The 47180-nt window shown below is 72.1% G+C and carries 49 protein-coding genes; 15 read left to right on the forward strand and 34 right to left on the reverse strand.

Annotated features, from left to right (window positions below):
* Window positions 1-402: 402 nt before the first annotated feature.
* Complete coding sequence (tyrS, locus tag UK12_RS17385) at window positions 403-1668, reverse strand: tyrosine--tRNA ligase (RefSeq protein ID WP_045303962.1); 1266 nt, start codon at window positions 1666-1668, stop codon at window positions 403-405.
* A gap of 289 nt (window positions 1669-1957) precedes the next feature.
* Here tyrS and UK12_RS17390 point away from each other — a divergent pair, with 289 nt between their 5' ends.
* On the forward strand, window positions 1958-2473 hold the full coding sequence (locus tag UK12_RS17390) for an HNH endonuclease (protein ID WP_045303920.1): 516 nt from the start codon (window positions 1958-1960) through the stop codon (window positions 2471-2473).
* 139 nt (window positions 2474-2612) lie between these two features.
* Here the strand turns inward: UK12_RS17390 and UK12_RS41365 are convergent, their stop codons facing one another.
* From UK12_RS41365 to UK12_RS17430, 8 genes are all read right to left on the reverse strand, one after another.
* A complete protein-coding gene (locus tag UK12_RS41365; protein ID WP_197084946.1) occupies window positions 2613-3074 on the reverse strand; it encodes a DUF3761 domain-containing protein in 462 nt (153 codons plus the stop codon).
* Between the two features lie 308 nt (window positions 3075-3382).
* Complete coding sequence (locus tag UK12_RS17400; RefSeq protein WP_045303922.1) at window positions 3383-5608, reverse strand: outer membrane protein assembly factor BamB family protein; 2226 nt, start codon at window positions 5606-5608, stop codon at window positions 3383-3385.
* 98 nt (window positions 5609-5706) lie between these two features.
* Entirely contained in the window at window positions 5707-6012 is a 306-nt protein-coding gene (locus tag UK12_RS17405; protein WP_045303923.1) for a 4a-hydroxytetrahydrobiopterin dehydratase, read from the reverse strand.
* Window positions 6009-6209 carry a DUF1272 domain-containing protein gene (locus UK12_RS17410; RefSeq protein ID WP_045303924.1) on the reverse strand — a complete coding sequence of 67 codons (201 nt, stop codon included), beginning with the start codon at window positions 6207-6209 and terminating at the stop codon, window positions 6009-6011. The genes UK12_RS17405 and UK12_RS17410 overlap by 4 nt, the downstream gene beginning before the upstream one ends.
* A gap of 66 nt (window positions 6210-6275) precedes the next feature.
* Window positions 6276-7034: a sulfite exporter TauE/SafE family protein gene (locus tag UK12_RS17415; protein ID WP_045303925.1), complete on the reverse strand. Its 759-nt coding sequence runs from the start codon at window positions 7032-7034 to the stop codon at window positions 6276-6278.
* A 194-nt stretch (window positions 7035-7228) separates the two neighbouring features.
* Entirely contained in the window at window positions 7229-8326 is a 1098-nt protein-coding gene (locus UK12_RS17420) for an SPFH domain-containing protein (RefSeq protein ID WP_442973811.1), read from the reverse strand.
* On the reverse strand, window positions 8286-8708 hold the full coding sequence (locus UK12_RS17425; protein ID WP_045303927.1) for an NfeD family protein: 423 nt from the start codon (window positions 8706-8708) through the stop codon (window positions 8286-8288). Before UK12_RS17425 ends, UK12_RS17420 begins: the two co-directional genes overlap by 41 nt.
* 121 nt (window positions 8709-8829) lie before the next feature.
* Window positions 8830-9621, reverse strand: coding sequence for an ABC transporter ATP-binding protein (locus tag UK12_RS17430; protein ID WP_045303928.1), 792 nt, complete (start codon window positions 9619-9621; stop codon window positions 8830-8832).
* A 202-nt stretch (window positions 9622-9823) separates the two neighbouring features.
* Here UK12_RS17430 and UK12_RS17435 point away from each other — a divergent pair, with 202 nt between their 5' ends.
* A complete protein-coding gene (locus UK12_RS17435; protein WP_045303929.1) occupies window positions 9824-10624 on the forward strand; it encodes a hypothetical protein in 801 nt (266 codons plus the stop codon).
* Window positions 10625-10735: 111 nt separating this feature from the next.
* Here UK12_RS17435 and UK12_RS17440 read toward each other — a convergent pair whose 3' ends face one another.
* The 3 genes from UK12_RS17440 to UK12_RS17450 form a co-directional block, all read right to left on the reverse strand.
* Complete coding sequence (locus UK12_RS17440) at window positions 10736-11383, reverse strand: response regulator (protein ID WP_269432027.1); 648 nt, start codon at window positions 11381-11383, stop codon at window positions 10736-10738.
* Complete coding sequence (locus UK12_RS17445; protein ID WP_045303930.1) at window positions 11376-12545, reverse strand: GAF domain-containing sensor histidine kinase; 1170 nt, start codon at window positions 12543-12545, stop codon at window positions 11376-11378. Before UK12_RS17445 ends, UK12_RS17440 begins: the two co-directional genes overlap by 8 nt.
* A gap of 171 nt (window positions 12546-12716) precedes the next feature.
* Window positions 12717-15290: an FHA domain-containing protein gene (locus tag UK12_RS17450; RefSeq protein ID WP_045303931.1), complete on the reverse strand. Its 2574-nt coding sequence runs from the start codon at window positions 15288-15290 to the stop codon at window positions 12717-12719.
* Window positions 15291-15543: 253 nt separating this feature from the next.
* Between UK12_RS17450 and serB the strand changes: the two genes are divergently transcribed.
* On the forward strand, window positions 15544-16806 hold the full coding sequence (gene serB, locus UK12_RS17455) for a phosphoserine phosphatase SerB (RefSeq protein ID WP_082119705.1): 1263 nt from the start codon (window positions 15544-15546) through the stop codon (window positions 16804-16806).
* Between the two features lie 131 nt (window positions 16807-16937).
* On the opposite strand, the gene UK12_RS17460 is transcribed toward serB, so the two are convergent.
* The 3 genes from UK12_RS17460 to UK12_RS17465 all read right to left on the reverse strand — a co-directional run bounded on the left by UK12_RS17460 (window position 16938) and on the right by UK12_RS17465 (window position 19087).
* Window positions 16938-17465: a SixA phosphatase family protein gene (locus tag UK12_RS17460; protein WP_045303932.1), complete on the reverse strand. Its 528-nt coding sequence runs from the start codon at window positions 17463-17465 to the stop codon at window positions 16938-16940.
* Between the two features lie 92 nt (window positions 17466-17557).
* A complete protein-coding gene (locus UK12_RS44455) occupies window positions 17558-17680 on the reverse strand; it encodes an SGM_5486 family transporter-associated protein (protein ID WP_269432028.1) in 123 nt (40 codons plus the stop codon).
* Between the two features lie 87 nt (window positions 17681-17767).
* Entirely contained in the window at window positions 17768-19087 is a 1320-nt protein-coding gene (locus tag UK12_RS17465; RefSeq protein ID WP_045303933.1) for a CynX/NimT family MFS transporter, read from the reverse strand.
* A gap of 151 nt (window positions 19088-19238) precedes the next feature.
* Here UK12_RS17465 and UK12_RS17470 point away from each other — a divergent pair, with 151 nt between their 5' ends.
* Window positions 19239-19913, forward strand: a complete 675-nt coding sequence (locus UK12_RS17470; RefSeq protein ID WP_045303934.1) for a FadR/GntR family transcriptional regulator — start codon at window positions 19239-19241, stop codon at window positions 19911-19913.
* Between the two features lie 91 nt (window positions 19914-20004).
* Here the strand turns inward: UK12_RS17470 and fabI are convergent, their stop codons facing one another.
* Window positions 20005-20772, reverse strand: coding sequence for an enoyl-ACP reductase FabI (gene fabI, locus UK12_RS17475; RefSeq protein ID WP_045303935.1), 768 nt, complete (start codon window positions 20770-20772; stop codon window positions 20005-20007).
* A gap of 2 nt (window positions 20773-20774) precedes the next feature.
* Window positions 20775-21494, reverse strand: a complete 720-nt coding sequence (fabG, locus tag UK12_RS17480; RefSeq protein WP_045303936.1) for a 3-oxoacyl-[acyl-carrier-protein] reductase — start codon at window positions 21492-21494, stop codon at window positions 20775-20777.
* A gap of 464 nt (window positions 21495-21958) precedes the next feature.
* On the opposite strand from fabG, the gene UK12_RS17485 reads away from it, so the two are divergent.
* The 4 genes from UK12_RS17485 (at window position 21959) to UK12_RS17500 (ending at window position 26802) form a co-directional block, all read left to right on the forward strand.
* Window positions 21959-23107, forward strand: coding sequence for an MBL fold metallo-hydrolase (locus UK12_RS17485; protein WP_045303937.1), 1149 nt, complete (start codon window positions 21959-21961; stop codon window positions 23105-23107).
* Window positions 23108-23272: 165 nt separating this feature from the next.
* Complete coding sequence (locus UK12_RS17490) at window positions 23273-24826, forward strand: TldD/PmbA family protein (protein ID WP_231591260.1); 1554 nt, start codon at window positions 23273-23275, stop codon at window positions 24824-24826.
* Window positions 24826-26226 (forward strand): metallopeptidase TldD-related protein, encoded by a 1401-nt coding sequence (locus UK12_RS17495; protein WP_045303939.1) that lies wholly within the window; start codon window positions 24826-24828, stop codon window positions 26224-26226. The genes UK12_RS17490 and UK12_RS17495 overlap by 1 nt, the downstream gene beginning before the upstream one ends.
* 27 nt (window positions 26227-26253) lie before the next feature.
* The gene (locus UK12_RS17500; protein ID WP_045303940.1) at window positions 26254-26802 is read left to right on the forward strand and encodes an RNA 2'-phosphotransferase; all 549 of its coding nucleotides are present in this window, start codon (window positions 26254-26256) and stop codon (window positions 26800-26802) included.
* Window positions 26803-26827: 25 nt separating this feature from the next.
* Here UK12_RS17500 and UK12_RS17505 read toward each other — a convergent pair whose 3' ends face one another.
* Together UK12_RS17505 and UK12_RS17510 are read right to left on the reverse strand one after the other, a co-directional pair.
* Window positions 26828-27589: a DUF2127 domain-containing protein gene (locus UK12_RS17505; RefSeq protein WP_045303941.1), complete on the reverse strand. Its 762-nt coding sequence runs from the start codon at window positions 27587-27589 to the stop codon at window positions 26828-26830.
* Window positions 27590-27610: 21 nt separating this feature from the next.
* Entirely contained in the window at window positions 27611-27883 is a 273-nt protein-coding gene (locus UK12_RS17510) for a GlsB/YeaQ/YmgE family stress response membrane protein (RefSeq protein ID WP_045303942.1), read from the reverse strand.
* A gap of 198 nt (window positions 27884-28081) precedes the next feature.
* On the opposite strand from UK12_RS17510, the gene UK12_RS17515 reads away from it, so the two are divergent.
* On the forward strand, window positions 28082-28411 hold the full coding sequence (locus tag UK12_RS17515) for a DUF3099 domain-containing protein (protein WP_045303943.1): 330 nt from the start codon (window positions 28082-28084) through the stop codon (window positions 28409-28411).
* Window positions 28412-28693: 282 nt separating this feature from the next.
* The gene (locus UK12_RS17520; protein WP_045303944.1) at window positions 28694-28939 is read left to right on the forward strand and encodes a hypothetical protein; all 246 of its coding nucleotides are present in this window, start codon (window positions 28694-28696) and stop codon (window positions 28937-28939) included.
* Window positions 28940-28986: 47 nt separating this feature from the next.
* On the opposite strand, the gene moaA is transcribed toward UK12_RS17520, so the two are convergent.
* The 4 genes from moaA to UK12_RS17540 form a co-directional block, all read right to left on the reverse strand.
* On the reverse strand, window positions 28987-29976 hold the full coding sequence (gene moaA, locus UK12_RS17525) for a GTP 3',8-cyclase MoaA (protein WP_045303945.1): 990 nt from the start codon (window positions 29974-29976) through the stop codon (window positions 28987-28989).
* Window positions 29977-30083: 107 nt separating this feature from the next.
* Window positions 30084-31712 carry a solute symporter family protein gene (locus UK12_RS17530; protein WP_045303946.1) on the reverse strand — a complete coding sequence of 543 codons (1629 nt, stop codon included), beginning with the start codon at window positions 31710-31712 and terminating at the stop codon, window positions 30084-30086.
* Window positions 31709-32098, reverse strand: coding sequence for a DUF485 domain-containing protein (locus UK12_RS17535; protein ID WP_045303947.1), 390 nt, complete (start codon window positions 32096-32098; stop codon window positions 31709-31711). Before UK12_RS17535 ends, UK12_RS17530 begins: the two co-directional genes overlap by 4 nt.
* Before the next feature lie 216 nt (window positions 32099-32314).
* Window positions 32315-33358 carry a zinc-dependent alcohol dehydrogenase family protein gene (locus tag UK12_RS17540; RefSeq protein ID WP_045303948.1) on the reverse strand — a complete coding sequence of 348 codons (1044 nt, stop codon included), beginning with the start codon at window positions 33356-33358 and terminating at the stop codon, window positions 32315-32317.
* A 185-nt stretch (window positions 33359-33543) separates the two neighbouring features.
* Here UK12_RS17540 and UK12_RS17545 point away from each other — a divergent pair, with 185 nt between their 5' ends.
* Together UK12_RS17545 and UK12_RS17550 are read left to right on the forward strand one after the other, a co-directional pair.
* On the forward strand, window positions 33544-34551 hold the full coding sequence (locus UK12_RS17545; RefSeq protein WP_082119706.1) for a DEDDh family exonuclease: 1008 nt from the start codon (window positions 33544-33546) through the stop codon (window positions 34549-34551).
* A gap of 29 nt (window positions 34552-34580) precedes the next feature.
* On the forward strand, window positions 34581-35432 hold the full coding sequence (locus UK12_RS17550; RefSeq protein ID WP_045303949.1) for an SURF1 family cytochrome oxidase biogenesis protein: 852 nt from the start codon (window positions 34581-34583) through the stop codon (window positions 35430-35432).
* Between the two features lie 61 nt (window positions 35433-35493).
* Here the strand turns inward: UK12_RS17550 and UK12_RS17555 are convergent, their stop codons facing one another.
* Window positions 35494-36450 (reverse strand): alpha/beta hydrolase, encoded by a 957-nt coding sequence (locus UK12_RS17555; RefSeq protein ID WP_045303950.1) that lies wholly within the window; start codon window positions 36448-36450, stop codon window positions 35494-35496.
* Window positions 36451-36556: 106 nt separating this feature from the next.
* On the opposite strand from UK12_RS17555, the gene UK12_RS17560 reads away from it, so the two are divergent.
* On the forward strand, window positions 36557-37318 hold the full coding sequence (locus UK12_RS17560; protein WP_045303951.1) for an SDR family oxidoreductase: 762 nt from the start codon (window positions 36557-36559) through the stop codon (window positions 37316-37318).
* 139 nt (window positions 37319-37457) lie between these two features.
* Here UK12_RS17560 and UK12_RS17565 read toward each other — a convergent pair whose 3' ends face one another.
* From UK12_RS17565 to UK12_RS17605, 9 genes are all read right to left on the reverse strand, one after another.
* Complete coding sequence (locus tag UK12_RS17565; protein ID WP_045303952.1) at window positions 37458-38081, reverse strand: hypothetical protein; 624 nt, start codon at window positions 38079-38081, stop codon at window positions 37458-37460.
* 43 nt (window positions 38082-38124) lie between these two features.
* Window positions 38125-38718: a DUF6286 domain-containing protein gene (locus tag UK12_RS17570; protein ID WP_045303953.1), complete on the reverse strand. Its 594-nt coding sequence runs from the start codon at window positions 38716-38718 to the stop codon at window positions 38125-38127.
* Window positions 38715-39095: a hypothetical protein gene (locus UK12_RS17575; protein ID WP_045303954.1), complete on the reverse strand. Its 381-nt coding sequence runs from the start codon at window positions 39093-39095 to the stop codon at window positions 38715-38717. The genes UK12_RS17570 and UK12_RS17575 overlap by 4 nt, the downstream gene beginning before the upstream one ends.
* Window positions 39095-39286: a hypothetical protein gene (locus tag UK12_RS17580; RefSeq protein ID WP_045303955.1), complete on the reverse strand. Its 192-nt coding sequence runs from the start codon at window positions 39284-39286 to the stop codon at window positions 39095-39097. The genes UK12_RS17575 and UK12_RS17580 overlap by 1 nt, the downstream gene beginning before the upstream one ends.
* Before the next feature lie 83 nt (window positions 39287-39369).
* Window positions 39370-39882, reverse strand: a complete 513-nt coding sequence (locus UK12_RS17585; RefSeq protein ID WP_063838277.1) for an Asp23/Gls24 family envelope stress response protein — start codon at window positions 39880-39882, stop codon at window positions 39370-39372.
* Between the two features lie 179 nt (window positions 39883-40061).
* Window positions 40062-40868: an enoyl-CoA hydratase/isomerase family protein gene (locus UK12_RS17590; protein ID WP_045303957.1), complete on the reverse strand. Its 807-nt coding sequence runs from the start codon at window positions 40866-40868 to the stop codon at window positions 40062-40064.
* 269 nt (window positions 40869-41137) lie between these two features.
* The gene (locus UK12_RS17595) at window positions 41138-41359 is read right to left on the reverse strand and encodes a helix-turn-helix domain-containing protein (RefSeq protein WP_442973812.1); all 222 of its coding nucleotides are present in this window, start codon (window positions 41357-41359) and stop codon (window positions 41138-41140) included.
* A 341-nt stretch (window positions 41360-41700) separates the two neighbouring features.
* A complete protein-coding gene (locus UK12_RS17600) occupies window positions 41701-43299 on the reverse strand; it encodes an ABC-F family ATP-binding cassette domain-containing protein (protein WP_045303958.1) in 1599 nt (532 codons plus the stop codon).
* Between the two features lie 213 nt (window positions 43300-43512).
* Window positions 43513-44430 (reverse strand): hypothetical protein, encoded by a 918-nt coding sequence (locus UK12_RS17605; RefSeq protein WP_045303959.1) that lies wholly within the window; start codon window positions 44428-44430, stop codon window positions 43513-43515.
* Window positions 44431-44616: 186 nt separating this feature from the next.
* Here UK12_RS17605 and ypfJ point away from each other — a divergent pair, with 186 nt between their 5' ends.
* Window positions 44617-45498: a KPN_02809 family neutral zinc metallopeptidase gene (gene ypfJ, locus UK12_RS17610; protein ID WP_045303960.1), complete on the forward strand. Its 882-nt coding sequence runs from the start codon at window positions 44617-44619 to the stop codon at window positions 45496-45498.
* Window positions 45499-45669: 171 nt separating this feature from the next.
* Entirely contained in the window at window positions 45670-47013 is a 1344-nt protein-coding gene (locus UK12_RS17615) for a glycosyl hydrolase (RefSeq protein ID WP_197084947.1), read from the forward strand.
* Here UK12_RS17615 and UK12_RS41370 read toward each other — a convergent pair.
* Window positions 46990-47180: hypothetical protein (locus UK12_RS41370; RefSeq protein ID WP_045303961.1), on the reverse strand; the 191-nt coding region annotated here is incomplete at its 5' end. The two genes, UK12_RS17615 and UK12_RS41370, sit on opposite strands and share 24 nt — an antisense overlap.

The raw sequence follows: 47180 nt of genomic DNA on the forward strand, positions 1-47180 counted from the left end.
GCGTTGACTTTTGGCACGCTGTTGAGTTCTCAAGGAACGGACGCTTCCTTCAGGCCGCCTTCCAGCGGGCCCTCCGGGCGCTTCGTTCTTTCGTGTTTCGAGCTTATCAGATGCTTTCCGCTCCGTTTTCCGGAGTGAATTTCATCGGATTTGCTTTCGCCTTTCGGCGCTCCCGAACTCTAGCAGACTTATTTCGGCCGCATTTCCTGCTCGATTGGAATCGAAAAGGATGCGCGGCGAATCGCTCGCTGGAGAAGGAGGTCCGCCTGAATCAGGCGACTCGTTCCACGTTAGGGCACCGCCCATCGAGAGTCAAACCTGAGGGGGCCGGATCTGGCTTGATCCGGCCCCCTACACCCGAAGATGCAGCTCATTCCGGGTCTGTTTTGCGCCAGCAGAAGGTCAGTTGGACTTCAGCTCGACGGCCGCGAGGTTGCGCTTGCCTCGGCGCAGCACCAGCCAACGGCCGTGCAGCAGGTCCGAGTCGGCCGGGGCGGCCTCCTCGTCGGTGACCTTGGCGTTGTTGAGGTACGCGCCGCCCTCCTTGATGGTGCGGCGGGCGGCCGAGCGGCTCGGGGCCAGGCCGGCCTCGACCAGGAGGTCGACGATCGGGAGCAGTTCGGTGGCCGTGGCCTTGGGGACCTCGGCCAGGGCGGCAGCGAGGGTTGCGGGCTCCAGGTCGGCGAGGTCGCCCTGGCCGAAGAGTGCCTTGGAGGCCGCGACCGCGCGCTCGTACTGCTCCGCGCCGTGAACGAGTGTGGTGAGTTCCTCGGCGAGGGCGCGCTGTGCCAGGCGGGCGGCGGGGCGCTCGGCGGTCTCGCGCTCCAGCTCCTCGATCTCCTCCCTGGTACGGAAGGAGAAGATGCGCAGGAAGTTGGAGACGTCCCGGTCGTCCGCGTTCAGCCAGAACTGGTAGAAGGCGTACGGGGTGGTGAGCTCCGGGTCCAGCCAGACGGTCCCGGACTCGGTCTTGCCGAACTTGGTGCCGTCGGCCTTCACGATCAGCGGGGTGGCGAGGGCGTGCACGGACCTGCCCTCGGCCTTGCGGATCAGGTCGGTGCCGGCCGTGAGGTTGCCCCACTGGTCGCTGCCGCCGGTCTGCAGGGTGCAGCCGTGGCGGCGGTTCAGCTCCAGGTAGTCCATGCCCTGGAGGATCTGGTAGCTGAACTCGGTGTAGCTGATGCCGGCGTCGGAGTTCAGCCGGCGCGCGACCGCCTCCTTGGCGATCATGTTGTTGACGCGGAAGTACTTGCCCACGTCGCGAAGCAGACTGATCGCCGACATCTCGGAGGTCCAGTCCAGGTTGTTGACCATGCGGGCCGCGTACTCGCCCTCGAAGTCGAGGAAGCGGGAGATCTGGCCGCGCAGGCGGTCGACCCAACCGGCCACCACCTCGGGGTCGTTGAGGACGCGCTCCGCCGTCGGCTTGGGGTCGCCGATCAGGCCGGTGGCGCCGCCGACCAGGCCGAGCGGCAGGTTTCCGGCCTGCTGGATGCGGCGCATGGTGAGGATCTGCACCAGGTTGCCGAGGTGGAGGCTGGGGGCCGTCGGGTCGAAGCCGCAATAGAACGTGACCGGGCCGTCCGCGAACGCCTTGCGCAGTGCGTCCTCGTCGGTGGACAGGGCGATCAGCCCACGCCACCGCAGCTCGTCGACGATGTCCGTCACGGTCACGCTTCTCCTTCGATCGGGCACCCAGGCGGGTGTGGGTGGGCCGTTCCGTCGGGCCCGCTGCCTGGACGACTCCAGCGTTCTAGAGGGTACGCGTTCCCGGCCAGCGGATTTCAGCCCAGTCGTCCGGCTGCCGTGGCGGTGCCGTGGAAATTCCGTTGTTCGGGCGGGCCGGGCGCGTTCAGAGTGGTGCCCCACGCCACTGCCACCGGGCAACGGGTGGCCGACAGGCATGGGACGGGACGGCCGGGCCGTCGGGCGCGGTCGGGACAGGGAGGTGGCCGGAATGCGCAACACGCTGGTACTGAACGCGAGCTATGAGCCCCTGACGACGGTGTCGCTCAAGCGTGCCGTGGTGCTCGTCCTCCAGGACAAGGCCGTGGTTGAGCACGCGCATCCGCTGAGCGTGGTTCGCGGAACCGGCGTGTCCGTACCGGTGCCCCGGGTGATCCGCCTGCGGCGGTACGTCAGGGTGCCGTTCCGACAACGGGCCCCGTGGTCACGGCGCGGGGTGCTGATACGCGACCAGCACATGTGTGCGTACTGCGGGCGGCGGGCCAGCACGGTCGACCACCTGGTGCCGAGGTCGCGCGGCGGCGCCGACAGCTGGCTGAACACCGTGGCCGCATGCGCGGAGGACAACCAGCGCAAGGCCGACCGGACACCCGAACAGGCCGGGATGAGGCTCCTCCGCCGACCGTTCGAACCGACGCCGCAGGCCAGCCTGATGATGGCGCTGGGCCTGCGCGGCGGTGAGGCGGGCGAGTTCGCGCCCTGGCTTCCGGTTGCCGCAGCGGCCTGACCCGCCCACCGGGCTCCCGGTGGTCCGATCCGATCTCGTGGGGGGACGGATCGGCCCACCGGGCCGACGGCCACCGAACCCGGGAGCCCGCGTCGAGCTCGCGCTCGGGAACCCGGGGTCGGTCGGTGCCGAGGCCGGCCTACTTGAACCAGTAGCGCACACCCTTGTGGTGCGAGCAGGTCCCCTGGGGGGTCGCGCTGGTCGAGACCGAGCCGTCGTTGCACTCGGCCATCTCGCTCTGGCTGACGGGCGTCCGGCCCGCGTCCCAGCCGCAGACCCCGGTGGTGTGGTGCCCGCATGATCCGGCGGCCTTGGCGGCCTCCGGCTCGTCGGGGGCGGCGCTGCTCGGCGCGGGCTCGGGCTTGCGGACGGTGGTCGGCGACTCGTGGGCCGGCGAGGACTGGTGCTGCTCCGGGGTGCTGCTCGGAGTCGGTACGGCGCTCGGGGAGGCCGATGCCGAAGCCAAGGCCGAAGTGCTGGCGCTCGCACCGGTGCCCGCGCCTGCGGCGCTGCCCGCCGAGCCGTCGTCGGGTTCGCATGCGGTGGCGAACAGAGCCAGTACGGCCAGCGAGGCCGCCCCCACCATCCGGGCAGTTTTCACACACACTCCAAGTCAGCGCTCCACCGAGGCTGTCGAGTCGACCGACGCCTCGCCCCACCCGCACCTGCCCGGACGCGCGGACCGGCGTGGACACCACCGCCGCCAGGGTGCCGACAGTGCGTCGGGCTGGAGAAGATCCCGCACTATCCGGGCACACAATATGTCCACACGCACGGCTGGCGCCCGGGAATGATCGGATTGACTGATCGGACGGCATCCGACCGCCACCGGTCCGGGAACGCGAAGACCTCCGGCCCGGCAGGGTGCCGAAGCAGCCCCACCGCGCCGGAGGTCGCGGTCCCCGGTGGCTAGCCCTTGGCCTGGAACGCCGTGGCGGTACCGAAGTTGGCCGAGTGCTCGGGCACGGCCACCACCTTCTCGCCGCCGATCAGGATCCGGCCCGAGGTGAGCAGCAGGCCGGTCCCCTGCGGATACGCGCCACCGGTGGACTCCTGACCGCCGGTCAGGGCGAAGCGGCTGAGGTGGGCGGGCTGGTCCAGGCGCTCGTCGACGGCGAGCATCAGCGCGCCGTTGTCGATGCCGACCGCGCGGGCCTTGCCCTTCTCCTGGGCCGCGGTCTTCCAGAGCAGCTTTCCGGTGCTCAGGTCGTACGCGGTCACGGCGACGGGGCTGCCCTCGGCCGGCGTCAGCGTGGTGACCATGGTGTGGCCCTGGAAGAAGACACCGGGGGTCGCGCTGAGGCTGCCCCGGGCGGCGTCGAGGCGGCCGCCGTTGCCCGAGACCGGGATCTCGGTGGCCGGGTCTCCGTTGGCGCCCCAGGCCAGTACCCGGTCGTCGGTGGGGCTCTGACCGGTGGTGAGGACCACGGCGGGTTCGGCCGACAGGACGGTGACGGTCTTCGGACCGCTGTTGAGCCCGCGCCACCACTTGACCTTGCCGTCGGCGGCGTTGAGCGCGACGGCCTGCATGTTCGGGTCGCTGTCGGCGCAGCTGCTGCTGAGCAGGACGGTGTCGCCGTTCGCGCCACCGGACAGGGTGCAGAACTTGCCCTGCCCGGTGTACTGCCAGGCGTCGCTGCCGTCGGCGGCCGCCCAGGCCCACGCCTTGTCGTCGCCGACCGCGATCACCTTGTCACCGCTGACCGCGACATGGGCGGAGTACGGGTCCTTGGTGTCCGAGAGGGTCTTGGTCCAGGCCGTCTTGCCGGTCTTGGTGTCGATGGCGGCGAGCAGGGTGCAGGGGCTCTTCGGATCGGCCTGCGGGCGGAACAGGGCGACGCCGAGGCCGTTGCTGTTCACGGTGGGCGAGAGGCCGCAGGCGGCCGCGTTGTCGGCTGGCGGGGCCACCGTCCAGGCGGGCTTGCCGTCGGCCAGCGCGTACGCGTGCACGCCGGTGCTGTCGGCGCGGACGGCCGTGGCGGCGAGCAGCCAGCTGCCGACCAGGGTGTCGTCGGAGCCGGCCGAGCCGGCGGCTGCGGGCTGGGCGGTCCAGGCCTTGGCGTGGGCGACCGCGAACGCCTTGGCGGCGGCCGGGTCCTCGGTGGCCCCACTGCCACCGCTGCCGCTGCTGCTGCTGTCGCTGCCGCCGGTCGCCAGGAAGGCAGCCGTGATCAGGACGAGGACGGCCCCGGCGCCGGCTCCGGCGCGGATCGCGAGGGTCCGCCGGCTGGGGCCGTGCTCGGCCGAGACGACGGCGGTGATGGCGGATTTGGCGCGGTCGGCGAGCGAGCCCCTGCCCTTGCCGCCGTCCGGTCCTGCGTCCCCGCCGCGGTCGCCCTGCTGCTCCCCGGGACGACCGCCGGGCCGGGCCGGAGAGGGTGCGCCGGTCGCATCGTCGGACACGGCGGGCATGGCGGCGGTGGCGAGCTGCTCGAACGAGGCGAACGCGGCCGGATCGAAGGCGGCCGTCGGCGGGCCCTGGTCCGGGTCGGCGCTGCCACCGGAGGCCGGCACCGGCGGCAGCTGCTCGGTCGGGTCGGCGGGATACTGCTGGTCGAAGCCGTAGTAGCCGTTGTCGGTGCCCGCCGGGGCGTACAGCTGCTGCTCGGCGGCCGGGTACTGGCCGTACACGGAGTCGGCGCCGGCGCCGGGCGCGGTGGTCCCGAACGGGTCGTAAGCGGGGGTGGTCCCGAAGGGCGCGTTGTCGGTGGCGGGCGCACCGGGTGCGTAGAAGCCGTCGTGTCCGCCCGGCTCCTGCTGCTGGACATGCTGGACATGCTGCTGGGCACCGGTCTGCCACGGGTCGGTGCTCGGGGCGGCCCAACCGGGCTGGCCGGGCAGTCCGTGCTGCTCAGCGAAACCCTGCTGCTCCGGGAAGCCCTGCTGCTCGGAGTAACCCTGCTGCTCGGAGTAACCGTGCTGGCCGGGAAAGCCCTGGTGCTCGGGGAAGCCCTGGTGCTCGGGGAAGCCCTGGTGCTCGGGGAAGCCCTGCTCGCCTCCCGCGTACGGCTGCTGCTGACCGCCGTTCCAAGGGTCACCGGCCGCCGCCGACTGCTGCGGTGGGTACCAGGGCTGCTGCTGGTAGTCGTACCCGATGGGCTCCTGCCCAGCGGTCCCGGAGTGGTCCTGAGCCATGCGTCCCGTCCGTCCGACTGCGTGCGACAAGCCGCCAGCATCTCATGTCGGTGGAGGCGTGCCGCCCGGAACCCTGGGCTCCGGGCGCTGACCCGGGCTCAGGATTCGGCGCGCACGGCCTCGTCGATCCGGGCGGCGAGAGTGAAGTCGAGGCTGGTCAGACCGCCTTCGCTGTAGGTGAGAAGGACGAAGCGCAGGGTCCGCCAGCGGATGTCGATGTCGGGGTGGTGGTCCATCTGCTCGGAGGTCACGGCGATCGAGTCCACGATCCGGATGGCGGCCGGGAAGCTGGACGCCTCGACGGTCCGGACGATCGAGTTGCCCTCCCTGCCCCAGTCGGGCAGCGCGGTGAGTCCCGCGGCGATCTCGTCCTCGGTCAACAGGGCCGGGCGTCCACTGCTCATGGTGCTGCTGCCTCTCCTCGGTCGGCCGCCCGGCGCGGACGGGCCACCAGTTCACCGCCGCAGTTGGGGCAGCCGGCGGACATGGCCTCGGTGCAGTCCGGGCAGAACGTGCACTCGAAGGAGCATATGAAGGCCGCTGCCTGCGAGGTCAGCGACACCTCGCAGCGCTCACAGATCTCGCGCATTTCCAGCGCCATGGCAGCCTCCGATCACGTGGTCCGGTACGACGAGTGGTGCGGTACGAGGTGGCGGCCGACGGTCCGTCAGCCGACGAGCAGCCGGGTGACGGCGATCAGGCCGACCGCCACGATGATGCCGCGCAGCACGGGCGGCGGCAGCCGCCGGCCGACCTTGGCGCCGATCTGGCCGCCCAGCACCGACCCGGCGGCGATGAGCAGGACGGCCGTCCAGTCGAGGTGCGAGGTGAAGAGGAAGAAGACGGCGGCGACGCCGTTGACGATCAGCGCGAGCACGTTCTTGGCGGCGTTCAGCCGCTGCATCCCGTCGTCGAGCAGCATGCCCATCAGGGCGATCAGCAGGACGCCCTGGGCCGCGCCGAAGTACCCGCCGTAGATGCCGGTGAGGAAGACCCCGAGGAGCAGCACCGGGCCGATCTCGGCCGTGGCGCCGTCGCGCCGCCGGGCGGCCATCGCGCGGGCCACCCGGGGCTGGACGACCACCAGGACCAGGGCGAGCAGGATCAGCACCGGGACGATCGTGTCGAAGGCGCCGCTCGGCAGTCTGACCAGCAGCCAGGCGCCGAGCAGCCCGCCGAGCAGGGAGGCGGTGCCGAGTCGGAGCAGCCGCGGGCCCTGGCCCACGAGCTCGCGGCGGTAGCCGATGGCTCCGCTGAGCGAGCCGGGGACCAGGCCGAGGGTGTTGGAGACGTTGGCGGTGACCGGTGGCAGGCCGAAGGCGAGCAGCACCGGAAAGGTGATCAGCGTGCCCGAACCGACGACCGTGTTGATCGTCCCGGCGCCGATCCCGGCGGCCAGCACGATCAGCCCCTCCCACAATGTCATGTCCGAACCCCTCGCTCGCTCCTGTCGGCTGATCTTCCAGCAGCGGACGGTACGAGAGCCAGCGATATCCAGCATCCGGAACGAACGTCACACCGGGTCGGAGGGCCGGGCGGCCGCCGAACGCAGACCCGCCCCCGGACGGGTCCGGGGGCGGGCCGACGCATCACGGCCGGATCATGGCCGGATCAGGACGGTCACTCGGGGTCGATCTTGGGGTACTCCCGGGTCGGCTCGACCCGCGGGCGGGCTGCGCCCTTCTCGGTGTCCACCGGGCGAGGACCGGCGGGCGGGCTGACGGACGGGCGTCCGGCCGGGTCGAGCGGCACCTGGGCCGAGGTCGGGGCGGCGGCCGGGCCGGCGCCGTTGCCCCCGGTCAGGCCGGTGAAGGCGCCGCCGAGCCCCTTGAGCGCGTCGCCGACCTCGCTCGGGATGATCCACAGCTTGTTGGAGTCGCCCTTGGCCAGCTCGGGCAGGGTCTGCAGGTACTGGTAGGCGAGCAGCTTCTGGTCGGCGTCGCCGTCGTGGATGGCCTCGAAGACCGTACGGATCGCCGCGGCCTCACCGTCGGCGCGCAGCACGGCGGCCTGGGCCTCGCCCTCGGCCCTGAGCACGTCGGCCTGCTTCTCACCCTCGGCGCGCAGGATCGCCGCCTGCCGGGAGCCCTCGGCGGTGAGGATCGCGGCGCGCTTGTCACGGTCGGCGCGCATCTGCTTCTCCATCGAGTCCTGGATGGAGGTCGGCGGCTCGATCGCCTTCAGCTCGACACGGTTGACCCGGATCCCCCACTTGCCGGTGGCCTCGTCGAGCACACCGCGCAGTCCCGCGTTGATGACCTCGCGGGAGGTCAGGGTCGACTCCAGGTCCATCGAGCCGATGATGTTGCGCAGGGTGGTGACGGTGAGCTGCTCGATCGCCTGGATGTAGCTGGCGACCTCGTAGGTGGCGGCGCGCGGGTCGGTCACCTGGTAGTAGATGACGGTGTCGATGTTGACCACCAGGTTGTCCTGGGTGATCACGGGCTGCGGCGGGAACGGGACGACCTGCTCGCGCAGGTCGATCCGGTTGCGGACGGTGTCGATGAACGGCACCACGATGTTGAGGCCCGCGTTGAGGGTCCGGGTGTAGCGGCCGAAACGCTCCACGATGGCCGCACTGGCCTGCGGGATCACCTGGATCGTCTTGATCAGTGCGATGAAGGCCACCACGACCAGGACGACCAGCACGATAAGGACGGGTTCCACGGACTCTCCCCTAGACGACCAGGGCGGTTGCGCCCTGGATTTCGACGACATCGACCTGCTGGCCCGGTTCGTACACACTGCCGGGGTTGAGCGCCCGGGCCGACCAGATCTCGCCGTTCAGCTTGATCCGCCCGCCCTCCCCGTCGACCTGCTGCTGGACGACCGCGGTGGCGCCGATCAGCGCCGCCGTCCCCGTCCGGATCTCCGGCGACTGGCGCAGCTGCCGGTAGGCGATCGGCCGGACGAAGGCCAGCAGCGCGACGGAGACCCCGACGAAGACCAGGAACTGGAGCACCACACCCGCCCCCAGTCCGGCCGCCAGCGCGGCGGCACCGGCGCCGACCGCGAACATCGCGAACTCCGGCAGCGCGGTGAGCACCAGCGGTATGCCCAGACCGACGGCGGCCAGCAGCCACCAAATCCAGCTCTCCACAGATCCATCCTAGGTACGGGAAGACTCTTCCGGCGTAGGTTCCCGCAGGTGGATGGGCGGAAACCGGTCGTGCGTACGACCGGTCCCGGTTCGGCCCGATTCAGTTGTCCGGTGCCCGGTCTCAGCCGAGCGGCAGGCCCTGCGCGGACCAGCGGTCGCCGCGCCGCTCCAGGGTGAGCGGCAGGCCGAAGCAGAGCGAGAGGTTGCGGGCGGTCAGCTCGGTGTCGATCGGCCCCGCGGTCAGCACCTTGCCCTGGCGGATCATCAGGACATGGGTGAAGCCGGGGGCGATCTCCTCGACGTGGTGGGTGACCATCGCCATCGCGGGGGCGTACTCGTCCTGGGCCAGCGCGCCGAGGCGGCGGACCAGGTCCTCGCGGCCGCCGAGGTCGAGACCGGCGGCGGGCTCGTCGAGGAGCAGCAGCTCGGGGTCGGTCATCAGGCCACGGGCGATCAGGGTGCGCTTGCGCTCGCCCTCGGAGAGGGTGCCGAACTTGCGGTCGACCAGGTGCGCCATGCCGAGCCGGTCCAGCAGCGCCATGGCGCGCTGCTCGTCGGTGGTCTCGTACTGCTCCCGCCAGCTGACCGTCATGCCGTACGCGGCGGTCAGCACGACCTGGAGCACGGTCTGGTCGGCGGGCAGCCGGTCCATCATCGAGGCGCCGGCCAGGCCGATCCGCTGGCGCAGCTCGAAGACGTCCACGGCGCCGAGCTTCTCGCCGAGGATCGCGGCGGTGCCGGTGCTCGGGAAGAGGTAGGTGGAGGCGACCTGCAGCAGGGTCGTCTTGCCCGCACCGTTCGGGCCGAGGATCACCCAGCGCTCACCCTCGGAGATCGACCAGGAGACCTGGTCGATGAGCGCGTGCCCCTCCCGGACCACGGATACGTCCACCAGCTCCAGCACGTCGCTCATGCCTACGCCTTCCCCAATGCAGATTCGGCCGTCCGTGGGACCTGCGCGAAAGGTCCTCGGGGTGCGGTCCACTCGTGTCGACAGTCGGTGCGAGCGAGCAGCCCGCTCCGGCCGCCGGGTAAGGCTGGGAGGGGTGCGCCGCACGCAGCACAGCCCCAAACCTACGCCACGCGGATGGCCGAGTTTTCCGTAGGCTGGCCGGATGCTCGCCACACCTGCCGACAATCCGTACGAAGAACCGCGCTCCGGGCGCCTGACCGCCTGGGGCAACGCCCTGCTCGCCGGGCTCGTCCCGCCCGACAACGCCGCCGCGGCGGTGCTCGGCGAGGACGAGACCCACCGGGTCACCGGGCTGCCGGGCGACACCGACGGGGACGAGCACGGGCTCACCTGGGCGCTCGGGCGGCTGCGTGTCCTCGGGGCGAAGGGGCTCCGGCTGGCCCTGCCCGACGCCGGGCACCCGCTGGGGCTGACCGGTCCCGCCGAGTTCAACACGCGGGCGATGGGGGTCGGCGAGGCGGTGCTGGCGGTCGGGCTGCCGATCGGGCTGGTCCCCGAGATCGAGGTGTACGGGCCGGCGGGCGACCAGGGGACCCGGGTGCTCTGGCGCTGCGGCACCGTCAACGACGGCCCGCCGGCCGGGGTGCCCTCGCTGCACGAGGCCGAGCGCGAGCTCACGGACGGCCTGCGCGAGGCCACGCTGCTGCTCACCCGGCTGGACGTGGCGGGCGCCGGGCCCGAGGCGCTGCGGGCGCTGGAGGCGTACCGGCGGCGGGGGCACGCGGAGCTGCTCGCGCCCGGGTACTCGCCGCGCGCCGTCCGCGTCCTGGAGTCGGCCCGGCAGATCTCGGCGCTGCTCGCCATCGCCCTGGGCGGTCACGGGGCGGCGGTCAGCGCCTCCGAGATGGCCGCCCGCCGCGAGGTGCTGGCCCCGCTGGTCCAGACGGCCCGCCGCGCGCAGATCGCCGCCTACAACTCCCTGGCGGACGAGCCCCGCGGCTGAGGCCCGGCCCTTCGCGGGTACTCGGGGCGTGGGTCACCGTGCGAACCCGACTGGACGAAGTCCCCTGCCGGTTCGCGCAGTTCCCCGCGCCCCTGTTCAGCTCACGGCCGACTAGGCCTCGCCGTTGCGGACGGCCCACAGGGCGGCCTGGGTGCGGTCGGCGAGGTCGAGTTTCATCAGGATGTTGGAGACGTGGGTCTTGACGGTCTTCTCGGAGAGGTGGAGCGTGCGGGCGATCTCCCGGTTGGAGCGGCCGTCGGCGATGTGGCTCAGCACCTCGCGTTCGCGTTCGGTCAGGGTGCCGCCCCGGCCCTGGGGGGTGCGGGGGCCAGCGTCGGACAGGAGCGCCTCGGCCAGTTCGGGCTGGAGCAGGACGTGCCCGGCGTGGACGGAGCGGATCGCCCCGGCCAGCGCCTCGGGGTCGACGTCCTTGTACACGTAGCCGGCCGCGCCGGCCCGCAGGGCGGGGACCATGGTCCGGTGCTCGGTGAAGCTGGTGACGATCAGGATCCGGGCCGTGCTGCCCTGCTCCTTGAGCAGCTTGAGCGCCTCGATGCCGTCCACGCCGGGCATCTTCAGGTCCATCAGGACCACGTCCGGCAGCAGCTCCTGGGCTCGTGCGACGCCTTCCGCACCGTCCGCGGCCTCGCCGACCACCTCGATGTCGTCCTGCACCTCGAGGAAGGTCCGCAGGCCCCGCCGGACCACCTGGTGGTCGTCCACCAGCAGGACGCGGATCACCGACGACAGGTCAGGCACCGGGTACCTCCATCTCCACGACCGTCCCCTTGCCGGGGAACGACTCCAGCATCAGTGTGCCGCCGACGGCCGACGCCCGGTCGCGCATCGACACCAGGCCGAGGTGGCGTCCGGCCCGCTGGACGGAGTCGGGGTCGAAGCCGCGTCCGTCGTCGACCACCCGCAACACCGCGCCGCGGCCCGGGGTGGCGGCCAGGGTGACCTCCACGTGGCGGGCGTCGGCGTGCCGCAGGGCGTTGTGCAGGGCCTCCTGGGCGACCCGCAGCACCGCCGCCTCCTGGCCCGCGGGCAGCGCCCGGACGCCCTGGCTGGTGAACCGGACCGCCGCGCTGTGGGCCCGGTCGAGCAGTTGGACCTGTGAGGCGAGGGTGGCGACCAGGCCGTCCTCGTCCAGCGCGGCGGGGCGCAACTCGACCACCACGGTGCGCAGTTCGTCGGCCGCCTCGGCGGCCAGCCGGGCCACCTCGACGAGTTCGGCCCGGGCCCTGGCCGGGTCGCGGTCGACCAGGGTGGCGGCGGCCTTGGCGGTGAGGCGCAGCGAGAAGAGCTTCTGGGAGACCGCGTCGTGCAGGTCGTGGGCGATCCGGGCGCGTTCGCCGGCCAGGGTGAGTTCACGGCTGCGCTCGTAGAGGCGGGCGTTGCCGAGGGCGATGGCGGCGTGCGCGGCGAGGATCCGCAGCAGTTCCTCGTCCCGCTCGGTGAAGCCGCAGGCCCGGCCCGCCGGGCTGCGCTTGTTGGCGAGGAAGACCGCGCCGAGGATCTCGCCGTCGTCGATGATCGGCATCCCGAGGAAGTCCTTCATGTCGGGGTGCGCGTCCGGCCAGCCCTCGAAGTCGGGCGCCAGGCGGACGTCGGCGAGCCGGGTCGGGTCGAGCCGGTGGAGCATCGAGGCGAGCACGCCGTGCTGGCGGGGCAGCGGGCCGATGGCCTTCCACTGCTCGTCGGTGACGCCGTCCACCACGAACTGGGCGAAGCCGCCGTGGTCGTCGGGCACGCCGAGGGCCGCGTACTCGGCGTCGAGCAGCTGCCGGGCGGAGGCGGTGATCCGGCGCAGTACCTCGCGGACTTCGAGGTGGCGGCTCATCGCGAGGACGGCGGTGCTGACCGCTTCGATCCCGCCGAGGCTGGGGTCGCAGGCAGGCGTGGGTTCGTCGGCGGTCATGTGCCCAACGCTACCGCCGCCCGGGTGGGCCGGGCATGCGGCGCCGGGCGTAGGACCTGCGGCGTAGTCGGAGGGTCCCGAAGGTCCGGTCATGAAAGGCCCGGTCACGCAGACGGGCGGCCCCGGTCGAATCCTGGATTCGACCGGGGCCGCCCGTGCGGGTCCGGCGGGTCAGCCCTTCTGCATGACCTCGGGCTCGTGCCGGCGCTGGAGCCGCTGCACCAGGAACGCCAGCGCGACCGACATGACCAGCAGGACGAGGCAGTTGACGACCCAGTGGCCCACCGAGTGGTCCCAGAGCGCGTCGATCTCCCCGGGCTTGCTGCCCATCGGGGCGATGTGCGCCAGGTCCAGGGTGTTGCCCGTGGCGGCGAGGCCCCAGCGGGCGGGCATCAGCCAGGCCAGCTGCTCCAGGCCCGGCTTGTGGAAGAGCTGGAAGACCGCACCGGTGAAGACCATCTGCACGATGGCGAACATCACCAGCAGCGGCATGGTCTTCTCGGCCGTCTTGACCAGGGCGGAGATCACCAGGCCGACCATCATCGAGGTGACGCTGAGCAGGATGATGCCGATCGCCATCTCGACGGCGGGCGCGTGCTTGAACACCAGGCCCTCGGCGGGCAGCTTGCGCACCCCGAAGCCGATCCCCGAGATGATCGCGCCCTGCAGGACGCTGACCACACCGAGCACGATGATCTTCGACATCAGGTACGCCGACCGGGAGAGCCCGGTGGCGCGTTCCCGTTCGTAGATCGCCCGTTCCTTGATCAGCTCACGGACGGAGTTGGCCGTACCGGACAGACACGCGCCGAAGGCGAGCACCAGCAGGACCATGGCCGCGGTGCCGTTGGTGTGCGTCTTCGGGCTGGGTTGCAGCCCGAAGTCGTCGGGAATCATCGCGCTCACCACGCCGAGCACCAGCGGCATCAGCAGCGACAGCGCGATGAAGCCCCAGTCGGAGCCGATCACCGAGAGGTAGCGGCGGATCAGCGTCCACAGCTGGGAGCCCCAGCTCTGCGGCTTGGGCGGGCGGATCTGCTCGCGGGCGATGGCGGGGGACTGGGCGGCGACCGAGTCCACGTCGGCCGAGTACTGCTGGTAGTGCACCGAACCCCGGTAGCGGCCCGCCCAGTCGTGGTCGGGGTAGTTCTCGAAGGCCTGGAAGACGTCGGCCCAGGTCTCGTAGCCGAAGAAGTGCAGCGCCTCGTCCGGCGGACCGAAGTACGCCACCGAACCGCCGGGCGCCATCACCAGCAGCCGGTCGCAGAGCGCGAGTTCGGCCACCGAGTGGGTGACCACCAGGACCGTGCGGCCGTCGTCGGCGAGCCCGCGCAGGGTCTGCATGACCTCGCGGTCCATGCCCGGGTCGAGGCCGGAGGTGGGCTCGTCCAGGAAGATCAGCGACGGCTTGGTGAGCAGTTCCAGCGCGACCGAGACACGCTTCTGCTGGCCGCCGGAGAGCGCGGTGATGCGGTTGTCGGCGCGCTTGTCCAGGCGCAGCTCGTACAGCACCTCGTCGATCCGGCGCTCGCGCTCGGCGGGCTCGGTGTCGCCGGGGAAGCGCAGCCGGGCGGCGTACTTGAGGCCGGTGCGGACGGTGAGTTCCTTGTGCAGGATCTCCGACTGCGGCACCAGGCCGATCCGCGAGCGGAGTTCGGCGAACTGCTTGTAGAGGTTGCGGCCGTCGTAGAGGACGTCGCCCCGGTCGGCGGGACGGTAGCCGGTGAGCGCGCGCAGCAGGGTCGACTTGCCGGAGCCCGACGGGCCGATGACGGCGACCAGGGACTTCTCCGGGACGGAGAAGCTGACGTCGTTCAGCAGGATCTTCTTCCCACCCTTGTGCTCGACCTCGACGGTCAGGTGGCGGGCGGAGAAGGAGACCGCGCCGGTGTCGACGAACTCCTGCAGCTGGTCGCCGACCAGGGTGAAGGTGGAGTGGCCGACCGTCAGGCGGTCCTGCTGCCCCATCAGCTGGCGTTCCACCGGCTGGCCGTTGAGGAAGATCCCGTTGTGGCTGCCGAGGTCGACGATCTCCCAGCGGCCGTCGGGCAGTTGGCGCAGCTCCGCGTGGTGGCGGGAGACCTGGAGGTCGGAGACCACGATGTCGTTGTCCAGCGCACGGCCGATCCGGATGGTCCGCGACCCCGCGCTGAGGCTGCGCACCATGGTCGGACTTCCGAGGCCCGGCTGGGACTGCGCGCCGCCGTCGGCGGGCTGCGGGGCGGGTGCCTGCTGCTGCGGGAACCCGGACGGCTGCTGGGCGGGCCACTGCTGCTGGACCGGCGGCTGGGCGGGCCAGGGCTGCTGCGGCATCGCCGGCTGCTGCTGGTACTGCTGAGGCTGCTGGTACTGCTGGTGCTGGGGCGCGCTCGGGCCGGGCCTGGGCGCCGTGGTGGACTCGTACCAGGACGGGCTCTGCGGCTGCGCGGCCTGCTGCTGGGACGGCACCCCGGCCGGGGCCGAGAAGGCGAGCCTGGGCCCGCTCTCGGCGTTGCCGAGGTGCAGCACGGTGCCCGGCAGCAGCTGCGCGCGCAGCGTGCGCCCACCGGAGGCGTAACTGCCGTTGGTGCTGCCGTGGTCCTCGAACTGCCAGCTCGCGCCGTCGAAGGAGATGGTGGCGTGCCGCCAGGAGACCCTGGCGTCCTCGAACCGGAAGTCCGAGCCCGGGTCGCGCCCGATGGTGTACGACTGTCCGGGCTCCAGAACCCGCTGCTGCCCGTTGATCTCTGCTACGAGTTGCGGCACTGTCCGCCCGCCCCGCTCTCCGGTCCCCCGGGTGTTCCTGAATCTGACAGGGCGCATCATTCCAGCCGGGCGCCGCGCACCCAAAGTCCGGTCCGCCCTCGGCACAACCTTCACGCAACCTTCAGGGACACGGGGCGGCGGGAACCCGGGGCACACCGCTCCCCGAAGGCCCCCCGCGCCCCCGGCGCAGCGCGTCCACGGGCCGGACTGGTGCGGTGAACGGGGCAGGCGGCCCGGTAGCGTGGGAGGCACCATGAACGCATCGCCTCCGGCCGCTGAGCCCCGCCCCGCCCCGCAGCCCTCCGCCCTGCTGACCCAGCGCGGCGCCGACGACGAGCGCACCCTGCTGGTCAAGGTGTTCGGCAAGGACCGTCCCGGTATCACCGCAGGCCTGTTCGCCACGCTCGGCGAGTTCGGCGTCGACGTGATCGACATCGAGCAGATGGTCACCCGGGGCCGGATAACGCTGTGCGCCCTGATCACTCCCCCGCCCGCGCCGGGCGCCGAGGGCACGCTGCGGGTCACCGTGCACCGCTGGGCCGAGAGCCTCCGGCTCCAGGCCGAGATCATCTCGGGTATCGGCGACAACCGCCCCCGCCGGGAGGGCCGCTCGCACGTCACCGTGCTCGGCCACCCGCTGACCGCCACCGCCGTCGCGGCGCTGGCCAACCGCGTCTCCGAGGCCGGCGGCAACATCGACCGCGTCTTCCGGCTGGCCAAGTACCCGGTGACCGCCGTCGAACTGGCCGTCTCCGGGGTCGCCACCGAGCAGCTGCGGGCCGAGCTGGCCGTCGAGGCGGCCGCGCAGCGGGTGGACATCGCCGTGGTCCAGGCCGGACTGCACCGCCGGGCCAAGCGCCTGATCGTGATGGACGTGGACTCCACCCTGATCCAGGACGAGGTGATCGAGCTCTTCGCCGCGCACGCGGGCTGCGAGCAGCAGGTCGCCGAGGTGACCGCCGCCGCGATGCGCGGCGAGCTGGACTTCGCGGAGTCGCTGCGGGCCCGGGTCGCCCTGCTGGCCGGGCTGGACGCCGGCGTGACCGAGAAGGTCCGCGCCGAGGTACGGCTGACGCCGGGCGCCCGCACCCTGATCCGCACCCTCCAGCGGCTCGGCTACCAGGTGGGGATCGTCTCCGGCGGGTTCACCCAGGTCACCGACCACCTGGTGGAGCTGCTGGGCCTGGACTTCGCCGCCGCCAACACCCTGGAGGTCGAGGACGGCAGGTTCACCGGCCGGGTGACCGGCGAGATCGTGGACCGGGCGGGCAAGGCGCGCTGGCTGGCACGGTTCGCCGAGCAGGCGCGGGTGCCGCTGGAGCAGACGGTGGCGATCGGCGACGGGGCCAACGATCTCGACATGCTGAACGCGGCCGGCCTCGGGGTCGCCTTCAACGCCAAGCCGGTGGTCCGGGAGGCCGCCGACACCGCGGTGAACGTGCCCTTCCTGGACACCGTGCTCTACCTGCTCGGGATCACCCGCGAGGAGGTGGAGGCCGCCGACCTGGTGGACTGAACGTCCACCGGCGGCAGCGCTCCCAGGGGGCGCGGGGACGGCACAACGGGACGGCACGGGCGGTCCGCCCGGGTCCCGTCGCGGGGGGCGGGTTCCCCGCACCGCTCCCCGCGCCCCCTGGACGCCTTGGGTCAGTCCTGCGGGGTGTGGAAGGTGTCCAGCCTCGCCACGCCCGGCTCGACGTCCTTCCAGGAGCCGGTGAAGCTCAGCACCGCGACCGCCGCCGTCGGGAACCCGCCCAGCCGCAGGCGATTGAGTGCCTCCGGGTCGCCCTCGTCGCCCGCCAGGATCTGGGTCAGCCCGAGCACCCCCGGGTTGTGGCCGACCAGCAGCACGTCGGCGTACTCCTCGGGGGTCTCCTGCAGCACCGTGATGATCTCGCCGGGGCTGGCCTCGTAGACCCGCTCCTCGTAGACCGTCTTCCGGGGCCGCCTGGCCAAGCCGTGGACGGCCAGCTTCCAGGTCTCCCTGGTCCGGAGCGAGGTCGAGCAGAGCACGTAGTCGGGGCTGATACCGGAGTCGGCCAGCCAGACGCCGGCCTCCTTCGCCTGGGCCTGACCGCGGTCGGCAAGCGGCCGCTCGTGGTCGTCCACCTGGTTCGGCCAGTCGGCCTTGGCGTGGCGGAGAACGATGATCCTGCGGGACGTGTCGGCGCTCATACTCCAAGAGCTTTCCAGAAAACCGGCCGCCGGGCGCGGCGCTCCCGACCGGCACCACCCGCAGGAGTGGAGTACCCCGGGCTGCTCCCGCGTCAGCCCATGCTCTGGGCGACGGTGGCGATGATCGACACCACCACGACGATCGCGGCGATCAGACCGAGCATCTGCAGCAGCTTCTTCTGGCCATTCGGCGGATTCGGTTCGAGAACGGGCATGGCGCCGAGTCTCGCATCCGCGGCCCGCCGGGCGGAAACCGGGGTGGAACTCTTGACCTGCACTTGGCGCCGGTCGGCCGGGAGGGCTCAGGCGGCCGCCGGAACCTCGGCGGCCGGCGCCTCGTCCTCGATGTGCCGGGCCCGCGCCGCGCGCATACCGACCAGCATCTGCGGGACCAGCAGCACCGCCAGGAAGCCCAGCGGCAGGTACCAGGAGCCGGTGGCCTGGTAGATGGTGCCCACCAGGATCGGGCCCGGAATGGAGATCAGGTACCCGAGGCTCTGGGCGAAGGCCGAGAGCTGGGCCACGCCGCCCGAGGTCCTGGCCCGCAGGCCGATCATGGTCAGCGCGAGCGGGAAGGCGCACATCGACAGGCCGACCAGGGCGGCCCACAGCCAGGAGACGGTACCCGCCGCGAAGGCCAGGCCGAGGTAGCCGAGGATTCCGCACCCGCCCAGCAGCACCACGAACAGCCGCTGGTCGCCGCGGCGGGCGGCCAGGTTGGGCAGCACGAAGGAGGCCGGCACGCTGACCGCCATCACCAGCGCCAGCAGCACCCCGGAGGTGCCCTCCGAGACCCCGGCGTCCTGGTAGATCTTGGGCAGCCAGCCCATGGTGGCGTACGCGCTGGTGGACTGGAGGCCGAAGAAGACGGCCAGCGCCCAGGCGGTGCGGCTGCGCATGATCGGCAGCTTGACGGCGGCACCCTGCGCCGCCCGGCCGGTGGCACCGCCCCTGTCGCGGCGCAGGAAGAGCGTCACCAGGCAGAGCACCAGGGCCACGACCCCGAGCAGGCCCCAGACGCCCAGGCCGAACCGCCAGTCACCGCCCAGGGCGCTGGTCACCGGGACGGTGATCGCGGCGGCCAGCGAGGTGCCGACCGACAGCGACATCGAGTAGAGGCCGATCATCGGGCCGACCCGCTGGGGGAAGTACCGCTTGATGACCACCGGCAGCAGGACGTTGGAGACCGCGACACCCGCCAGCGCGACGGCGGTCAGCAGCAGGAAGACCGCCGTGCCGCCGGCGAAGGAGCGGGCGAACACGCCCAGCGTGATGGCGCCCATCCCGGCCGTGACCACCGCGATCGGACCGACTCTCCGGGCCAGGGCGGGCGCGGCGACCCCGAAGACCGCGAAGCAGAGCGCGGGCACCGCGGTGAGCAGCCCGGCGACGGTGGCGTTCATCCCGAGGTCGGCGCGGACCTTGTCCAGGAGCGGGCCGAGGCTGGTGACCACCGGTCGGAGGTTGAGGGCGGCGGCCGCGATCGCGGCGGCGAGCAGCCAGGCCAGATAGCGGCTGCGGCGGTCGGCGGGGCCGCTCCCGGCGGCGCTGTCGGCGGTGTCGGTCCCGGTGGGCCGCGCCTGGGCGCGTGGGTCGGTGGTGGGGTCTGCTGCGGTGGACATGCGCCCATCATAGAATGATGGGATGAATTCACACACCCCGGTATCCTGAGCTTCATCAGGCCTTCATCAAGGTTCAGGACCGCGCCCCGGTACGGTCCGCTGGCAGGTGCGGTCGCGCGAGCAGACCCTCACACAGCAGGAGACAGAGTTCATGGTGCTGTCAGCCACCCGGCGAACACCGCTGTCCGATCAGGTGATCGCGCAGCTCCGCGCCCAGATCACCTCGGGCGAATGGCCGGTCGGCTCGCGGATTCCCACCGAGGCGGCGCTGGTCGAGCAGCTCGGGGTGGCCCGCAACACCGTCCGGGAGGCCGTCCGGGCGCTGGCGCACAACGGTCTGCTGGACATCCGCCAGGGCTCGGGCACCTATGTGCTGGCCACCAGCGAGCTGGCCGGGGTGATGCACCGCCGGTTCGCGGACGCCGACCAGGACCAGGTCGCCGAGCTGCGCTCGATGCTGGAGAGCGCGGCCGCCGGACTGGCCGCCGCCCGCCGTACCGACCGCGACCTGGCCCTGATGGGGACCGCGTTGGCCCGGCGGGAGGCGGCCTGGTCCTCGGGCGACCCGGAGGACTTCGTCCAGGCGGACGCGACCTTCCACCAGGCGGTGGTGGCGGCCGCGCACAACGACGTGATCTCGGCGATCTACGCGGACCTGGGCGAGGTGCTGCGGGCTCACCTGCGGCACGACGTCGGCCCGGAGCTGATCCCGGAGAAGTACCTCGGCCACGACGGGATCATCGAGGCGATCCGGGACCACGACCCCCAGCGGGCCTCGTTCGAGGCGGGCCGGGCGATCGGCGGCTGCGGCACCACCGAGGTCTGAGCGGGCCTGCGGGCGCCCGCCGGGGACGGCCCGCAGCGAAAACACGTGAGCCCCGGGCCCGAAGGCCCGGGGCTCACGCCGGTCGATGAGGTCAGGCGCCGATGGCGTGCAGACCGCCGTCCACGTGGACGATCTCGCCGGTGGTCTTCGGGAACCAGTCCGAGAGCAGCGCGACCACACCGCGGCCGGCCGGCTCCGGGTCGGAGAGGTCCCACTTCAGCGGGGAGCGGGTGTCCCAGGTGGCGGCCAGGTCGGCGAAGCCCGGGATGGACTTGGCGGCCATCGAGCCGATCGGGCCGGCCGAGACCAGGTTGACCCGGATGTTGCGCCCGCCGAGGTCACGGGCCATGTAGCGGGAGGTGGCCTCCAGCGCGGCCTTGGCCGGGCCCATCCAGTCGTACTTCGGCCAGGCGAACTGCGCGTCGAAGGTCAGGCCGACCACCGAGCCGCCGTCCTGCATCAGCGGGAGCAGCGCCATGGTCAGCGACTTCAGCGAGAACGCCGAGACGTTCATCGCGGTCGCCACGGACTCCCACGGGGTGTTCAGGAAGTTGCCGCCCAGCGCGTCCTGCGGGGCGAAGCCGATCGAGTGCACGATGCCGTCGAGGGTGGGCAGGTGCTCGCGCACCTGGTCCGCGATGCCCGCCAGCTGCTCCTCGCTGGAGACGTCGAGCTCCAGCACCTTCACCGGCTTGGGGAGCTTCTTGGCGATCCGCTCGGTCAGGCTGGGGCGGGGGAACGCCGTGAGGATGATCTCGGCGCCCTGCTCCTGGGCGAGCTTGGCGGTGTGGAAGGCGATGGAGGACTCCATCAGCACACCCGTGATCAGGATGCGCTTGCCCTCAAGGATTCCGCTCATGTTCAGTGACCCATGCCCAATCCGCCGTCCACGGGAATGACGGCTCCGGTGATGTATGCGGCCTCGTCCGAGGAGAGGAAACGCACCGCCGACGCGATCTCGGCCGGTGCAGCGTAACGTCCCAGCGGCACGCCGGAGACGATCTCCTTGCGCCGCTCCTCGGTGAGCACCGCGGTCATGTCGGTGTCCACGAAGCCGGGGGCGACCACGTTCACGGTGATGTTGCGCGAACCGAGCTCGCGCGCCAGCGAACGGGCGAAGCCGACCAGGCCGGCCTTGGAGGCTGCGTAGTTGGCCTGCCCCGGCGAGCCGGTGAGACCGACCACCGAGGAGATCAGCACGACCCGACCCTTGCGCGCCCGCAGCATCTTCGCCGAGGCACGCTTGACCACCCGGAAGGTGCCGGTGAGGTTGGTGTCCAGGACGGAGGTGAAGTCCTCCTCCGACATCCGCAGCAGCAGGGTGTCCTTGGTGATGCCGGCGTTGGCGACCAGCACCTCGACCGGGCCGTTGGTGGCCTCGATCTCGGTGAAGGCCGCGTCCACCTGGGCGGCGTCGTTGATGTCGCAGCGGACGGCGATCACGCTGTGCTTCGCCAGCTCCTCGGGGACCTCGCCCGAGCGGCTGGTGATGGCGACCTTGTCCCCCGCCTCGGCGAAGGCAAGGGCGATCGCGAGGCCGATGCCCCGGTTACCTCCGGTGACGAGAACCGAGCGGCTCAACGATCCACCTCTCTCCGTAGTTGTCGGCGGCCTCCGAGAGGCGGCACGTGGGGTGCCGTCCTGGCCGCGGACGTTCGCAGTGAACGCGTACGCAGTGTGACGGTATCGGTCCCGCCGAGGCTGCGACGAATCCGGCTCCGACAGGTCCGCTCAGTTCGATCTGTCGTGTTCCGACAATGCGTGCACGGAGTGGATCCGCCGTGAACCGGCCCGGAGAACCGGTGCGAACCGGGAACAACCAACCCCACCGGGCCCGTTGCACCCTGGGGTCCGTCCGGGCCCCGGGCACCTGACCGGTCCGTCCACGGGTGCGCAGACGCGGTGAAGGTACTGCGCCCGCGGCCCGATGTGCGGGCACAGGGTTGCCCGCGCCCCTGCGGCCGGGCATGGTTGCGGTCTGCGGCAGACCGCTCCGGGCGACCGGCGGCGGCCACCACCGGCGAGAAGGAAAGCGAAGAGAGCGGATGAGCAAGGCACACCCGAGCACCGGCAGTCGCCCGAGGCTTTCGGCCATCACCGCCCTGGCCCTGGCCGCCGGTGCCACCGCCTGGGCGCTGCGCGAGGTACCCGCCGCCTTCGGGCGCCGCCCGGACGCCCGCACCGACGAGCGGATCCGCAACTCCCCGCAGTTCGGCGACGGCGTGTTCCACAACGCGCCCTCCGAACTGGCCGGCGCGACTCCGCCCGGCCCGCCGACCGACCGCACCACCCTGCGCCGGCTGCTCTTCGAGCGCGAGGGCCGGCAGCCCGTCCGCCCGGTGCCGGTGGTGGTCCCCGAGGGCGGTGCCCGCCGCGCCGCCGCCGAGGGCGTCGAGATCACCTGGTACGGGCACGCCTCCGCGCTGGTGGAGATCGAGGGCCAGCGGGTGCTGCTCGACCCGGTCTGGAGCGAGCGCTGCTCCCCCTTCTCCCAGGTCGGCCCCAAGCGGGTGCACCCCGTCCCGGTCGAGCTGGAGGACCTGCCGCAGGTCGACGCGGTACTGATCTCGCACGACCACTACGACCACCTCGACATGGCCACCGTGAAGCGGCTGGTGGCCGGGCAGTCCGCGCCGTTCGCGGTGCCGCTGGGCATCGGCGGCCACCTGCGCCGCTGGGGCGTGCCCGAGCACCGGATCATCGAGCTGGACTGGGACGAGACCTGCACCCTCGGCGATCTCACCCTCACCCTGACCTCCGCCCACCACTTCTCCGGCCGGGGCACCACCCGCAACACCACCCTCTGGGGCTCCTGGGTGGTCGCCGGGCCGAACCGCAAGGTCTACTACACCGGCGACTCGGGCTACTTCGAGGGCTACGCCAGGATCGGTGAGCAGCACGGCCCGTTCGACGCCGCCCTGGTCCAGGTCGGCGCGTACGACCAGGCCTGGGCCGACATCCACATGACCCCGGAGGACGCGGTCCGGGCCCACCTCGACCTGAAGGCCCAACTGCTCGTCCCGGTGCACTGGTGCACCTTCACCCTGGGCCTGCACCCGTGGGCCGAGCCGATCGAGCGGCTGGTCGCCGAGGCCAAGGCGCAGGCCGTCCCGCTGGCCGTGCCCCGCCCCGGCGAGCGGGTGGACGTCGACAACCCGCCGGAGCTGAGCCCCTGGTGGGAAGGCATCGCCTGAGAGCGCCCGGCACATGGGGCGCGGATGAGAGCGGCACGGCACACCCGCGCCCCCGGGATGACGAAATTGCCTGGCTGATATCCCGTTGGACCGGACATGATGCGGTGCGGGTACCTCTGTACCGAGTGACCCGCCCCCGACCATCGACCCGAGCCAGGGAGCCCGATGCCGCCCACATCCAGCGCCGGCATGCCGCACAGCCGCGCCGTCGACCCGCAGTTCCTCGCCTACCCGCTGCGTGCGCTGGCCGACACCGCGCTCGGCCGGGCCCGCCAACTCGGCGTCAGCCACGCCGACTTCCGCCTTGAGCGGGTCCGCAGTGCGGCCGTACGGCTGCGTGACGCCCGCCCGGCGGGCTCCTCCGACAGTGTCCGGCTCGGCTTCGCCGTCCGGGTGCTGCTGGACGGCGCCTGGGGCTTCGCCGCCGGGGTCGACCTCACCGCCGACGCCGCCGCCGAGGTCGCCGAGCAGGCCGTCGCGGTGGCCAGGCTCTCCGGCGGGATCAGCCGCGCCGCGGGCTCCAAGGACCTGGTCGAACTGGCCGAGGAGCCGGTGCACGCCGACGCCACCTGGGTCTCGGCGTACGAGATCAACCCGTTCGAGGTGCCGGACGCGGAGAAGACCGCGCTGCTCGCCGAGTGGAGCAGCCGCCTGCTGGCCGCCGAGGGCGTCTCGCATGTCCAGGCCAACCTGCTGGCGGTGCAGGAGAACAAGTTCTACGCCGACACCGCGGGCACCGTCACCACCCAGCAGCGCGTCCGCCTCCACCCGTGGCTGGAGGCCACCGCGGTGGACGAGCGGACCGGCGCCTTCGACTCGATGCGCACCATCGCGCCGCCGGCCGGCCGGGGTTGGGAGTACCTGCGCGGAACCGGCTGGGACTGGGACGCCGAACTGGCCGAACTGCCCGAGCTGCTGGCCGGGAAGATGAAGGCGCCGAGCGTCCGGGCCGGCCGCTACGACCTGGTGATCGACCCGTCCAATCTCTGGCTGACCATCCACGAGTCGATCGGCCACGCCACCGAGCTGGACCGCGCACTCGGCTACGAGGCCGCCTACGCGGGCACCTCCTTCGCCACCGTCGACAAGCTGGGCTCGCTCAGGTACGGCTCCGAGCTGATGCACGTCACCGGCGACCGCACCGCCGAGCACGGCCTGTCCACCATCGGCTACGACGACGAGGGGGTGGCCACCCAGTCCTGGGACCTGATCAAGGACGGCACCCTGGTCGGCTACCAGCTCGACCGGGCGATGGCCCGGCAGCAGGACCTGGGCCGCTCCAACGGCTGCGCCTTCGCCGACTCCCCCGCACACGTCCCGGTGCAGCGGATGGCCAACGTCTCGCTCCAGCCGGTCGCGGGCGGCCCCGACACCGAGGGCCTGATCGCGGACGTGGAGAACGGCCTGTACATCGTCGGCGACCGCTCCTGGTCGATCGACATGCAGCGGTACAACTTCCAGTTCACCGGGCAGCGCGCCTTCGCCATCCGCAACGGCCAACTGGCCGGCCAGGTCAAGGACTTCGCCTACCAGGCCACCACCACCGACTTCTGGGGCTCGATGAGCGCCGTCGGCGGCCCGCAGACCTACGTCCTCGGCGGCGCCTTCAACTGCGGCAAGGCCCAGCCGGGCCAGATCGCGGCGGTCAGCCACGGCTGCCCCAGCGCGCTCTTCCGCAATGTCAACGTGCTCAACACCCAGCAGGAGGCGGGTCACTGATGAACGCAACTCAGCCCCACGAGCTGGTCGAGCGCGCCCTGCAGCTCTCCCGTACCGACGGCTGCGTGGTGATCGCCGACGAGGAGTCCGCCGCCAACCTCCGCTGGGCGGGCAACGCGCTCACCACCAACGGCGTCAGCCGGGGCCGCAGCCTGACCGTCATCGCCACCGTGGACCGGGGCGAGAACGGCACCTCCTCGGGCGTGGTCTCCCGCGAGGCCGTGACGCTGGACGAGGTGGAGAGCGTGGTCCGGGCCGCCGAGGAGGCCGCCCGGGACGCCGAACCGGCCGAGGACGCCCAGCCGCTGGTCGCCGACCGGCCCTCCTCGCCGGACTTCACCGAGGCCCCCGCCGTCACCACGGTCGAGGTCTTCACCGAGTTCGCCCCGGCCCTCGGCGAGGCCTTCGCCCGGGCCCGCGCGGCCGGCCAGCTGCTGTACGGATTCGCCAACCACGAGCTGACCACCAGCTACCTCGGCACCTCCACCGGCCTGCGGCTGCGCCACGTACAGCCGACCGGCTCGGTCGAGATCAACGCCAAGACCGCCGACCTCAGCTCCTCCGCCTGGGTCGGCGCCGCCACCCGGGACTTCGGCGACGTGGACGTCGCCGAGCTGCACGAGCAGCTCACCCGGCGGCTCGCCTGGGGCCAGAAGAAGATCGACCTGCCCGCGGGCCGGTACGAGACCCTGCTGCCGCCCTCGGCCGTCTCCGACCTGCTGATCTACCTGCACTGGTCCTCCGGCGGCCGGGACGCGGCCGAGGGCCAGACCGTGTTCAGCAAGCCCGGCGGCGCCACCCGGATCGGCGAGCAGCTCACCGAGCTGCCGCTGACCCTGCGCGCCGACCCGGCCGAGCCGGGCCTGGAGGCGGCCCCCTTCGTGGTCGCCCACAGCTCCGGCGACTCCCAGTCGGTCTTCGACAACGGCCTGCCGCTGACCGCCACCGACTGGATCCGCGACGGCCGGCTGGTCAACCTCATCACCACCCGCCACTCGGCCGGCCTCACCGGCCTGCCGCTCACCCCGCCGATCGACAACCTCGTCCTGGAGATCGCCGACCAGGCGGCTGCACCCACGCTGGACGAGATGATCGCGCGCACCGAGCGCGGCCTGCTGCTCACCTGCCTCTGGTACATCCGCGAGGTGGACCCGGCCACGCTGCTGCTCACCGGCCTCACCCGGGACGGCGTCTACCTGGTCGAGAACGGCGAGGTGGTCGGCGCGGTGAACAACTTCCGGTTCAACGAGTCCCCGGTCGACCTGCTCAGCCGGATCACCGAGGTCGGCCGCACCGTGCCGTGCCTGCCGCGCGAGTGGGGCGACTACTTCAACCGCGCCTCGATGCCGCCGATCCGCGTCGCCGAGTTCAACATGAGCTCGGTCAGCCAGGCGTCGTAGCGGCCCACCGTCGGAAAGGTCCTCGGAGTGGACGAGAAACAGCTGGTCAAGACCTCGAAACTGCTCTCCCGGGTGCTGCGGCACGACCCGGGCTCGGCCGGGGTCACCCTGGACGAGAACGGCTGGGTGCGGGTGGACACCCTGCTCGCCGCCCTCGCCCGGCACGGCAGGCGGATCGGCCGGGCCGAGCTGGACGTCGTGGTCGAGACGAACGACAAGCGTCGCTTCGCCTACTCCGAGGACGGCCGGTCCATCCGCGCCAGCCAGGGCCACTCGGTGCCGGTGGACTTGGGGCTCCCGGCCACCGAGCCGCCGCCGGTGCTCTACCACGGCACCACCGGGCGGGCCCTGGAGGCGATCTTCCGGGAGGGCCTGCACCCGATGTCCCGGCAGGACGTCCACCTCTCCGCGGACACCGAGACGGCCGTACGGGTGGGTTCCCGGCACGGCCGTCCCATCGTGCTGGTGGTCGACGCCGCCGCGCTGGCCGCCGCCGGCCACCGCTTCAGGGTCAGCGCGAACGGCGTCTGGCTCACCGACACCGTCCCGCCCGGCTACCTCAGCCGGCAGCCCTGAGGCCACCGGCCGGCGCGCTGAACCCTCAGCCGGCCGGCCCGGCGGCGGCCCGCTCGATCTCCAGCAGGGACCCGGAGCGGCGCGCGGCCTGGTACGCGGCCTTGCCGCCGCGCAGCCCGAACAGCCGCTTGGCGAACAGGAGGTAGACCACCGCGAAGACGTTCAGCAGAAAGATGACGACCTTCACCGCCGTGACCCGGTCGACGAGTTCGTAGATCTCCAGCGGCAGGAACACGGCCGTGGCGACGAACGCGAAGTACTCGCCCCAGCGGGCCAGCCGCCACAGGCCCACCGCCTCCACGAGCTCGATCGCGGCGTAGGCGAACAGCCCGCCCGCGACCAGCAGGAGCGTCTGCGGCCTGGTGTCCAGCAGATGCCTCAGGTGCCGCACCGTCGAGCTGGTGTCCAGGTTCACGGCGAACACCTGGGCCAGCGCACCGGCCCGTGGCAGCGCCCGCCCGAACAGCTCCCGCAGCGAGTTCTCCGAGCGCTCGAACCGGACCAGGGCGTAGCCGAGGACCAGGAACAGCAGGCCCCTCAGCAGCCGTTCGACGGCGAGCAGGCGCAGGATGACGGCGTCCCTGAGCGCAGGGCCGCGGAGCACCTGCGGCGCCTCGTCGGCCGGCCCCGAGCCCTGGGGCGGGCCGGGGGCGAACACGGCGCAGCGCAGGCAGCGCCACGCCGGGCCGCTCGGCGCCACGGCCCGGAGCCGGTCGTGCAGCGCCGGCTCGTCAGGGGCGTAGGTGACATGGCCGCTGAGGGCGCAGACCGCCGTGTTCCAGTCCACCGCCGTGGGCGCCCGGTCCGCTCACGGGCCGGTCTTGTTGCGGGCGGCCCAGAGCGGCGTGATCACCACGATCAGCACGACGGCGGCGCCCAGTTGGAAGGCGTGCCGCCACCAGTCGAAGCCCCTGGTGTCGGCGACCCCGAAGAGGTGGGCCACCAGGTTGCCGACGATCGCGCCGACCAGACCCAGCAGCACGGTCAGCCAGAGCGGGATGTTCTGCTTGCCCGGGATCAGCAGCCGCGCGATGACACCCAGAATCAGTCCCTCGATCAGCGCCGAGATGATCGCCCACATGGCAGCTCCCTGAGATCGGTCCTGCCGATCAGTTTTCGCCGCACCCGGCCCGGCCGCACGCCGGGATCCGCCGTTCTGCGGGCGGCGCCGGCGCGGACACGCTCCGCCTCCCCCGCTCTGCTGCCCGGACGCGGTGCGGCGTACCGTGAAGTGGCCGTACTCCGCGATGGGTGCGGGTGCAGACGGGAGCGGTGGGTCATGAGCAAGAGCAAGCAGGTGTTCCGGATCACCGGAGCACGCACCAGCCTCTCCGACGACGTGCGGGGCCGTCAGCGGCGCTACGTGATCTCCATGCTGCTGCGCACGGTGTGCGTGCTGCTCGCGGTGGTGCTGTGGGACGTGCAGCGGCTGGTGGCCTTCGCCGCGCTCGCGGGAGCGGTGCTGCTGCCGTACTTCGCCGTCCTGATCGCCAACGCCGGACGGGAGAAGGCTCCGGGCCTCCCGAGCACCTTCGCGGTACCGGCCGACACCCCGCTGATGCTGGGCCCGGGAGGCACCGGAGGGGGCGGCGCCTCGAAGGAAAGCTGACAGAGCCTCAAGAAGCACTGTCCGCTTTGCGCCTGTATGACAGCATTAGAACCCCGGAAAGCTCAGATACAGCTCAGATTAATCATGAAAGAGCTAGCCATCCGGGGGTCAGGCCGTGACATACTGCGTACGCGCTCCGCATCCCCCGTCGGAGCGACAGACCGACGCCGGGCGGCTCCCCCCGTGGCTGCCCGGCGTCGTCATGCCCTCATGTCGGGCCTCCCGGCGGCGAGTGCGAGACTGGCCGTGCACAGCGCCACCGCGACTCCCAGGACGGCTCCCATGGACACCCCCTCGCATCCGCTCTTCGGCGCGCCGGACGGCCCCGAGGGTCCGCCGGTCTGCTCCGGGAAGGGCTGCCGCAAGCCCGCCGAGTGGGTGCTGGTGTGGAACAACCCCAAACTGCACACCCCGGACCGGCGCAAGACCTGGCTCGCCTGCGACGAGCACCGTGAGCACCTCTCCCAGTTCCTGGGCGTACGAGGGTTCCTGAAGGAGGTCGTGGCCTTCCCCGACTTCCGGGGCTGAACCGGCACCGGCGCCGGGAGCCGCGCGGGGCCGGAGCGCGGGCGCCCCTACCCGCCGATCGCCGACATCGGGCGGTCGGGCTGGAGGAACTCGGGGTTGTCGATCCCCGCGCCGGCCTTCTTGCCCCACATCGCCGTCCGCCACAGCTCGGCGAGCTCGGCGTCGCCCGCACCGGAGCGCAGCGCCGCCCGCAGATCGGTCTCACCGGTCGCGAAGAGGCAGTTGCGGACCTGGCCGTCGGCGGTGAGCCGGGTGCGGTCGCAGGCGCGGCAGAACGGGCGGGTGACCGAGGCGATCACGCCGACGCTCGCCGGGCCGCCGTCCACCAGCCAGCGTTCGGCAGGTGCCGCACCCCGGGCGGCGGACGGCTCGGGGGTGAGCCGGAAACGGGCGTGCAGCCGCTCCAGGATCTCCTCGGCGGTGACCATCTTCGAGCGGTCCCAGCCGTGTTGGGCGTCCAGCGGCATCTGCTCGATGAAGCGCAGCTCGTATCCGCGCTCCAGGCACCAGGCCAGCAGGTCGGCGGCCTCGTGGTCGTTGACGTCGCGCATCAGCACGCTGTTGACCTTCACCGGGGTGAGCCCGGCGGCCTCGGCGGCGGCCAGGCCGTCCAGGACGTCCTGGTGGCGGTGGCGGCGGCTCAGGGTGTGGAAGGTCTCGGTGTCCAGGGTGTCGAGCGAGACGTTGACCCGGTCCAGCCCGGCGGCCTTGAGGGCCGTGGCCGTACGGGCCAGGCCGATGCCGTTGGTGGTGAGCGAGAGCTCGGGGCGCGGCGCGAGTTCGGCGCAGGCGGCGACGATGCCGACCAGGCCGGGGCGCAGCAGCGGCTCGCCGCCGGTGAACCGGACCTCGCGGACGCCGAGGTCGCGGACGGCGAGCGTGACCAGCCGGACGATCTCCTCGTCGGTCAGCAGATCGGGCTTGGCCAGCCACTGCAGGCCCTGTTCCGGCATGCAGTAGGTGCAGCGCAGATTGCACCGGTCGGTGAGGGAGACCCTCAGGTCGACCGCCTGCCGGCCGAAGGTGTCGAGGAGCACCGCGGCCCCCTTCCCGAGAAAAGCCGGCCCGGCCGCCGCATACGGCGGGCCGGGCCAGCTTATCCGGGGGCTCGGACACCTCTTCGAGGCGTCCGTCGTACGGGATGTCAGTGGGCGCCCAGTCCGGTGAGCGAGCGGACCTCGAGTTCGGCGTACTTCGCCGGGTCGGCGGTCTCCTTGGCGAGCAGGGTGCCGATCCAGCCGGCCAGGAAGCCGATCGGGATGGAGACCAGGCCCGGGTTCTCCAGCGGGAACCAGTGGAAGTCGCTGTGCGGGAAGAGCGAGGTCTTGGCGCCCGAGACCACGGGGGAGAAGACCACCAGGAGCACCGAGGAGATCAGGCCCGCGTAGACCGAGCTGACCGCACCCGCGGTGTTGAAGCGCTTCCAGAACAGCGAGTACAGCAGGGTCGGCAGGTTGGCGGAGGCGGCCACGGCGAAGGCCAGGGCGACCAGCGCGGCCGTGTTGAGCTTGTCCGCGAAGATGCTCAGCACGATGGCGATCGCGCCGATCGCCACGGCCGCCAGCTTGGCGGAGCGGACCTCCTCGGTCTCACTCGTCCTCCCGCGCCGGATCACGTTGGCGTAGAGGTCGTGGGCGAAGGAGGCGGAGGAGGCCAGGGTGAGGCCGGCGACCACGGCGAGGATGGTGGCGAAGGCGACGGCGGAGATCACCGCGAGCAGGATCGCGCCGCCGGTGGAGCCGGCGCCACCGCCGAGCTCCTGGGCGAGCAGCGGGGCGGCGGTGTTGCCGGCCGCGTTGGACGCCTTGATGGTCGCCGGGCCCACCAGGGCGGCCGCGCCGAAGCCGAGCGCCAGCGTCATCAGGTAGAAGACACCGATGATCCCGATCGCCCAGAGCACCGACTTCCGGGCCGCCTTGGCGGTGGGCACGGTGTAGAAGCGGACCAGGATGTGCGGCAGTCCGGCGGTCCCGAGGACCAGGGCCAGGCCGAGGCTGATGAAGTCCAGCTTGGTGGTCCCGGAGGTGCCGTACTTGAGTCCGGGCTCCAGGAAGGCGGAGGCCTTGCCACTGGCGTCGGCGGCGGCGCCGAGCAGGCTGGAGATGTTGAAGTGGTACCTGGCCAGGACCAGGACGGTCATCAGCGCGGCACCGGCGATCAGCAGCACTGCCTTGACGATCTGCACCCAGGTGGTGCCCTTCATGCCCCCGATGACGACGTAGACCACCATCAGGGCGCCGACCGCGACGACGGTCCAGCGCTTGGCCCCCTCGCCGCTGACGCCGAGCAGCAGCGCGACCAGCGAGCCCGCACCGACCATCTGGGCCAGCAGGTAGAAGATCGACACCACGATGGTGGAGATCCCGGCGGCGGTGCGGACCGGGCGCTGGCGCATCCGGAAGGCGAGCACGTCGGCCATCGTGTAGCGGCCCGAGTTGCGCAGCGGTTCGGCGATCAGCAGCAGCGCGACCAGCCAGGCGACCAGGAACCCGATCGAGTAGAGGAAGCCGTCGTAGCCGAAGAGGGCGATCGCACCGGCGATGCCGAGGAAGGACGCGGCGGACATGTAGTCCCCGGAGATCGCCAGGCCGTTCTGGAAGCCGGTGAAGCCCCGGCCGCCGGCGTAGAAGTCGGCGGCGTCCTTGGTCTGGCGCCCGGCCCAGACGGTGATGCCGAGGGTGGTGAGCACGAAGACGCCGAAGAGCGTCATGGTGAGGCCGCGGTGGCTGCTCGCGGCGGTGGCCAACGGGGAGGCGGCCAGGACGGTTGTCATTCGGCGGCCTCCTGGGGCAGGCGGGTGGTGGAGGTCTGGCCGGTCACCCGCAGGGCGGCGGCCTGGAAGTTCTCGCGGATGGCGGCGGCCGACGGGTCGAGCCTGCGGTCGGCGAAGCGGGCGTACCAGGCCGCGATGGCGAAGGTGCTGACGAACTGCAGCAGACCCAGCACCAGGGCGACGTTGATGTGGCCGACGACCTTGGTCGCCATGAACGCGGGCGCGTAGCTGGAGAGCAGCACGTACAGCAGGTACCAGAGGATGAAACCTGCGGTCACGGGAAAGGCGAACCCCCGGAAGGATCCGCGCAGCGAGCGGAACTCCTCGGACTGGTCGATGCGTTGGCCCTCCGGCGGGGCCGGTTCTTCGTTCGGCGGAGTGCCCATTCGGTGTCTCCTGACGTCTTCGGTGCACTACGGGACGAGAGCAACGTGAGAGACGTCACACTCGCGCGTGCCGCTGCATGCTAGATCCGCCGGACGGTGGTCGGCAGGCCACCGGGCCCGATACGCGACATCTGGCCGAAAATCGACCGTGACATGCCGAGGGGCGGCCCCGCCGCGCGGTGCCGCCCCCTATGACGATCCGTCAGAACCGTTACGTCAGAAGCCGATCCGGACCTTCAGCGCGGAGCGGTTGTCCATCGCCCGGTAGCCGTCGGGCACTCCGGCCAGGTCCACCGTGCGGTCGAAGACCAGGCCGGGGTCGATGGCTCCGGAGAGCACGTCGGGGAGCAGCTCGGGGATGTACGCGCGGGCCGGGGCGACGCCGCCGTTCAGCGAGACGTTGCGGCCGAACATCTGGCCGATGTCCACGCCCGCGCTGCCGCCGTGCGGGACCCCGACGTAGCCGACCGCGCCGCCGTCGCGGGCGATGGAGATCGCGGTCCGCATGGACTCCTCGGTGCCGACGGCCTCCAGCACGGCGTGCGCGCCCTGCCCGCCCGTCAGCTCCTTCACCGCCTCGATCGCCGCCTCGCCGCGCTCGGCGACCACGTCGGTGGCGCCGAACTTGCGGGCGATGTCGGTCCTGACCTGGTGGCGGCCCAGCGCGATGACCCGGCCCGCGCCGAGCCGGTGCGCGGCCAGCACGCCGCACAGGCCGACCGCGCCGTCGCCGACCACGGCCACCGTGGCGCCGGGGCGGACCCCGGCGGAGACGGCCGCGTGGTGGCCGGTGCTCATCACGTCGGAGAGCGCCAGCAGTCCGGGCAGCAGCTTCTGGTCGCCCGCCGCCTCCTTGGGCAGCTGGACCAGCGTGCCGTCGGCGAACGGGACGCGGACCGCCTCGCCCTGGCCGCCGTCGGAGCCCACCTCACCCCAGAAGCCGCCTTCGGGGCAGGAGGTGTGCAGGCCCTCGCGGCAGAAGTCACAGGTCCCGTCGGACCAGACGAACGGGGCCACCACGAAGTCGCCGGGCTTGAAGCCGGAGACCTCGGAGCCGACCTCCTCGACGATGCCGAGGAACTCGTGCCCGATCCGCTGCCCGGCCTCGCGGGCGGCCACGCCCCGGTACGCCCAGAGGTCGCTGCCGCAGATGCAGGCGTTGACCACGCGGACCACCGCGTCGGTGGGCCACTGGATCCTCGGGTCGGGTACCTCCTCGATCCGGATGTCATTCGGGCCGTGGATCACGGTGGCGCGCATGAGGGGTTCCTTCGCGGTGAAGACGTAGCGCCGTCACAGGGTGCGGACGGCTCGGGCGATTCGCCTGGATGTACGACTCCCCCGCCGCCCACTCTATTCCGGAGTGTCACGTACGCCACTCCTGCCCACCCGCACCTGACCGGTTCGGCCCGGGCTGTGGGCGGCCGCCCTTAGAGTGGTTGACCATGCATGCGATCCAGTCACCCAGCGACGACTCCGCCCTGGCCGACTCCCCCTGGGCCGCGCCGCTCCCGGCGCAGCGCACCGGCGAGCACGGCCGGGGTTTCGCCGTGGTCGACGTCGAGACCACCGGGCTCGGCCGCTCGGACCGGATCATCTCCGCCGGTGTCTACCAACTGGACGCCTTCGGCGAGGTGACCGACCGCTGGTACACGCTGGTGAACCCGGAGCGCGACCCGGGCCCGATCTGGATCCACGGCCTGACCAGCGGGATGCTCGCCGGTGCGCCGCTCTTCCGGGAGATCGCGGACGAGCTGGGCGAGCGGCTGCGCGGGCGCGTGATGGTGGCGCACAACGCGCTCTTCGACTGGAACATGATCTCGCGCGAGTACTCGCGCGCCGGGTTGCGCGCTCCCGTGGAGCAACGGCTCTGCACCATGGTGCTCTCCCGCGACCTCGGCCTGCCGCTGCCCAACGGCAAGCTGGCCACCCTGGCCCAGTACTTCGGCGTGCAGCAGCGCCAGGCGCACAACGCGCTGGACGACGCCCGGGTGCTCGCCGAGGCGTTCCGGCCCAGCCTGCACCTCGCCCGGCAGGGCGGCATCCCGCTGCCGCTGACCACCTGCGTGGCCGTCACCGACCTCGGCGAGGACAGCCAGGCTCCCGCCCGGGGTTCCTGGAGCTCCTCGTACCGCTCGGCGAGCAAGAAGCGGCCGCCCTGCCCGTACCCGAACCCCGGCCGCTGGCAGGACGGCAGCCCGCTGATGCAGGGCATGCGGGTCGCCATCACCGGCGACACCGCCACCGACCGCGAGCTGCTGGAGGACCGCGCCGTCGAGGCCGGCCTGCACATCGCCACCTCGGTGAGCCGGCTCACCAGCCTGCTGGTCACCAACGAGCCGGACAGCTGGAGCGGGAAGGCCCGCAAGGCCCGTGAGTACGGCACTCCGGTGCTCGGCGAGGACGCCTTCCTCCACCTGCTGAGAGAGGTAGCCCCGCACCCCGGTGTCTGACCGGGGATAAGTGGGCGTAGCGTGCCGTTGTGTACCGATTCCTGCTCTCCCGGCGTTGGGCGATCATCACCTTGATCGTTCTGCTGCTGATTCCCACCATGGTCCGGCTGGGTTTCTGGCAGCTGCACCGCCATGAGGCCCGGGTGGCCCGCAACCAGCTCATCGCGACGAACCTGCAGGCCGCCCCCGTCCCCTTCGACTCGATCTCGTCCGTCCCCGGTTTCAACGTGCCGACGGACCGGACCTGGCAAGCGGTGACGGCGAGCGGGCAGTACGACGCGGCGCACGAGTTCGTGATCCGCAGTCGGCTGGAACCGAACGGGACCAGCGTCGGCTTCTTCGTGATCACCCCGCTGAAGCTGGCCGACGGCAAGGGCGAGGTCCTGGTGAACCGCGGCTGGGTGGACTCCCCCGGCGACGCGACCAGCTACCCGACGGTCCCCGGGCCGCCGAGCGGCGAGATCACGCTGACCGGCCGGATGCGGGCCGACGAGACCACCGCGAGCAGCGGCATCAGGGACCGGGGCGGGCTGCCGCCGCGCCAGTTCAAGCTGATCAACAGCACCCAGCAGGCCAAGGAGAACGGCACCACCGTGCTCGGCGGCTACCTGGAGCTGGTCTCCACCGCACCCGCCCCGAGCGGTGACGCGCCCGAGCTGCTGCCCGAACCCGAGCACTCGGACATCGGTCCCCACATGGCGTACGCGATCCAGTGGTGGCTGTTCGCCGCGCTGGTACCCGTCGGCATGGTGATCCTGGCCCGCCGCGAGGCCAAGGAGCGCGCCGCCGAGGCCGCCAAGCCGGTCGCCGCCGGGACCCCGGACCCCGACCCGGAGCCGGACTCCGACCCGGAGCCCGAGTCGGAGCCGGTCACCGTCTGACTCCGCGCCCCTGCGGTGCCGGCCGGTCGCGCCCGGTTCCCGGCACCACGGGGGCCGGAGGTCAGAGCCCGGCCAGGAAGTCGATCAGCGCCTCGTTGACCTCCTTGGGCCGCTCCTGCTGGGTCCAGTGACCGGTGTCCGGCAGCCAGACCGTCTCCCGCAGGTTGGGGGCCAGCTCGGTGAGCCTGCCGAGACCCTCACGGGTCGCGGGGTTGGCGACCACGACATCCCGCTCCCCCGCGACGAGCAGCGCGGGTGGCAGGATCCGGGCCCCCTGCCAGGCTGCGGTCAGCCCCCAGGAGCGGTCCAGGTTGCGGTACCAGTTCAGCGGGCGGGCGAAGCCGTTCTGCTCGAACTCGGCCGCGTAGAAGTCGAGATCCCCCTCCGTGAGCCAGCCCGGAAGCCGCTCCGGGCTCTCGAAGATGTCCAGGAATCCGCCGCCCTCCGGCACCAACGGCACTCCCTGCGAGCCGAGTTCAGTCCTCCCGCCCAGGACCTTGCGGAAGGTGGTCCGCAGGTCGCGCTGCAACTCCGCCTCGGGAACGCCGAGTTGCTGGAAGTACAGCATGTAGTACGCCTCCCCGAAGAGATGGCGCAGCACGGCGGTCGGCAGGGCGGGATTGCGCGGGGCCGGCGGCACCGAGAGGCCGACCACGCCCCGCACCAGGTCGGGGCGGAACAGCGCCGAGGTCCAGGCGACCGGCGCGCCCCAGTCGTGGCCGACCACCACCGCGCGCTCCTCGCCGAGCGCCGGGATCAGCCCGAGCGCGTCGCCGACCAGGTACGGGATGGCGTACGCCTCGACCTCGTCGGGGCCGCCGGTCCGGCCGTAGCCGCGCTGGTCCGGCGCGACCGCGTGGTACCCGGCCTCGGCGAGCGCGGTGAGCTGGTGCCGCCAGGAGTACCAGCTCTCCGGAAAGCCGTGCAGCAGCAGGACCAGCGGGCCCGTCCCCGCCTCGGCCACGTGCATCCGCAGGCCGCTCGCGGATTCGACGTAGCGGTGCGAAATCTCGGTCATCTCGGCATCCCTCCGGTTCACGTCAACTGACCCACTGTCAGCCTGGGCGCGTCACCGGGTCAAGCACCCCTCCCCATCCGGCGGTCGGAGCAGGCACGATGTCCTCATGGATCTCGGACTGCAGCAGAAGGTGTACGTACTGACCGGCGCCACCAGGGGGCTCGGTCTGGCCTCCGCACGCGAACTGGTCGCCGACGGCGCCCGGGTGGTGCTCAGCGGCCGCAGCAAGGAGTCGCTGGACACCGCCGTCGCCGGACTCGGCGGCCCCGACCACGCGCACGGTGTGGTCGCCGACAACGCCGACCCCGCCACCGCCGGGCAGTTGATCGCGGCGGCCAAGGAGCGCTTCGGGCGGTTCGACGGCGTTCTGATCAGCGTCGGCGGCCCGGCCGCCGGGCCCGTCCTGCTCGCCGAGGACGAGTCGTGGCGCAGCGCCTTCGAGTCGGTCTTCCTCGGTGCGCTGCGGATCGCCCGGACAGCGGCCGGTGAGCTGGGCTCCGGCGGTGTGATCGGGTTCGTCCTGTCCGCCTCGGTACGCCAGCCGATCCCCGGCCTCGGGATCTCCAACGGACTGCGGCCCGGCCTGGCGATGGCCGCCAAGTCGCTTGCCGACGAGCTCGGTCCGCGCGGCATCCGGGTCGTCGGCCTGCTGCCCGCCCGGATCGACACCGACCGGGTGCGCGAACTGGACGCCCTCGGCGGCGAGCCGGACGCCGCCCGTGAGCGGGCCACCGCCCAGATCCCGCTCGGCCGTTACGGCACCCCCGAGGAGTTCGGCAGGGTGGCCGCGTTCCTGCTCTCGCCCGCCGCCTCCTACCTGACCGGCGTGATGGTCCCCGTCGACGGCGGCGCCCTGCGCACCCTCTGAGACGGCACACCAGGGGCGCGGGGAGCCGCGCGACCGGCCGTGCACCTCTGACGGCGCTTCCTTGGCCGAAGGCCGGGAGGTCCGATCGCGCGCTTCCCCGCACCACTGCCGCACCCGCCGGTCGGGAGAGCCCGGCGGCTCAGAGCACCCGGGGCGGCTCCGGCTCGGCCTTCCGCCCCGAGGTGGCCACCCGCAGCCGGAGGTCGACGGGGAGGTCCGGCAGGCCGAGGCTGGTTCTGGCGTGGGCCAGGGGGCCGGTGTGGAACCGCTCCAGCAGGTCGTCGGGGCGACCGCTCGACCGGAGCCGGACGACCACCCGCAGCAGCGGCCGGCGCTGGTCCCCGACCAACCGCACCCGGGCCCCGAGCACGTCGGGCAGGTCGCCGGTCTCCGCCTCCACCGCCTGCTCCAGGGCCCGGCTGCGCAGCCGCAGCGCCACCCCGCCGTTGTCCGGCGCGGGCAGCTGCAACACGGCGGGGCCGCTGCGGCGCAGCTGGGCGAAGGTCCACCAGAGGGCACCGGCGAGCAGCAGGACGAGTACGCCGATGACGGTCGGCCACCACCAGTCGCGGTCGGTCCACCTGGTCCGGGAGGCGACGCTGACCAGCGGCTGGTCCGGCGAGGTGAGCGGCCACCAGCCCGGGTGCCGCAGCCCGAGCCGCCCGTACAGGTCGAAGCCCCCGGCGAGCACCAGCACCCCGCCGACCAGCAGGAACAGTCCGACCACGGCCACCATGGCGCGGTTGACGGCGGCGCGGCTCATCCTCGGCTCCTCCGGAAGCCCCTCTGACGGCCCTTCTGACGGTTCACCCGGCGGGTCCCTTGGCCTGTTCCCCGGCCTGTCCCGGCAGACGGCGGACCCGGACGTCGAGCTGGTGCGGGCCCGCGAGCGGGATCCGGGCGAGCTCGGCGCGCAGGTGCCGCTGGATGAGCACCGGATCGGCCGCTCCGCTGACGGTGACCCGGGTCCGGGTACGGCGGACCCGGACCGCCACCTCGTCCACCTCGGCGAGGTCCCGGGTGCGATCGGCGATCAGCGCGGCCACCCCGGCCCGGTCGATCACCGCACCGGGCCGACGCAGCGACAGCCGGCGCCGCAGCCCGGGTGCGAGGGCGAGCCGGCAGAACCAGAGGCCGAGCAGGACGGCGATGCCCGCCCCGATCCGCACCGGGGTGTCGTCCAGGTGCCGCACGGCCAGCTGATGGGCGAGCTCGGCCCGCCAGGGCCTGGCCGGGTGCCCGGTGCGCACGGCGATCACGTCGTGGAGCAGCCCCCCGCCGATCACCAGGACGGCGACGGCGACCAGCCCGGCCCAGGCCGTCCTCGGCGATCTCGGCCGCCGCACCGGGCCGGGCGCCTCTGCATCCCGGGCCGGCGGCGCCGGGTTCTGCACCGTCACCGCTCGCCCTCCGCCGCGGCCGTCCCCGCAGCCTCCACCGGGACCAGCCGCTCGACCACCACCGCGACCTCCGCGACCCGGGCGCCCGTCAGCGCCGCCACCTGCTCGGCGACCTTCGCCCGGACCAGCAGGGCCAGCCCGGCGAGGTCCGCCGGGTAGGGAAGGTCCAGGCCGAGGGTGAGCCGCCTGGCCCGGCCGACCGCGGTCACCGAGACCCGCGGGGTCGTGGTCGCCCGCCCCGCCCGCCCGGCCCACGCGGCGGCCAGGGTGTCGCGGGCCGCGCGGGCGGCGATCCGGGCCAGCACCCGGTCGGCGATCCGCAGCGCGCCACGCTCGGCCGGGGCCTGTCGCCCGGCGACGGGCCCGGGCTGCGCCATCAGCGCCGCCGATCGCGGCCGCGCAACAGCTCACCCAGGTCGCTGAGTTCGATGTCGCCCTCCAGCAGCCGTCCGACCACGAAGCCCACCGCGCCCAGCACGGCGACCAGCAGGAAAGCGGCGAAACCCCCGAAGTAACCGGCGAAGCCCAGGGCCATGCCGACCACCAGGCCGATCAGGGCCAAATTCATCCGGCTGCTCCTCTTCTTCCGGTTCCGTCTGCTTCTTCAGGTTCCGTCTGCGCTGTCGCCCGCACTGCCGACGACGGCGTCTGCTACTGCAACCTGCGGCGCTGCCCGGCGGGTGCGGGCTCTTCCGCTTCCTCGTCCTCGTCCGGCTCGTCCGGCAGGTGCACGTCGTTGACCGCGATGTTGACCTCGACGACCTCGAGTCCGGTCATCCGCTCCACCGACGCGATGATGTTCTCCCGCACCTGCGTGGCCAGCTTGGGAATCACCACGCCGTACTCGACCACCAGCGCGATGTCGATGGCGGTCTGCTTCTCGCCGACCTCGGCCTTGATCCCGCGCCCGACGCTCGACTTGCCGCCCGGCACCCGGTCCCGCATCGCGCCGAAGGTCCGGGCCAGCCCCGAGCCGAGCGCATGGATGCCGGTGACCTCACGGGCGGCCATCCCGGCGATCTTCTCGACCACGGAGACCGCGATCACGGTACGGCCCCGGTCCGCGGAGTGGGGGGCGGTGGTGGCCGGGGCCGGTCTCGGGGTGGGGGTGGGGCGGTGGGGGTCGTTCTTCTGCAGGTCGGCGGGCGTCGGGGTGTCGGGCACGATGGCTCTCCTGTGTTCTGCCGTCCAGCTATATCGCAAATCAGCCCAACTCTGACATTCCGCCACGAAATCCGCGCGCCGGACCGACGGCCCGAAAGGCCGTGCCACAGACGGAAACAGCGAGCGGCCCGGCACGGGAGAAGCACTCCCGGGCCGGGCCGCTCACCGTGCCGCCGCGATCAGTCGCCGAGGCCGGCCAGGTCGCGCAGCCGACGGGCCTGCGCCACCCGTTCGGCCGAGCGCTGCTCCTCGAACGAGCGCCCGGCGGCGCCCTGCAGCAGGGCCTTGGTCTCGATCACCGCGCTGCGCGGGGCGGCCAGCAGCGCCGCGGCCAAGTCCCGTACGGCGTCGTCCAGCTCGGCCGCGGGGACGGCGAGGTTGGCCAGGCCGGTGGCGACGGCCTCCTCGGCGCCGACCCAGCGCCCGGTCGCGCAGATCTCCAACGCCCTTGCGTAGCCGACCAGTTCGGTCAGCGGCTTGGTCCCGGCGAGGTCCGGTACCAGACCGAGCGAGGTCTCCTTCATGGCGAACTGGACGTCCACGGCGACCACTCGCAGGTCGCAGCCGAGCGCGAGCTGGAAACCGGCCCCGACCGCGTGCCCCTGGACGGCGGCGATGCTGATCAGGTCCGGGCGGCGCCACCAGGTGAACGCCTCCTGGTAGCCGGCGATGGTCTCGTCCAGGTCCTTGTCCCCGGCGGCGGCCAGCTGGAGGAAGTTGCGCTCACCGGGGATGCCCTCCGGGGTGAACATCGCCCGGTCCAGGCCGGCCGAGAAGGACACGCCCTCGGCCCGGAGCAGCACCACCCGGACGGTGCCCGGCAGAGCGCGGCCGATCTCGGCGAGCGCCCGCCACATCGCGGGCGACTGGGCGTTCCGCCGCTTCCCGTTGCAGAGAGTCACCACGGCGGTCTCGCCGTCGAGCTCGAACCGGACTCCGGCCTCTTCCCACTGCTGCGGGTCGGGCTCGATGGCGGGGGCGGTCATGGCGATACCTCCAGCAGACGTACAACTGCATGAACATGCGGACGGACGACAGAGCTACTGGAGAGTAACAAATCAAAGCCCCCACCGGACAGAGTCATGTTCACACAACCGGGAAATAGCACGCCGGAAATGACGATCGGCGGTCCGGGTGGGCCGGCCGCCGAATCGTCTGAAGCTGTCGGATCTGATGCTGCGCACTCGCACGCCCTGCTGCCTCGGCGTGCTGTAGGGGGTGAGCGTGCGGCACCGGCTCACTCGGTGATGGAGCGTCAGGAACCCGCTGCCGCAGTAGCCTTGTTCTTACCGCGCGTCGCACCGCCACGGCCCCGGAGGATGACTCCGGATTCGCTCAACATGCGGTGCACGAAGCCGTAGGAGCGACCGGTCTCCTCCGCCAGGGCGCGAATGCTCGCCCCGGAGTCGTATTTCTTCTTAAGATCGGCCGCGAGCTTCTCACGCGCGGCACCGGTCACCCGGCTGCCCTTTTTCAGAGTCTCGGCCACCCGTGCCTCCTCGTAGCTGTGCTCGGTCAGATTCCCATGATCACCCATAGCCAGGCTCCTGGCCACCCATTCGACAAGGTCGATACCGGGAAAGCGCAGTCTGCCGGTGGTGCTCACAGCGCACAAGGGCGCTCACCCTGGGTGCACGCGCCCCCGTCGGATCCAGCCAGCGGAGACGAAAGAGCTGATCAGCAGCACCGGCCCGCCGCTTGAACAGCGACGGGCCGGTGGTGGCAAAGTTAAACGGAATCCCGGACTCTCTCATTCCCGAAGATGCCGAAGGATGAGAGTTTCTACGTCGGATTGCTGATTACGCGTCTACTCCGAGGTCAGGCCAGCGAGACCAGATCCGCATAGGCGGGGCTCCAGAGGTCCTCGACACCGTCCGGAAGCAGGATGATCCGCTCCGGCTGGAGCGCGTCGACCGCGCCCTCGTCGTGGGTGACCAGCACGACCGCGCCGGAGAAGGAGTGCAGCGCACCGAGGATCTCCTCGCGGCTGGCCGGGTCGAGGTTGTTGGTGGGCTCGTCCAGCAGCAGCACGTTGGCGCTGGAGACCACCAGCGAGGCCAGCGCGAGACGGGTCTTCTCGCCACCGGAGAGGACGCCGGCCGGCTTGTCCACGTCGTCGCCCGAGAACAGGAAGGAGCCGAGGATCTTGCGGATCTGCACCAGGTCGGTGTCCGGCGCGGCCGAGCGCATGTTCTCCAGCACCGTCCGGTCCGGGTCCAGGGTCTCGTGCTCCTGGGCGTAGTAGCCGATCTTCAGGCCGTGGCCGGGGATCACCTCGCCGGTGTCCGGCTTCTCGACGCCCGCCAGCATCCGCAGCAGGGTGGTCTTGCCGGCACCGTTGAGGCCCAGCACGACGACCCGCGAGCCGCGGTCGATCGCCAGGTCGACCCCGGTGAAGATCTCCAGCGAGCCGTAGGACTTGGAGAGGTCGCTGGCCGTCAGCGGGGTCTTGCCGCAGGGGGCCGGGTCCGGGAAGCGCAGCTTGGCGACCTTGTCGGAGACCCGGACCTGCTCCAGCCCGGCCAGCAGCTTCTCGGCGCGGCGGGCCATGTTCTGCGCGGCGACCGTCTTGGTCGCCTTGGCGCGCATCTTGTCGGCCTGCGAGTTGAGGGTGGCGGCCTTCTTCTCGGCGTTGGCGCGCTCGCGCTTGCGGCGCTTCTCGTCGTCCTCGCGCTGCTGCTGGTACTGCTTCCAGCCCATGTTGTAGATGTCGATCGCGGCGCGGTTGGCGTCCAGGTAGAAGACCTTGTTGACGACCGTCTCGACCAGGTCGACATCGTGCGAGATCACGATGAAGCCGCCCTTGTAGGTCTTCAGGAAGTCCCGCAGCCAGGCGATCGAGTCGGCGTCGAGGTGGTTGGTCGGCTCGTCCAGCAGCAGGATGTCGGCGTCCGAGAAGAGGATCCGGGCCAGCTCGACGCGGCGGCGCTGACCACCGGAGAGGGTGTGCAGCGGCTGGCCGAGGATGCGGTCCGGCAGGCCGAGGGCGGCCGCGATGGTGGCGGCCTCGGCCTCGGCGGCGTACCCGCCCTTGGTGAGGAACTCGGTCTCCAGGGTGGAGTACTTCTTCATCGCCTTGTCGCGGGTGGCGCCCTTGCCGTTGGCCATCCGCTCCTCGTTCTCGCGCATCTTCTTCAGCACGGTGTCGAGGCCGCGGGCGGAGAGGATCCGGTCGCGGGCGAGGACGTCGAGGTCGCCGGTGCGCGGGTCCTGCGGCAGGTAGCCGACCTCGCCGGAGTTGGTGACCGTGCCGGACGCCGGGAGGCCCTCGCCGGCCAGCACCTTGGTGAGCGTCGTCTTGCCCGCACCGTTGCGGCCGACCAGGCCGATCCGGTCACCGGGGGCGATCCGGAAGTTGGCGGACTCGATCAGGATGCGGGCGCCGGCACGGAGTTCGAGGGCGTTGGCGGAAATCATGGCTGGGAGAGACTCCTGGGACGTGGGCGGGCACCTGGGCCTGGACGCGACACAGGGCCGGAGCGTTTGGGACGGGACGACACGCGGAGGTCGGCACACCGCCCGGAGGGGCGCGCCGGCTGCCCGCTAATGCCCGGGGGAAACAGCCATACGGGTCAGTCTACCGGGCCCGCCGGGAAGCCCCGGCGGAATAGTGCCCCGCCGCCGAACCGGTCAGGGCTTGGAGCAGGTGCCCTCGGGCTTGACGGCCTCGAACGGGACCGCCGGGCTCCCGCAGACCGGCTCCAGGGCGCCCTGGACGGTGTCGAAGGTCCGGGTGCCGATGACCGGGCCGTCGTCGACGGCCGCCCGGTGGCCGTCCAGCCGGTGCAGCAGGACGTTCGGGCCGGCGTTCAGCAGCCAGTTGGGGGCGTCCAGCCGGAACCCGGTGATCAGGCCGGGCAGCGGGCGGCCCGCGCTGTTGCCGCCGGTGCAGCTGCGGGGCACCAGCACCGCGTTGTCGCTGTGCACGGTGCGCAGCGGGTCGTAGGAGCAGTCGGCCAGCGGGCGCGCGTTGAACCGCAGGTCGCCGTCGCGGTCCCGGAAGGCCATGGTCAGCGCGGGGGTCACCACGGCGACCCAGGGCTCGGGCTCGGTGACGGGCTGCAGGGCGGCGGCCGCGCGCTCCAGCTCGGTGTCACGGCGCTCGGTGTCGGTCCTGGTGTCGGCGCCGGGTTCGCCGTCCGCCCGCAGCCAGTCGGCGAGCCCGGGGACGGCCCGGTGCCAGCGGACCGCGTGGTCGCTGGGCCGTACCGAGGTGATCATGCCGTCGTCCCAGACCACCACGGCGCTCTCCCCGGCCATCGCCAGGTGCAGCGCGGTGGCGCCCTCCCGGCGGTAGGACCACAGGTGCTCGCCGGTGGCCTGGTCGTACGCCTCCAGACCGGGGCCGACCCTGAGTTCCAGGTTGCCGGTGGCCAGCGACTGGGCGCTCACCGGGCTGGCGTCGGCGACACCGGGCTCGTCCACCCGGTCCCCGAACGGCACCGGCTTGTTGGCATGCGCAGCGGCCCCGGCTCCGAGCACCAGCAGGACCGCCAGGCCAGGGAGTACCGATCGGGGGCTGAGGGAACGCACCGGCTTCCAGGACACGGCCGGAGCGTACCCCCCGTACGCGCGTCCGTCAGCTGAACTCGCCCCGGCAGCCGAAGGGGTGGCAGCGCCCGTCCCGGCCCCGACTCACCGCCCCGACCTGCGGTTCTCGACGGGCAGCCGGGCAGGGCGGCCGTTATCGTGCGACTGCGACGGCTGGACGGACTGTTACAGAGGTGAGACAGGATGCAGTTCGACGATCAGGCGGACCTGGACACCTCGCAGGTGCAGGACCGGCGCGGGATGTCCGGCGGGAAGGTCGCCGTCGGCGGCGGCGTGGTCGGACTGATCGGGCTGCTGCTCGCGCTCCTCCTCGGCGTCGACCCGAACACGCTGGGGCTCTCCGGCGGCGGTGGCGGCAGCGCGGGGCCGACCACCGCGAGCGAGGTCCAGACCACCTGCAAGACCGGCGCGGACGCCAACCAGCGGCAGGACTGCCGGATCGTCGGCGTGGTCAACAGCGTGCAGAACTACTGGGCCGGCGAGTTCAACCGTCGCGGTGTGAACTACTCGCCCGCCCAGACCGTGCTCTTCACCGGCCGGGTCTCCACCGCCTGCGGCCCGGCCACCTCGGCTGTCGGCCCGTTCTACTGCCCCGCCGACCAGACCGCCTACTTCGACCTCGGGTTCTTCAACGAGCTGCACACCCGGTTCGGCGCCAGGGGCGGCCCGTTCGCCGAGGCGTACGTGGTGGCGCACGAGTACGGGCACCACATCCAGAACCTCACCGGGACGATGGACCGGGTCGGCCGGGACCGGCAGGGTGCCAACTCCGCCTCGGTGAAGCTGGAGCTCCAGGCCGACTGCTACGCGGGCGTCTGGGCCTACAACGCGACCCGGACCCCGCAGGCGAGCACCGGACGGCCACTGATCACCAGCCTCACCGACGCCGATATCGCCCAGGGCCTCGACGCGGCGGCGGCGGTCGGTGACGACCGGATCCAGCAGCAGGCCACCGGCCGGGTCAATCCCGAGACCTGGACCCACGGCTCCGCCGCCCAGCGCCAGCAGTGGTTCAACACCGGCTACCGGACCGGCGACATGGCCCAGTGCAACACCTTTGGCTGAACTGGCATCCGACTGGTCACGATGATCCGCACGGCCTGCCACTTTTGAGTGACGTGCGGCTTTTCCGGCCGGTTGCGGCCCTAACGTCGTGATTCCGGGCTCCCGCACGTCCTGCGTCCGGCCCGGCCCACTCCGGCACCGCTGCTCCGGCACCGCCCCCGAGGAGAAGACATGCGACTCGGCCGCCTCACCCTGGCTGCCTCCGCACTGCTGTTGGTGACCACCGTGAGCGTCCCCTCCGACACTCCGGTGAGCCAGACCGAACGGCATGCCGCCCTCTCCTCGGACGCCGTCCAGCCGCGCGGCGCCGCGCCCCGGCCCAACGTCCACCGGGCCAGGCACGAGGTGCCGTTCGGGGCGTTCGTCGGCTCCTGGGACAACTACATCCCGGAGATCGCCAAGATGGCGCGCTGGCTGAACGGCGCCAACATGCAGGTCGGCCACACCTACCTGGCCGGGAACAGCTGGAAGGACATCGAGGGCGAACCGGTGGTCCTCGGCCTCTGGTCGCAGTGGCGGCTGGCCGACCCCGGGCGCAAGCTCGTCCTCGGCGTACCGATGCTGGCGCGCAACGAGGACCACGTGCCGGACAGCGAGGTGGTCCGGCTGCTGGCCCGGGGGAACCGGGGTGAGTTCGACCAGCACTTCCTCCGGCTGGCCAGGCGGCTGGTGGCGCTCGGCGGCGGCGACACCGTCCTGACCCTCGGCTGGGAGATGAACGGCATCACCTACACCCACCGCTGCAAGCCCGACCCCACCGCGTGGAAGGCGTACTGGCGGCGGATCGTCACGGTGATGCGCTCGGTGCCCGGCCAGCACTTCACGTTCGACTTCGCCCCGACCCGCGGTCTGGACGCCGTCCCGTGGACCCACTGCTACCCCGGCGACGACGTGGTCGACATCGTCGGCATGGACAGCTACGACCAGCCGGCCGGTGCCACCTTCGACGACTACGTCTCCGAGCCGTACGGGCTCCAGGACCAGGTCGAGTTCGCCGCCAAGCGCGGGAAGCAGGTCTCGTACCCGGAGTGGGGGCTGTTCCGCAACGGCGACAACCCCGAGTTCGTCCGGCGCATGGTGGAGTGGATGCGCACCCACGACACCGCCTACCAGACCGTCACCGACTACTGCCCGCACGGCTTCTGGGAATGCGGCCGCAACCCGCACTCCAGCGCGCTCTTCAAGCAGCTGATGTCCGGTTCCAATGGGGCGGGCGCCGCGGTCGGTGACGGGAGCGCGGGCACGGCCACCCAACCGCCGTCGGCGACGCCGAGCACCGGGCCCAGCGCGGAGCCGAGCACCCGGCCGAGCCCGAAGCCCAGCGGACGGCCCACCGGGCAGCCGGGCGGCTGGCCCACCGCGTGGCCGCCCGGGTGGCCCACCGGCGGCTACGGGCCGGGCGACTTCTACGGTCCGACGGGCGGCCGCGAGCCGGACGGGAGCTGGCTGGGCCCCTGGCTCAACGGGCTGCTCGGCGGCGCCTTCGGGTCGTCAGCTCCGCCGGCGGGCCACTAGCGCCTCCTTCAGCCGGGGAAGCCGGGTGCTCAGTAGCTGTACGAGCACCCGGTGGACCGTCACCCGGGCGGCGCGGGCGGCGGCGAACGGCGCGAGGCGGCCCGGCCCCAGCACCAGCCGCTGGTTGAACAGCTGGTCCGGTCGCCAGCGCTGCTTGTACGGCTCCT

This window comes from Saccharothrix sp. ST-888 (genome assembly GCF_000955975.1).
In the GTDB taxonomy this organism is placed as follows: domain Bacteria; phylum Actinomycetota; class Actinomycetes; order Streptomycetales; family Streptomycetaceae; genus Kitasatospora.

Bases quoted from the DNA above. Each gene is read 5' to 3' on its own strand.
- UK12_RS17565 (WP_045303952.1), bottom strand. From the start codon at position 38,081: ATGAGCCGCGCCGCCGTCAACCGCGCCATGGTGGCCGTGGTCGGACTG.
- UK12_RS17465 (WP_045303933.1), bottom strand. From the start codon at position 19,087: ATGTCCACCGCAGCAGACCCCACCACCGACCCACGCGCCCAGGCGCGG.
- UK12_RS17615 (WP_197084947.1), top strand. From the start codon at position 45,670: ATGCGACTCGGCCGCCTCACCCTGGCTGCCTCCGCACTGCTGTTGGTG.
- UK12_RS17460 (WP_045303932.1), bottom strand. From the start codon at position 17,465: ATGAGCGCCGACACGTCCCGCAGGATCATCGTTCTCCGCCACGCCAAG.
- UK12_RS17520 (WP_045303944.1), top strand. From the start codon at position 28,694: ATGGACACCCCCTCGCATCCGCTCTTCGGCGCGCCGGACGGCCCCGAG.
- ypfJ (WP_045303960.1), top strand. From the start codon at position 44,617: ATGCAGTTCGACGATCAGGCGGACCTGGACACCTCGCAGGTGCAGGAC.
- UK12_RS17400 (WP_045303922.1), bottom strand. From the start codon at position 5,608: ATGGCTCAGGACCACTCCGGGACCGCTGGGCAGGAGCCCATCGGGTAC.
- UK12_RS17405 (WP_045303923.1), bottom strand. From the start codon at position 6,012: ATGAGCAGTGGACGCCCGGCCCTGTTGACCGAGGACGAGATCGCCGCG.
- UK12_RS17485 (WP_045303937.1), top strand. From the start codon at position 21,959: ATGAGCAAGGCACACCCGAGCACCGGCAGTCGCCCGAGGCTTTCGGCC.
- UK12_RS17515 (WP_045303943.1), top strand. From the start codon at position 28,082: ATGAGCAAGAGCAAGCAGGTGTTCCGGATCACCGGAGCACGCACCAGC.
- UK12_RS17580 (WP_045303955.1), bottom strand. From the start codon at position 39,286: ATGAATTTGGCCCTGATCGGCCTGGTGGTCGGCATGGCCCTGGGCTTC.
- UK12_RS44455 (WP_269432028.1), bottom strand. From the start codon at position 17,680: ATGCCCGTTCTCGAACCGAATCCGCCGAATGGCCAGAAGAAGCTGCTG.
- UK12_RS17390 (WP_045303920.1), top strand. From the start codon at position 1,958: ATGCGCAACACGCTGGTACTGAACGCGAGCTATGAGCCCCTGACGACG.
- UK12_RS17445 (WP_045303930.1), bottom strand. From the start codon at position 12,545: ATGACCGCCGACGAACCCACGCCTGCCTGCGACCCCAGCCTCGGCGGG.
- UK12_RS17600 (WP_045303958.1), bottom strand. From the start codon at position 43,299: ATGATTTCCGCCAACGCCCTCGAACTCCGTGCCGGCGCCCGCATCCTG.
- UK12_RS17575 (WP_045303954.1), bottom strand. From the start codon at position 39,095: ATGGCGCAGCCCGGGCCCGTCGCCGGGCGACAGGCCCCGGCCGAGCGT.
- UK12_RS17560 (WP_045303951.1), top strand. From the start codon at position 36,557: ATGGATCTCGGACTGCAGCAGAAGGTGTACGTACTGACCGGCGCCACC.
- UK12_RS17535 (WP_045303947.1), bottom strand. From the start codon at position 32,098: ATGGGCACTCCGCCGAACGAAGAACCGGCCCCGCCGGAGGGCCAACGC.
- UK12_RS17490 (WP_231591260.1), top strand. From the start codon at position 23,273: ATGCCGCCCACATCCAGCGCCGGCATGCCGCACAGCCGCGCCGTCGAC.
- UK12_RS17430 (WP_045303928.1), bottom strand. From the start codon at position 9,621: ATGAGCGACGTGCTGGAGCTGGTGGACGTATCCGTGGTCCGGGAGGGG.
- UK12_RS17590 (WP_045303957.1), bottom strand. From the start codon at position 40,868: ATGACCGCCCCCGCCATCGAGCCCGACCCGCAGCAGTGGGAAGAGGCC.
- UK12_RS17545 (WP_082119706.1), top strand. From the start codon at position 33,544: ATGCATGCGATCCAGTCACCCAGCGACGACTCCGCCCTGGCCGACTCC.
- UK12_RS17555 (WP_045303950.1), bottom strand. From the start codon at position 36,450: ATGACCGAGATTTCGCACCGCTACGTCGAATCCGCGAGCGGCCTGCGG.
- UK12_RS17410 (WP_045303924.1), bottom strand. From the start codon at position 6,209: ATGGCGCTGGAAATGCGCGAGATCTGTGAGCGCTGCGAGGTGTCGCTG.
- serB (WP_082119705.1), top strand. From the start codon at position 15,544: ATGAACGCATCGCCTCCGGCCGCTGAGCCCCGCCCCGCCCCGCAGCCC.
- UK12_RS17540 (WP_045303948.1), bottom strand. From the start codon at position 33,358: ATGCGCGCCACCGTGATCCACGGCCCGAATGACATCCGGATCGAGGAG.
- UK12_RS17470 (WP_045303934.1), top strand. From the start codon at position 19,239: ATGGTGCTGTCAGCCACCCGGCGAACACCGCTGTCCGATCAGGTGATC.
- UK12_RS17495 (WP_045303939.1), top strand. From the start codon at position 24,826: ATGAACGCAACTCAGCCCCACGAGCTGGTCGAGCGCGCCCTGCAGCTC.
- UK12_RS17435 (WP_045303929.1), top strand. From the start codon at position 9,824: ATGCTCGCCACACCTGCCGACAATCCGTACGAAGAACCGCGCTCCGGG.
- UK12_RS17530 (WP_045303946.1), bottom strand. From the start codon at position 31,712: ATGACAACCGTCCTGGCCGCCTCCCCGTTGGCCACCGCCGCGAGCAGC.
- UK12_RS17420 (WP_442973811.1), bottom strand. From the start codon at position 8,326: ATGTCGTCGAAATCCAGGGCGCAACCGCCCTGGTCGTCTAGGGGAGAG.
- fabI (WP_045303935.1), bottom strand. From the start codon at position 20,772: ATGAGCGGAATCCTTGAGGGCAAGCGCATCCTGATCACGGGTGTGCTG.
- UK12_RS17415 (WP_045303925.1), bottom strand. From the start codon at position 7,034: ATGACATTGTGGGAGGGGCTGATCGTGCTGGCCGCCGGGATCGGCGCC.
- UK12_RS17510 (WP_045303942.1), bottom strand. From the start codon at position 27,883: ATGTGGGCGATCATCTCGGCGCTGATCGAGGGACTGATTCTGGGTGTC.